This window comes from Xanthomonas sp. 60 (assembly GCF_011761925.1).
Genome location: NZ_JAASQW010000007.1, coordinates 1 through 57179, shown reverse-complemented (window position 1 = coordinate 57179; position 57179 = coordinate 1). Strand labels below are relative to the sequence as shown.

The window sequence follows — 57179 nt, the reverse complement described above, 5'->3', positions numbered from 1 at the left end:
GCGAACAGCAGGCCCACGGCGACCGAGATGATGAACGCGGCGTCGATCAGGCCGGCGGTGATGAACATGCGGACCTGCAGGACCGGAATCAGTTCCGGCTGGCGCGCGGCCGATTCCAGGAACTTACCAGCCATGATGGCCAGACCCAGGCCGGCGCCCAGTGCGGCCAGGCCGATCATGATGCCGACGGCGAGGACGGTGGAGCTCTGGACCTGGGCGAGATTGGTCAGGACGGCGAAGTACATGGTTTTCTCCGGGAACGTGATTGCTAAGGGATTTGGAAACGAACGGATGAAGGGTGCAGCGAAACTCAGTGAGCGTCTTCCGACAGGCTCAGGTACACGATGGACAGCATCATGAAGATGAAGGCCTGCAGCGGGATCACCAGCAGGTGGAATAGCATCCAGCCGAAGCCGGCGAACGCGCCTGCGAACATGCCGGCGATACCTGCACCGCCCAGCACCCAGATCAGCAGGAACACGATCTCACCGCCGAACATGTTGCCGAACAGTCGCATCGCGAGCGAAATCGGCTTGCTCAGCCACTCCACGATGTTCAGGATCAGGTTGAACGGCATCATCCACTTGCCGAACGGCGCGGTCAGGAACTCCTTGGTGAAGCCCCCGATGCCCTTGGCGCGCAGGGCGAAGAACAGCATCAGGAAGAACACGCTGATCGACATGCCCAGCGTCGCGTTGACGTCGGCGGTCGGGACCGGCTTCCAGTACGGCACGCCGAGCAGCTCAAGCGGCTTGGCGATGAAATCGGCCGGGATCATCTTGATGAGGTTCATCAGGAGGATCCAGAAGAAGATCGTGATGGCGATCGGGGTCACCAGCTTGCTGGTGCCGTGGTAGGTGTCCTTCGCCTGGCGGTCGACGAACTCCAGGCAGATCTCCACGAACGCCTGCCACTTGCCCGGCACGCCCGAGGTGGCCTTGCGCGTGCCCAGCCAGAACGCGACCACCATCACCAGGCCCATCAGCAGCGAGGTGACCAGGGTATCGACGTGGATCTGCCACGGCGTGCCCTGACCTGCCGTGAGGTTGTGCAGGTGATGCTGGATATAGGAGGTGGGTGTAAGCGCCTCGCCTGCCATGTGTCCGAACCTTTGAGTTATTTGAATACTGTTATTGCCTGGCCAGGGCCAGGACCTGGAACATGAGCCCGACCGCGATTCCTGCCAGCAGCGCCAATGCAGGCAGCTTGAAGACCAGGTAACCCACCGCCAGCACACCGAAAACCAATGCCCACTTGGCCACCACCGCGACAATCAGGCGCGCCATGGCCGAGCCTGCCGCCTGCACCCCGCCGCCCAGTGCCATCCGTGCCGCGACCCAGCCGCCGGTGGCGACCGCAAGTCCGGAGGCCAGCGCGCCCAGCGCGTGTTTCGGACTCACCACCAGGAAAACCAGAGCCAGGACAGCCACTGCGACCAGCGGATACACCGCGGCGCGCAGCATCAGTCGCCGACCCGCTTCAGCGGAGTTCAGCACAGGATGTCCCACACAAATGAAGATGATTGGCGTGAGGCTGCGACTTCGCGCCTCTCGAGCCGCCAAAGTATAGCAACGGGACAATTTGCGAGACAACCGCCGCGTGTTCATCCCGGAACGACGCATGTTGCTGCGAGGTCGGCAGTTTACCCCCTCCAGGACGGGACAATGCCACAGCACGGGCGGGTTGCCTTCCTGCACTGCACCACGTTGAACTTTTCCGCCCCGTCGTGGTCTGATCCTTCGACCTGCACGGTGTTCCTCGTCCACGCTCCTGCGCAGGTCATTCGGGGGTGGCCCCGCTGAAGCCGGCGGGGCCACTTTTTCAGCCGCGATGCCTTGCGCCGCAGGGGCCAGGTCGCTCCGATTGCTGAATAGTTAACCGGACTTCTACCGTACGTTCACGGATGGTCGACACGGCCGTGGGGATAGTGATGCATCAATTCCACATCACCCCCAAGGATTCGCTGATGCGTCCGCTGCCCTCTCTGCTCGCTCTGTCGCTGGTCGCCGTCGGCGCCGGTTTTGCCTCCTCCGCGCACGCTGCCGAAGGCGATGACCGCTTCACGCTGCGCCTGGGCGCCATGAACGTGGACACCGACAACACCATCCGTGGCAGCACGACCATCGCCGGCCAGGATGTGAACGTCAACGAAGATTTCAACCTCGGCGGCAAGGAATGGGAGCCGCGCGTGGACGGCGTGTTCCGCATGAGCGACCGCCAGCGCCTGATCTTCGATTACTTCAAGTGGGACAAGGACCGCCGCGAGACCCTGAACGACGGCATCGCCTTCGGTGACATCAGCGTGCCGGAAGGCAGCTTCGTCAAGGCCGAGCTGAAGTACCAGGTGGCCACGCTGGTCTATGACTACTCGGTCGTGGACACCGATCGTTTCGACCTCGGCCTGCAGATCGGTGCCGAATGGGCCCAGGTCAGCGCCAAGGGCTACGCCGACCTCGGCAACGTCTACAACGGCCGTTTCCTGGACGAAAAGGAAAACGGTGTGGCCCCGGTCGTGGGTGCGCGCCTGACCTTCAACCCGGCCGATCGCTGGCTGATCAACCTGCAGGGCCAGTACCTCAACACCAGCTGGGGCAGCTTCGATGACTACGACGGCGACCTGACCCGCGCCAACGCCATCGTCGAATACCGCCTGACCGACAAGTTCGGCATCTTCGCCGGCTACGATTACTTCAAGCTGGACGTCGACCAGAAGGGCAGCGACGGCATCGTGGGCCTGAAGCAGGAGTTCAAGGGCCCGGTGGCCGGCCTGAGCGTCTCCTTCTGAGGCCAGGCTGAGCCGCCCTTCGGCGGCGCCTGACCGCAACGAAAAAGGGGCCCCCGACAGTGGGCCCCTTTTTCATGTCCGCCTGCGGCTGACCTTGGCGTCATCCGCCGGCGGGGTAGCAGTCGACCAGGGTGCCACCCACCAGCTCGGCTTCGTAGGTCACGGCCGCGATGGCCTCCTCGCGCGTGCGGGCGGCCGGGATCAGGTCGAGAATGACGTTGCCCTGCCTGTCGACGACCGGGCAACGCCAGTAACGCCACTCCGATGCAGCCTGCGCCTGCTCCGATGACAGGGTGCCGATGGGTGTGGCCGTGGCGGCCGTGGCAGTTGCAAGCAGCATCAGGGCGGAGGCGGTCCGGAGCAAAGACGTGTTCATGGCGATCTCTCGTTGCAAGGGCGCACGCTCATGCGTACGTGGCCATGTTCCAACGCGGCACTTCACTGCGCCGTAGGAAAACGCATCGCCGTTTCCTCTCCCTACTGCCCGGCCTCGTGCAACCGGTGCAGGCCCGCAACGAAAAACCCCGGCCGGGGCCGGGGTCTGGAGCGACTTACTTCTTCTTCGGCATGTACAGATCGGTGATCGTGCCGTCGTAGATTTCCGACGCCATCGCCACCGACTCGCTCAGCGTTGGGTGCGCATGGATGGTGTGGCCGATGTCCTCGGCCTCGGCCCCCATCTCGATGGCCAGGCCGATCTCGGCCAGCAGGTCGCCGGCATGCACGCCGACGATCGCGCCGCCGATGATGCGGTGGGTCTCTTCGTCGAAGATCAGCTTGGTGAAGCCCTCGGTGCGGCCGATGCCGATCGCGCGGCCGCTGGCGGCCCACGGGAACTTGGCCACGCCGACCTTCAGGCCCTTGGCCTTGGCTTCGGTCTCGGTCACGCCCACCCACGCGATTTCCGGGTTGGTGTAGGCCACCGACGGAATCACCCGCGCCACCCATTCCTTCTTGTGGCCGGCCGCCACTTCGGCCGCCAGCTTGCCTTCATGCGTGGCCTTGTGGGCCAGCATCGGGTTGCCGACGATATCGCCGATGGCGAAGATGTGCGGCACGTTGGTGCGCATCTGCCGGTCGACCGGAATGAAGCCACGTTCGGTGACCTGCACGCCGGCCTTCTCCGCGCCGATCTTCCTGCCGTTCGGCGAGCGGCCCACGGCCACCAGCACGCGGTCGAAGGTGCCCTGCGCGAGTGCGGGTGCCTGGCCTTCCTCGGCCGCTTCGAAGGTCACGGTGATGCCCTTGGCCTCGGCGGTCACGCCGGAGGCCTTGGTCTTGAGGTGGACCTCGACGCCCTGCTTCTTCAGGCGGTCGGCCAGCGGCTTGACCAGGTCCTTGTCGGCGCCCGGCATCAGCTGGTCCATGAACTCCACCACGGTCACCTTGCTGCCCAGCGCAGCGTAGACGGTGGCCATTTCCAGGCCGATGATGCCGCCGCCGACGACCAGCAGCGTGCCCGGTACTTCGGCCAGCTCCAGCGCATCGGTGGAGTCCATCACGCGGTCGTCGTCCCACGGGAAGTTCGGCAGCTTCACCGCCTGCGAACCGGCGGCGATGATGCACTGCTTGAACCGCAGCAGCTGGGTGCTGCCATCGGCGGCGGTGATCTCCAGCTCGTTGGCCGAAACAAACGTACCCACGCCCTGCACGCTGCGCACCTTGCGCTGCTTGGCCATGCCGGCCAGGCCCCGGGTCAGCTGGTTGACCACCTTTTCCTTGTACTGGCGCAGCTTGTCGAGCGTGATCTTCGGCGCGCCGAACTCCACGCCGAACTCACCGGCATGGGCCACTTCGTCGATCACCGCAGCGGCATGCAGCAACGCCTTGGAGGGGATGCAGCCCACGTTGAGGCAGACGCCGCCGAGGCTGGCATAGCGCTCCACCAGGACCGTTTCCAGGCCGACGTCGGCGGCACGGAAGGCGGCGGTGTAGCCGCCCGGGCCCGAGCCCAGCACGACCATTTCGCATTCGATGTCAGCGGCCTTGCCACTGGCCAGCGCCGACTTCGGCGCTGCAGGCTCGGCCGGGGCGCGGTGCGAGGGCGTCACCGGCGGCTTGCTGGCCGGTGCGGCCGCGGCAGGTGCCGGTGCCGGTGCCGCAGCAGGCGCCACGGCAGCCGGTGCGGCGCCCTCGCCCTCGCTCTCCAGCACCACGACCACGGCACCCTCGGACAGCGAGTCGCCGAGCTTGACCTTCACTTCCTTGACCACGCCCGCCGCCGAGGACGGCACTTCCAGGGTGGCCTTGTCCGACTCCAGGGTCACCAGACCCTGGTCTTTCTTCACCGTATCGCCGACGGCGACCAATACTTCGATCACCGGCACATCGTTGTAATCGCCGATGTCGGGAACCTTGACTTCAATCGTGGCCATGGTGGTTTTCCTCATGCCCGACCGGCGTTGCCGGCAGGCTCACTGCAGTTCGTCAGGCGGCCGCGCCAAGGGCTGCGGCCGCACGGTGGGGGCGAGGCGGTGCCTTACAGCAGCACGCGGCGCATGTCGGCCAGCACCTGGGAGAGGTACGTGGTGAAGCGTGCGGCCAGGGCGCCATCGATGACGCGGTGGTCGTAGCTCAGCGACAGCGGCAGCATCAGCTTCGGTGCGAATTCCTTGCCGTTCCAGACCGGCTGTATAGACGACTTGGACACGCCGAGGATGGCTACTTCCGGGGCATTGACGATCGGCGTGAACGCCGTGCCGCCGATACCGCCCAGCGAGCTGATCGAGAAGCAGCCGCCGCTCATGTCGGCCGGGCCCAGCTTGCCGTCGCGCGCCTTCTTCGCCAGCTCGCCGCTTTCCTGCGCGATCTGCACCACGCCCTTCTTGTCCGCGTCGCGGATCACCGGTACGACCAGGCCGTTCGGGGTATCGGCGGCAAAGCCGATGTGGACGTACTTCTTGAGGGTCAGGTTCTCGCCGCTGGCATCGAGGGAGGCGTTGAACTCCGGGAATTTCTTCAGCGCCGCGGCACTGGCCTTGACCAGGAACGCGAGCATGGTCAGCTTGATGCCGGCCTTCTCGTTCTCCTTGTTCAGCGCCACGCGCAGGGCTTCCAGATCGGTGATGTCGGCCTGCTCGAACTGGGTGACGTGCGGGATCATGGCCCAGTTGCGCGCCAGGTTCGCACCGGAGATCTTCTTGATGCGCGACAGCGGCTGGGTTTCGACCTCGCCGAACTTGCTGAAATCCACCTTCGGCCACGGCAGCAGGTTGAGCCCGCCGCCCTGGGCGGCCGGCGCCTGGCCGGTCACCGCGCCGCCGGACAAGGCCGACTTCACGAACTTCTGCACATCGCCCTTGGTGATGCGGCCACCCTTCTCGCTGCCGCTGATCTGCAGCAGGTCCACGCCCAGCTCGCGGGCGAACACGCGCACGGCCGGGGTGGCGTACGGCACCTTCGCCGGCAGCACGCTGTCAGCGTTGAACTGCACGGGCGGGGTGCTGGGCGACCCGGCGGACGGTGCGGACGGCGCGCTGGCAGCGGGAGCGGAGCCCGCCGCGACCTTACCCATTTCACGCGCGGCCAGACGATCCGGCTCGGACGCCACAGCGACCGGCTCCACGGCGCTGTCGCTTTCGGAATCCTGCGCTTCGGCCACCGGCTTGTCCGCACCCGGACCGGCAGCGGCACCTTCCGCCTCGATGATCGCCACGACCTTGCCTTCGGACAGGGTGTCGCCGACCTTGACCTTGATCTCCTTGATCACGCCGGCCACCGACGAGGGAACCTCCATCGTGGCCTTGTCACTCTCCAGCGTGACCAGGCCCTGGTCCTTCTTCACCGTGTCGCCCACGGCGACCAGGATTTCGATGACCGGGATATCGCTGTAATCGCCGATGTCCGGCACGCGGGCTTCCACCGCAGCGCCGCCTGCGGCAGGGGCACCAGCGGGCGCGCCATGCGCCGCCGCAGCGGGTTCGGCCGTCTTCGCAGCCGGTGCGGGCGCAGCCGCTGCAGCGGCCGGCCTGGGTGCCTGGGCCGGCGTGGCGGCCGGGGCGTCGCCCGCGGCGACCTCGATCAGTGCCACGACCTTGCCTTCAGAGAGGCTGTCACCGACCTTGACCTTGATCTCCTTGACCACGCCAGCCACCGAGGACGGCACTTCCATGGTGGCCTTGTCGCTTTCCAGGGTAACCAGGCCCTGATCCTTCTTGACCGTGTCCCCGACGGCGACCAGCACCTCGATTACCGGGATATCGCTGTAGTCACCGATATCGGGGACGAGGGCTTCCTTGATTTCGGCCATGGGGATAACTCCGGCAATCTGGTGTAGGGAATCGTCTATTGTGCGGCCAGCGGCGCCCCCTCGCCAACACTTGATGTCGCTTTCCAGCCTTTCTGTCCCGGGACACACAGGTACACCCTGCGCGTTGACATACAGGCCGCGGAACAGTCGCTGGCGTATGGAGCGGCAGGGGTTCAGCCCAGTGCCGCGCCCACCGGTTGCCACGCGGCGGTCAACCGCGGCAGCGACCATGCGGCGTTGGCCGGGCTGGTCGATGGCAGTGCGATCACCTGCAGGCCCGGCAGCGCTGGCAGCCCGGGGACGATGAACCGCATGAACGCCGCATGGGCCGCGCCGCCGTTGCAGGCGATCAGGCGCAGCCGGGGCAGTGCCGCCACCTGGACGCCGATCGCGTTGGCCACTTCACTGCCGCGCACGATGTCTGCATCCAGGCTGCCACGGCGCTGGCAGCGCCCGATGACATCCCAGAGCCCGATGCCCAGCGCGTGCAGTCGTTGCAGGCGCTCGGTGTAGGGCAGCGTGGCCTCCACCCCGCACAGTGCCTCCATCAACGGCCAGAAACGATTGCGCGGGTGCGCGTAGTAGCGCGACTCACACAGCGAGGCCCTGCCCGGCATGGAACCCAGCACCAGCACGCGTGCATCGTGGCGGATCTGCGCGGCAAGGCCGACGCATGTGTCGTTTTCGATCACATTTCAACCATGTCAATGAACACCAGAAATTGCATCAAATCCTATGAATACAAGGCTTGGCGTCGAATTGGCTGAACAGGTCCAACTAATTTTTAACGCGCGTCGGATTCGATTCATGTTCGCAGGAATACGTTGGCCCCACCCCGCAGAGGGGACCCGAAACATCTACATCCAGGAGCGACCCCCATGCGAACCATCAAGATTCTGAGCCTGTCCCTGCTGACCGCCGCTGCGTTCTCGCCGGCCGCCTTCGCACAGGACTACGCGACCACCCAGGATTACTCCACCACCAGCACCACTGAGACCGCTTCGGGCAAGCATTTCGCCGTCGTCGGCGGCGTGGCGCTGCTGCAGCCGAAGAACGATCCGGTCGAGGGCGTGCGCAAGTTCGACGGCGGCCCGGCGCCGACCGTCAGCTTCAGCTACTACATCAACGACAACTTCGCCGTTGAGCTGTGGGGCGCGGCCGACAAGTTCAACCACCGCGTGCGTGGCAGCGGCAACGAGCGCCTGGGCAGTGTCGAGCAGCAGCCGGTCGCGCTGAGCGCGCAGTACCACTTCGGCCAGGCGGACAACGTGTTCCGTCCGTTCGTCGGCGCTGGCTACTATGAGTCGAACTTCAGCAACGAACAGCTGGTTGCCCCGACCACCACCGATCATATCGGCCTGAAGACCGCCAAGGGCGCCATCGGCACCGTGGGCGTGGACATGAACATCAACTCCACCTGGTTTGCCCGTGCTGACGCGCGTTACATGCACTCCCGTCCGGAAGTCACCGTGGGTGGCCAGGGCACCGGCGCAGACGCCAAGCTGGATCCGTGGACCGTCGGCTTCGGCATCGGCGCTCGCTTCTAAGCAGCCCGTCCTGGCAGCACCGGTTTTCCCGGTGCCGCCAAGCCAAGGTTTGAACGCAACGGGCCCTTCGGGGCCCGTTGTCGTTTGCCATGTTGATGTCCCGGCCGACCATCCATCGCAGAATGGGGCACGCTCGCGACCCAGGATCTGCCCATGGAACCCGACCTCATCCTTGCCATCGACCAGGGCACCACCAGTTCGCGGGCCCTGTTGTTCGACCGCGCCGGGCATGTCGCAGGGCAGGCGCAGCGCGAGTTCGCCCAGAGTTTCCCGCAGCCGGGCTGGGTCGAGCATGATCCGCGCGAGCTGCTCACCAGCGTCTATACCACCATCACCGAGCTGCTCAACCGCGCGCAGGTGGACCCGTCGCGCATCGCGGCCATCGGCATCACCAACCAGCGCGAGACCACGGTGGTCTGGGACCGGGCGACAGGCCAGCCGATCCACAACGCGGTGGTCTGGCAGTCACGGCAGAGCCAGGCCATCTGTGACCGGCTCAAGGCCGAAGGCCACGAGCCGCTGATCCGCGCGCGTACCGGGCTGCTGGTGGACGCGTATTTTTCAGCCACCAAGATCCGCTGGATCCTCGACCATGTGGACGGCGCACAGGCCCGTGCCGAGCGCGGCGAGCTGCTGTTCGGCACCGTGGACAGCTGGCTGGTATGGAACCTCACCGGCGGCGCCGCGCATGTCACTGACTACACTAATGCATCACGCACGCTGCTGTTCAACATCCACACGCTGCAGTGGGATGACGATCTGCTGGCCCTGCTGGATATCCCGCGCGCCATGCTGCCCACGGTTGCCAACAGCAGCGGCGTGCTCGGGCACACGCAGGCACGCCTGTTCCTGGATCGTCGCATCCCCATTGCCGGCATGGCCGGTGACCAGCAGGCCGCGCTGTTCGGCCAGGCGTGTTTCGAGCCCGGCATGGTCAAGAACACCTACGGCACCGGGTGCTTCATGCTCATGCACACCGGCCGCCAGGCCGTGGCCTCGCGCAATGGCCTGCTGACCACTCTCGCCTGGGGGCTCGACGGGGAGGTCGAGTACGCACTGGAGGGCTCGATCTTCGTGGCCGGTTCGGTGGTGCAGTGGCTGCGCGATGGGCTGCGCATGTTCGGCCGATCCAGCGACAGCCAGGCCTATGCCGAACGGGTACCCGACAGCGACGGCCTGTACCTGGTGCCGGCCTTCGTCGGCCTGGGTGCGCCGTACTGGCGCAGTGATGTGCGCGGGGCGACGTTCGGCCTGACACGGGGCACGCGCAAGGAGCATTTCATCCGGGCGGCGCTGGAATCAATGGCCTACCAGACCCGCGACGTGCTGTCTGCCATGCAGGCCGATGCAGGCATCGAGCTGAAGGAGTTGCGGGCGGACGGTGGGGCGATCGCCAACGATTTCCTGGCACAGTTCCAGAGCGATGTACTGGGCGTGCCGGTAGTACGGCCGCAGGTGGCAGAGACCACCGCGCTCGGCGCGGCGTACCTGGCGGGCCTGGGGGTGGGTTTCTGGCACAGCCGCGGGGAGATCGCACGCCAGTGGCGCGTTGACCGCCGCTTCGCGCCGGCAATGAGCGCCGAGCGCCGCCAGGTGCTTTACTCAGGATGGCAGCGCGCCGTGGCGGCTACCCTCGCCTTCCAGGTCGACCCGGCGCCGTGACGGCGCCGGCAGCGCCGGCAGCGCCGACACAGGGTCGGCGCCGCGTGCGGCAGTCAGAACGCGGGCAGCACCGCGCCCTTGTACTTGTCTTCGATGAACTTCTTCACTTCCGGGCTGTGCAGCGCGGCCGCCAGCTTCTGCACGCGCGCATCGTCCTTGTTGTCGGCACGCGCCACGAGGAAGTTCACATACGGCGAGTCCTTGCTCTCGATGGCCAGCGCATCCTCGGTCGGGTTGAGGCCGGCATCCAGCGCGTAGTTGGTGTTGATCAGCGCCAGGTCCACCTGGTCGAGCACGCGCGGCAGCATGGCCGAGTCCAGCTCGCGGAACTTCAGGTGCTTGGGATTGGCGGTGATGTCGCGCTGGGTGGCCAGCGAATTGCCCGGGTCCTTGAGCTGGATCACCCCGGCCTGGTGCAGCAGGATCAGCGCGCGGCTGTTGTTGCTCGGGTCGTTGGGAATCACCACGTCCGCACCGTCGGGCATTTCGGCCAGGGTCTTGATCCGGCGCGAGTAGGCACCGAAGGGTTCGATATGCACGCCGGTCACCGTCACCAGCGAGGTCTTGCGATCGCGGTTGTAGGCATCCAGGTAAGGCTCGGTCTGGAAGTAGTTGGCGTCCACCTGCTTCTGCACCAGCTGGTCGTTGGGCTGCACGTAGTCATTGAACACACGCACTTCCAGCTCGACGCCCTGCGCTTGCAGCAGCGGCTTGACCACGCCCAGGATTTCCTCGTGCGGGACCGCCGTGGCGGCCACCACCAGCTTCTGCGAGGACTCGCCGGACTTGCCGCACGCGGCAATGGCGAGGGTGGCGGCAAGGAGAGGCAACAACAGGCGTTTTTTCATGCGTTTTGCTCGATCAGGAAGGAAGTTCACTTGCGCTCGTAATTGGTCAGCGCCAACTCAAGCAGCGCCTTGGCCTGCTCGCGCAGCATGGCCGGCTCGATGATCTCGGCATCGGACCCATAATGCAGCACGTCCATCAGCAGTTCCCGGGACACGCTGTACGGTACCTTCAGTTCGTAGCGCCCGTCTGCCAGATAGCGGCCCTGCTGGTTGGCGTGCCAGTGTTCATCGGCCACCCAGCGCGCCGCCTTCGGGCTGAAAACGATCGTCGCCCATCCCTTGGGTGCACCGGAGAAGATGCCGTAGCTGGCGCCCAGCTGGGCGTCCAGTTCGGTCTCGGCCACATCGGTGGCCTGCGCATCCACCACGCGGGCCTTGTTGATGCGGTCCACCGCAAAGCTGCGCAAGGCTTCGCGGTCATGGTCCCAGGCGTCCAGGTACCAGTTGTCGCGGTAATGGGTCAGCCGCTGTGGCGAGACCGTGCGCCGGGTGGGTTCGTCGGTGGAGCGCGCGCGGTATTCAAAGGCCAGCTGGCGGCGCTCCAGCACTGCCGAGGCCACGCTGCGGAAGCTGGCTTCATCGAACTTGCGCACCCGGTGCGGGATCACGCGGACGCGGTCCACCGGCCAGTTGGACACGCCGGCCTGTGCGGCCAGCAACCCTTCGATGCGCTGCTGCAGCGGTGCCAGCACAGACGACAACACGCCGCCGCCGGTGCGCGCCAGCAGGTGCTGCGAGGCCAGCAGGGCGTGCAGTTCTTCCGAGCTGAGCCACAGACCGGGCAGTTCGAAACGGTCGCTTTCCTCGGCCATGTAGCGGAAGCCGGCCTCGCCGTCGCCTTCGATGGGCGCCATCAGCGCATCGCGCAGGAACGCGAGATCGCGGTACACCGTTGCGCGGGAACACCCCAGCTTGTCCTGCAGGGTGGCCACGGTGACCGGGTACCGTGCGGACTTCAGCAGGCGATGCAGTGCGGTAATGCGTTCGTATCGGTCCATGGCCCCGATTATGTCCGACTCACCGCCGTTGTGGCGTCGATGATCGGCTATGGTGTGCACCCTGCCCGTCCGGACCTGCCACGCCATGCGCCCGATGCCCTCCCTGCTGGCCCTTGCCAGCGTTCTGCTGCTGGCCGGCTGCGACCGCGAGTCCTCCGCCCCCGCCACCCAGAGCGTTCCTGCGGCACTGCCCACGGCGGCGGCACCGGCAGATCCGGCGCAGGCCCTGCTGGCCGCCACGCGGCGCTTTGCCAACCTGCGCAGCTTCCACGCCGAGATGATCCTGCACGGCGCGCGCGCCGGCCAGGTCACCCGGGCCCGGCTGGATTTCGTCGCCCCGGACCGCTACCGCATCGAGGGCGCCGGCGGTGTACAGACCGTCATCGGCGATACGTTCTTCCTGCAGGGCGAAGACCGCATCCAGCAGGTGCCCGTGCCGCCGGGCCTGCTCGCGCAATGGCGCAGCCCGCTGCCGCCGGACGCTGATCTGCACGGCATGGCGGTGGAGGATCGCGGTGCGGTGGTGCTCGACGACGTGCCCACGCGACATTATCTGGTCAATGGCCGTGCCGGCAGCGGGGAGACCCTGCAGTACTGGATCGGCGCTGACGGACTGCCACGGCAGATCCAGCGCGATGGTTTCAACGGCGACCACCCCTTCCGCCTGACCCTGCGTTACACGCGGCTGGACGATCCCACGCTGCAGGTGCCGCTTCCCTGACCCGGGCAGAGAGGAAACCCCGGCTGAAGCGGACACCCTGTCCGCTCAGGATCGATCGGATGTAAACGCTATCATCACCCCCTGCCTGTGCCGCCTTCGGAGAATCTCGATGTCCCTGCGTGTCCCCCACCTGTTGCTCCCCTTGATGTTGGTCGCGCCTGCCGCGTTCGCGCAGGATCCGGCCGAACTTGCGGCGATGACCTCGCCCTGGAGCGGCAGCGGGGGTGAGTTCGGTTTTGCTTCGGCACGCGGCAACAGCAACACCGAGAGCGCCAACGGGCGCCTGCGCCTGCGCTACACCGATGACGACTGGGTGCACAGCATGGACCTGTTCGGCCTGCGCTCGCGCTCGGAGGCCACGCAGACCTCCGACGACGGCACCACCACGCGCGTCTCCAGCACCACAGCCAACCGCTACACCGGCAGTGCCGGCAGCGCGCTGCAGCTGGGCGAACACCGCCAGCTGACCGCCACCGTGCGTTACGAGCAGGACGATTTTGCTACCTATGACCGCCAGAGCTCGTTCGGTCTGGGTTACGGCACGCGCCTGCTGGACAACGACCGCTTCTATGTCGATGCGCAGATCGGTCCGGGTGTGCGCCGCACGCACAACACCGAAGACGATGAAACCCGCACCGGGCTGATCGGCCGTGGCTTCTTCGATGTGAAGTACACGCTGACCCCCAATACCGATCTGGTCAACACGCTGCTGGTCGAATCCGGTTCGTACAACACCTTCGCGCAGAACGATTTCGGGGTGGCGGTGAGCATGAACGAGCATCTGGCGCTGAAGGCCGGCTGGCAGGCGCGCCACAACAGCGACGTGGGCCAGGACAAGCGCAAGACCGATACGCTGACCACCATGAACGTGGTCTACAAGTTCAAGTAAGCGGCAGGCTCCGGCGGGGCGGCCGGCGAACGGCAAAGCCCCTCGCGGTGGGTGCTGGTTGTGCAGCTTGGCTGCGGATGGGTCGGACGTTGGGGCTGGGTGGGGGACGGCAAGTGCCGCTCCTGCGGGCCTTGTTTCGCGCCATCCCTGGCGCTCAACACCCCCACCCAGCCCCACCGCCCGACCTCTGACATGTCCCGTGGCACCCACCACGGAAAAGAAAAAAGAAAAGCAGAAGCCGCCCGGGACCTGGTCACGCGCGGCTTTTGCTTCTGCTTTTCTTTTTTCTTTCCCGTGGTGGGCGCAGCAGGAAACTGTCCGGGGGGCGGGCGGGTGGGTCGGGTGGGGGCGTGTCGCGCCATGGATGGCGCGAGGCGAGGCACGCAGGAGCAGCTTTTGCCGTCCCCCGCCCGATTCACCCGGCCGACCAGGCGCCATTGCAGCCAGCGCCCACCGCGAGGGGCTTCGCCGTTCGCTGGCGATCCGGGCTCAGACCTGGACCAGCAGCTCCGCCGCGCCACCTTCCAGGAGCAGTGCCGCCACGCGCTGACCCAGGGCTTCCGGATCGGCCGCCGCCCCCGTGGCCTCGGCCCGCACCGCGCGGCCATCGGCCACGCTGCCCACCGCGCCCTGCAGGTGCAGCTGATCATCCTGCCACTGCGCGATGGCCGCCACCGGCACATGGCAGCTGCCATGCAATGCACGGTTCATCGCCCGCTCGGCTTCCACGCAGGCGCGCGTACGCGCATCGTCCAGCGGGGCGAACAGCTGCAGCAGCGCCGCGTTGCCCCCCGCACATTCCACCGCCACGGCGCCCTGTGCAGGGGCAGGCAGCCACTGTGGCGGCTGCAGCCGGTCAACGATCCGATGGCCCAGGTTCAAGCGCTCCAGCCCCGCAACGGCCAGGATGATCGCGTCGTAGCCGCCGTTGTCCAGCTTCGCCAGCCGCGTATTAATGTTGCCCCTCAGGTCCAGCAGCTGCAGGTCCGGGCGCAGCGCGCGCAACTGCGCCTGCCGGCGCAGCGAGGAGGTTCCCACCCGCGCACCGGGCGGCAGCACATCCAGCGACGCGTAAAGGTTGGAGACGAAGCCATCGGCCGGGTCATGCCGCGGCAGGATGGCCGACAGCACGAACGGGGCGTCCAGCTCCATCGGCACGTCCTTGAGCGAATGCACCGCGCAGTCCGCTTCGCCGCGCAGCATCGCCAGCTCCAGTTCCTTCAGGAACAGCCCCTTGCCACCGATCGCGGCCAGCGAACGGTCCAGCACTTCATCGCCGCGCGTGCTCATCGGCACCAGTTCGACATGCAGTCCCGGATGCACCGCGCGCAGGCGGTCGGCGACGTATTCGCTCTGCCAAAGGGCGAGCGGGCTCTTGCGGGTGGCGATGCGAAGGCTGTCCATGCGGGCATTATCCCGCATCGGTGCGGCTCCCGCCGAGCGGCCTGCGCATGCGGGGTGGCGCCGTCAGAGGTCGCGCAGTTCCTGGCGCAGGTTCGCTACGCACCGCCGGCTCACTTCCAGCGGCTGGCGTCCGTGCCGCAGCACGGCCTGCACCTGGCCGGAGGCCGTGCGCTTGAGCTCAAGCAGTTCGTGCCGCGCGACCAGGCAGTTGCGGTGGATGCGCAGGAAACGACCGCCGAACTCTTCTTCCAGCGAACGCAGCGACTCTTCGATCAGGTCTTCGCCGCGCGCGTGGTGCACCACCACGTATTTCTCCTCGGCCTGCAGGTAATGGATGTCCTCCACGGGAATCAGGCGCAGGCTGCCCCGCAGGCGCGCGCACAGCATCGTCCGTGCAGGCCCCTCGCCCGACCCTGCCGCTTCGCTGCGGCCCGCCAGGAACACACGGGCACGCTCCACCGCCGCCGCAAGCCGTTCCGGCCGCACCGGCTTCATCAGGTAATCGATGGCAGCCGCTTCGAAGGCCGACAGCGCATGGGCATCGTAGGCAGTGCAGAACACCACGGCGGGGCGCGGCTCGAAGGTCGCCAGGTGGCGCGCTGCTTCCAGCCCATCCAGGCCCGGCATGGCGATATCCAGCAACACCAGGTCCGGCTGGTGCTCGGCACAGGCATGCAACGCCTGCTCGCCATTGCCGGCCTCGGCCACCACGTCCACCCCTGGAAGCTCACCCAGCAGGGCCTGCAGGCGCTCGCGGGCCAGCGGCTCATCGTCGGCGATCACTACCCTCACGTCGGCTCCCTCATTTGACCGGCACGGTGATCTCGCAGACATAGTAGCCCTCGTCCCAGCCTGCCGTCATGCGAGCGCCTGCGCCGAAACGCCACGCCAGCCGGTGCGCGATGCTGTGCTGGGCATGGCCGGCACCGCGTGCCAGCAGCAACCCGGGCGCCTGCGGGTCCGGCGAAGGATTGCGCACCTTCAGCCGCAACAGGCCGTCTTCGCAGCGCAGCGCCAGTTCGATGGTGCCGCCTTCGGGCAGGCGCGAGATGCCGTGCAGCACCGCGTTTTCCACCAAGGGCTGCAGCACCAGCCGCGGCATCGGCTGCGCCCACGGCAGGGGCTCTTCGCGCTGCCAGCGCACCTGCAGCCGCTCGCCAAGGCGGAGCGTCTCGATCGACAGGTAGCGTTCGGCCAGCTCGCATTCCTCGCGCAGCGTGGCATCGCCCTCGCCCGCGCCCAGCGCCGCGCGGAACAGATCGGAAAGATCCAGCACCGCGCGCTCGGCCACGCCGGCGTCGCGGCGGATCAGGCTGGCGATGAGGTTCATGCTGTTGAACAGGAAGTGCGGCCGGATCCGGGCCTGCAGCGCGTCGGCCTGCGCACGCGCGTTGGCCTGCACCTGTGCCGCCCAGCGGTCGCTGACATAGAAGTAGCGCAGCGCCAGCGCGGTGATCAGCGCGGTGGTCGCCGCACTGCCCAGGGTGAAGCGCCAGAAACCCACCTCACGGGCGAACGTATCGCCCAGCGCCGCGTAGAGGGCATGGATGATGCCCGCACCCAGCACCGCGATCAGGGCCGCCAGGGCCACCGCGGCCGGTGCCCCCAGCACGGCGGGCAGCCGTGACAGCACCCGGTGCAGCGCGCACAGGCTGCCGCTCACCGCCAGCGCCAGCCACAGTGCGAATGCACTGGCCGAAAGCAGTTCGCCGGCGGTCCAGTGCCGGCTGCCATCGGGCACCAGCGCCATGATCACCACCACCAGTTGGGCCAGCACCAGCAGCGTGGCCACGCGCGGCACCCGGCACAGCTCGGGCATCCACGCGGCGCCGGCGGCGGTGGCCACCGCTCAGCCGGCCGACAGCCGCGACTGCAGCCAGTCGCCGAGGGCGGTGATTTCCTCGGCACAGACCTGGTGGCCCATCGGGTAGTCCTGCCACTGCACGGGCAGGCCGAGACCGGTCAGGATGTCATGGCTGAACACCCCCACGGCATGCGGTACCACCGGGTCCTGTGTACCGTGGGCCATGAACACCGGGGCCTGCACGCCGTGGTCCACGCGCGCGGTGCGCTCGGCATCAGGCAGGTAGGTGGACAGGGCGATCACGCCCGCCAGCGGCGCCGTGCGCGCCAGCAGGGCGCTCAGCACCACCGCGCCGCCCTGTGAGAAACCAGCCAGGAATATATGGGCTTCGGGCACGCCACGCGCCACTTCGCGGGCAATCAGCTCATCGACTTCCAGCACCGAGGCCTGCACGCCCTCCATGTCCGCACGCGAGCGGAAATCCATGCCGACGATGTCGTACCAGCCGCGCATCGGCACGCCGTTGTTGACCGTGATCGGACGGACCGGGGCATGCGGGAACACAAAGCGCAGCGCGGGCCAGCCGGGTCGTACCAGCTCGGGCACCACCGGCCCGAAATCGTGGCCATCCGAGCCCAGCCCATGCAGCCAGATGACCGACCAGTTGGGCGAGGCGCCGGTTTCGTGTTCTACGGTCTGCAGCATGTGCGGCTCCTGTGCGTTCAACACGCATTATGCGTGCTGTTGGCCTGCTGCGCTGCCGTTGCCCGGCTGATGGCCGCCGCCCCTCAGTACAGCGGCGGCAGCTCGGCGGCATGTCGACGCAGCTGCGCGGCGCGCACCAGCACCTGCGGCGGCGTGTTTTCTTCCGGGGTATCCATCAGGCCAACACGGTGCAGCCAGGTGCCCGGGCCGCGCGAAGAAGTCAGCGCCACCACTGGAATGGACAGCACCATGCCCAGCACCACCGGCGCCATCCACGCTGCCAGCGCCGGCGACACCGCGTAGGCCAGGCTGCCCATGAATGCGCCGAACAGGCTCAGGCCACCATAACTGCGTACAAGCGCACGCCAGTCCACCCGGCCGTCGTCGCGCTGCTGCGCATCCCAGCCTGAATCCTTGCCGGCCAGCACCTCGGCCACGCCGCGTGACTGAACATACATCACCACCGGCGCCATCAGCGCGGCGAGCACGGTTTCCAGCAGCATCGCGATGAACGCCCGCACGGTGCCACCGCAGCCGCGCCGGTCCACGCGGTCCAGCAGCGTGGCCAGATAGCCGAGCACCTTGGGCATCAGCAGCACCACCATGGTCGCGCCGAACAGGCGGACCACTTCCACCTCATCCTGGTGGCGCCAGTACAGGCTCGGCGAAAGATGCAGCACGCCGTTGATGTCGATGCCGCCCTGGAACAACGGGATCGCGATGCCGATGAGCATCAGCATGCCCCACATCGGGGCGGTGAAATAATGACCGATGCCGATCAGCATGTGCACCCGGCTGATCCAGTGCAGTCCCGGGCTGCCCACGATCTTGCCGTGCTGCAGGTTGCCCTGGCACCAGCGGCGGTCGCGCACCATCATGTCGGTGAGGGTCGGCGGGCCTTCTTCATAGCTGCCCTTGAGGTAGGGCACCATGTGCGCTGCCCAGCCACCGCGACGCATCAGCGCCGCTTCCACGAAATCATGGCTCAGCACGTGCCCGCCGAACGGCTCCTTGCCCGGCAGCTCGGGCAGCCCGGCCTGCTCGGCGAAGGCCACCGTGCGGATGATCGCGTTGTGGCCCCAGTAATTGCTTTCCGCGCCGTGCCACCACGCCACGCCGCGGGCGATCACCGGCCCGTACACGCGGCCGCCGAACTGCTGCATGCGCGCGAACAGCGTATGCCCGCCGACCACCACCGGCAGGGTCTGGATGATGCCCACATCCGGGTTGCGCTCCATGCCGGAGGCCAGGCGGACGATGGTGTCGCCGGTCATCAGGCTGTCGGCATCCAGGATCAGCATCTGCGGATAGGCGCCACCGAACCGGCGCACCCAGTCGGCGATGTTGCCGGCCTTGCGGCCGCCGTTGTCGGCGCGGCGGCGGTAGAACAGATGGCTCTCGGCGCCGAGGGCCTTGCGCACTTCGGCGAAGACCTCCTCCTCGGCACGCGCGATGTCCTCGCGGCGGGTATCGCTGAGCACGAAGAAATCAAACCGCGCGATCTGGCCGGTATCGCGGACCGATTCGTAGATCGCCTGCAGGCCGGCCAGCAGCCGGCGCGGATCTTCGTTGTAGGTCGGCATCAGCAGCGCGGTGCGCGTGTGCAGTTCCGGCAGCGGCTCATCCGGGTCGATGCCCAGGCGATAGCCGCGGTCGAACACGGCGGTCAGGAAGCCGGCCACGGCACTGGCGAAGGCCAGCGCGATCCAGCCGAACAGGCCCACGAACAGCACCAGCAGGCAGCTTTCCAGTACCGATACACCGCCCGGTGACAGCACGCGCCACATCATCCCCGTGGCGACGGTGGTCATCGCCAGCGTGCCACCGAACAGGTACGCCCGGCGCAGCCCGATCAGCCGCGGCGAGGTGCGGTGGCGGGGCTGGGCAAGCGTGCCGCTGCGCAGGGACTGCTCGGGCATCTGCAGTGGCGCGGCGGCCGGCAGAGTGGCTTGCCCGGCATCCAGTGCGGCGTCCAGCGGCGCGTGGGGCGTCCGCGTGTTCACCGGCAGCGCCCCGCAGGCGCCTGATGTCTCGTGTTCCAGGAACGCACCAACGCTCACCCGCAGAAATGAAAAAATGCCGCTCAGTCTAGGCCGACTCATGTAAGTCAGGTGCGAAAGGCGTCACGGCGAGTTTTTCCCTATTCAGGAAAGAGTGCAAGGGGGGTGAGCCGGCACCGGGGGGTCAGGAAACAGCGCCCTACGGACTCACCGCCAGGTGCGGGTCAGCCGAGGGCGGCTTCGCTGCGCGGCGCGTCGGCGGCGACGGCCTGGCGTGCGCGCTGCATCGCGACCAGCATCTGCTGGTGGGCGAGCAGGTGCTGGGCCTGCTGCACTTCCGGGGTGGAAAGCACAACGGGACCGGGGACATTCTGGGGTGAAGCCAGCTTGCTCATGCAACCTCCGTGGACGAACCGTCGTGCCTGGAACCTGCCGGTCCTGGCCAACGGAGTGCGCACCCTACCGGAAAACCATGTCACGTGTGTGTATGCATGACCGGGGGCGCCTGCCGCCCGGGTAGCCCCCAGCCCCACCCTGCCGGCATGCCCGCCACGGGTTCAGCGGAAATCCCGCGAAGGTGCCTGCAGATCCGACAGCAGGTGGCTGAAATCGTGCAGGTCGCCGGCGATCAGGTGCTGCACGCCTTCCACGCATTCCCAGCGCCCGCGCACCCCCAGCAGGCGCGCGCCGAGCAGGGCCTTGCGCCGGCGCAGCGCCAACCGCGACCACACCACCACATTGACCATGCCGTGCTCGTCTTCCAGGGTGACGAACACCGTGCCGTTGGCGGTGCCCGGCTTCTGCCGCTGGGTGACCAGGCCGATGATGTGCACCCCGCGCCCGTGGCCCAGCGCGCGCAGCTGGCGTGAATCCAGGGTGCGTTCACGCTGCAGCCGCGCGCGCAGCAGTGACAGCGGGTGCGCGCCCAGGGTCAGGCCACTGCTGCGGTAATCGGAAAGCATCTCCTCGGCCAGGTCGGGCGCGGGCAGCGCCACTGCGCTTTCCTCCGGGCTGCCAGCCAGCAGCGGCAGCGCGCGCTCAATGCCTGCCACGGCCCAGCGGGCTGCGTTGCGGTTGCCCACCAGGGCCGCCAGCGCCCCGCCATCGGCCAGCACCTGGCGCGCCTTGCCATCCAGCCGCGCACGCTGGCACAGATCGGCCACGTCGGCGAAGGGCCGCTGCGCCCGCGCGGCCATGATCGCCCGCGCCGCCGCCTCGCTGCAGCCGGCCAGCTGGCGCAGGCCCAGGCGGATGGCGGGCTGCTCGCAGTCATCCCCGCCTTCCAGCGTGTTGTCCCAATCGCTGATGCACACATCCACCGGAAGCACCGCGACGCCGGCGCGTTCGGCGCTGCCACGCCGCGCGTCCTGCACGATCTGGCTGGCCGAATAGAAACCCATCGGCTGGGCGTTGAGCAGCGCACAGGCGAAGGCGGCCGGCTCGTGGCGCTTGAGGAAACAGCTGATGTACACCAGCTTGGCGAACGAGGCGGCGTGGCTCTGCGGAAACCCGTACGCACCGAAGCCCTTGATCTGCTCGAAGATCTGTTCGATGAAGCCATCGTCGTAGTTCCTTTCCTTCATCAATCCACGGATGCGCTCGCGGTGCGAATGCATGTCGCCGCCCTGGCGCCAGGCCGCCATCGAACGGCGCAGCTGGTCGGCCTCGTGAGGCTCGTAGCCGGCATGGATCACCAGCTCCATCACCTGCTCCTGGAACAGCGGAATGCCCAGCGTGTGGCCCAGGATCGCCTCGATGCCCTCGGACGGATACGTGACCGGCTCAAGGTTCTGGCGACGGCGCAGGAACGGGTGCACCATGCCGCCCTGGATCGGCCCGGGCCGCACGATCGCCACCTGGATCACCAGGTCATAGAACCGGGTGGGCTTCAGCCGCGGCAGCATGCTCATCTGGGCGCGTGATTCGATCTGGAACACGCCCACGGTATCGGCCAGCCGGATCATCGCGAAGGTGGCCGGATCATCCACGGGCAGGCGCGCCAGATCGATGCGATGGCCGCGCTTGCGCTCCACCAGTTCCACCGCCTTGCGGATGCAGGTCAGCATGCCCAGCGCAAGGCAGTCCACCTTGAGCATCTTCATGGTTTCCAGATCATCCTTGTCCCACTGGATGATGGTGCGGTCGGCCATGGCCGCGTTCTCCACCGGCACGATCATGCTCAGCGGCCCATCGTTGATGATGAATCCCCCCACGTGCTGGGAAAGATGCCGCGGATGGTCGCGCAGCTGTTCGGTAACGGCCAGCACCTGCAGCAGCAGTGGATTTTCCGGATCGAAACCGGCTTCGGCCAGGCGCTGTTCCATGGGCGTCTCGCCATTGCCCCAACCAAAACACTCGGCCAGCAGCGCCACCTGGTCGGCGGGCAGGCCGAAGGCCTTGGCCACATCGCGCACGGCGCTCTTGCCGCGGTAGCGGATCACCGTGGCCGCCAGCGCGGCGCGTTCACGGCCATATTTCGCATACACGTACTGCAGCACTTCCTCGCGCCGCTCGTGCTCGAAATCCACATCGATATCGGGCGGCTCCTTGCGTTCCTCGGAAAGAAACCGTGCAATCAGCAGGCGGCTTTCGGCCGGATTGACCACGGTGATGCCCAGCGCATAACAGACCGCCGAGTTCGCCGAAGAACCGCGGCCCTGGCACAGGATGTCCCGCGAGCGGGCAAAGCGCACGATGTCTTCCACGGTAAGGAAGAACGCCTCGTACCCGAGCTTGGTGATCAGGGCCAGCTCGCTCTCGATCTGCGCCTGCACTCCCTCCGGCACGCCTTCCGGCCAGCGCTCGCACATGCCGCGCAGCGTGAGCTCGCGCAGCCAGCTGCCGGGGGTATGCCCCTCCGGCACGAGCTCGGCCGGATACGTGTAGCTGACTTCGTCCAGGGCGAAGGTGCAGCGCCGCGCCAGCGCCACCGCAGTGGCCAGCAGCGCAGGGGGATGGATGTTGCCCAGCGCGCGGCGGCTGCGCAGGTGATGCTCGCCATTGCGGAACAGGAAGGCTCCGCACTCGGCCAGCGGCAGGGTGTGGCGGATGGCGGTCATCGTGTCCTGCAGCACGCGGCGGCGGCGTACATCCATGTGCACATCACCGCAGGCCAGCGCGTCCATCCCCAGCAGGGCAGCCAACGCCTGCAGCTGCTGCAGGCGCGCCGCGTCATCGCGCTCGCGGTGCAGGTGCACGGCCAGCCACGTGCGCTGGGCGAAGCAACGCTGCAGCCAGCGCCCCTGTCCGGCATCCGGCGCGGCCGCCGGTACCCACAGCGCGAACAGGCCCAGCGCCTCGCCTGCCACGTCGGCCACCGCGCGCTCCACATCCTCGCGCGTGAGCCGGTAGTGGCCCTTGCCGGCCGCGCGGCGCCCGACGGTGATCAGCTCGCACAGACGGGTGTAACCGGCCCGGTTCTGCACCAGCAGCACCATTTTCAGGCCACACACCAGGGTGAACTCGCTGCCCACCACCAGCCGCACGCCACTGGCACGCGAGGCTTCCAGGCCCCGCACGATGCCGGCCAGCGAACACTCATCGGTGATGGCCAGCGCTTCATAGCCGCACTGGCGTGCGCGCGCGAACAGTTCTTCGGCACTGGCGGCACCGCGCAGGAACGAGAAATCGGACAGGCAATGCAGCTCCGCATACGCCGGCCATCCGTCCCTGCCCGGCACATCGTCGTTGGCCGCCTGCAGGCGCTGATGGGTTTCCCAGGCCCGCGGCATGCGTCCGCCCGGTGCGTCGTCATGTTCGTCCTGGCGGCTCACGCGAACCACCCGTGCAGCATCCAGCCGTCCTGCTCGCCTGGCCGGGCGAAGGCCCACGCATGCTGGCCGTGCCGCGTTTCCAGCACGTAATAATCACGCCGCGCTTCGGCGCCATCCCACCAGCCGCTTTCCAGCCGCTCCGGACCACTCACGATGCGCGCCTGCGGATCACGCAGGGGCACCGGCTCGGGCAGCAGCCAGGCCGGACGCGGCGGTCGCGCGGGCGCCTGCATGATCGCCGCCGGATCGCCCTCCACGCGCTGCCAGGCGCGCTCCGGGCGCGGATCTCCGCCCGGTGCCACACGGTAGACCGAGGCATCGCCCAGCCGCGCGCGCAGGCGCTCGCGCAGCTGCGGCCACGGCAGCTGCTGCTGGCTGCGGGTGTCGAACAGATCGCGGCTGGCCGGCACGAAGGTGGGCAGCTCGCGGGCGAGCAGGCGCACGGCCACCACCGGCCGCGGAATGCTGGCGCGTTCCAGGCGGTTGCGGGTGAGCTCGAACAGCAGCGCGGCATCGCGCTCGGCCGCCAGCAGGCCCACCTCCACATCGGTATGCCCCTGTTCGTGTTCCAGCCGCAGCACGAAGCGCTGCACCCCGCCATCGCGGATGGACAGGCTGGTGCACAGATCGCCGATCAGCCGGCGCAGCGGAAACAGCAGCGCGGTGTGGTTTTCCACTTCGTATCCCAGCTCCACGCGCGAATCGAAATGATCCGGTGGTGCGTACCAGCGCAGCGGATCGTCCACCTGCCCGTACAGCCGGTCCAGGTGCTCCAGCACCGGCAGCCCGAAGCGCCGGCGCAGGCCATCGCGCGGCATCGCGCGCAGTCCGCGCAGGGTGGTGATGCCCATCTGCTGCAGCCGCTGGCCCGCATCGGCCGGCAGCCGCGCGCCCCGCACCGGCACGCGGTCCAGCAGCGCCGGCAGGGCGGCCATCTGGTCCACCGCCAGGCCATCGCGCAGGCCGGCCAGTACCTGCGCCGCGCGGGGCGTGGGTGCCAGTGCGATGCGGTGCTGGAACCCCAGCGCCTGCAGTTCCTCGCGCAGGCGTGCCTGCAGCACCGGCCACGGCCCCAGCAGCCGGAAGCTGGCACGCACTTCCAGCACGATGCAGCCCGGCCACTGCGCACTCACCAGCGAGCTGTGGCGGTAGGCCCAGCCGGCCAGGAAACGCTGCCAGCGCGGCTCGGCCTGCGCATCGTGTTCGATCATCTGGAAATCCGGCAGCAGCGCCAGCGCGGCGGTCAGGCGCATGCCTGCACGCAACCCGGCCTGCGCCGCCGCCGCGTTCACCGCATACAGCGTGCGCAGCTGCGCCGAGCCACCGACCAGCGCCAGCGGCGTGTCCGGCTCAGGGTGGCGGCGAAGGACGGCATCCAGCGCCAGCTGCGGCAGCACGACACAGGCCCAGAGCATGGCCGCCGCTCACCCTGCCCTCAGCGCGAATGCCTGCGCCGGCGCAGGGCCGCCGCGGCATTTGCGTACCTGCCAGCGGGTGGCCAGCGCCTGCCCCCGCGCCCCGCGCTCGCCCGCCTCCGGGCGTACCGCTTCCAGCCGCAGCGCGGCCGGCGAAGGGTTGTCCGCGTGCCGCCGTTCGCGCACCGCAAAACCCAGGCAGCGGCCGGTATCGGCGGCCACCTGCAGCCGTCGCAGCGCCTGCGCATCAGCCTGCTTCGGCCAGCCCAGCACCGCGGCACAGGCGCCGCTGCGCAGGCATTGTTCGAAGGCCCACAGCGCATCGCGCGGGGCGGCATCGATCAACTGGAGCTGCTCCAGTGCCACGCCCGCGGCCTGCCACGCCGGGGCATACGGCAGGTAGGGCGGTGCGATCACCGCCACCGTTTCACCGGCCTGGCTCAGGCGTGCCAGGGTGGGCAGCAGCAGCTGCAGTTCGCCCATGCCATCGGCAGGCAGCAGCAGCTCGGTCAGCGCACGGCGCGGCCAGCCGCCCTGGGGCAACAGCGCATCCAGGCCGGCGTGCCCGGTCCGCTCGCCCTCCACGCCCCGCGCGCTGCCGCGTCCGGCATGCCAGAGCGTCTGGCTGGCCAGCAACTGCTGCAGGTCCGGGGCGGCGTCCATCTCAACCCTGCCTCACCAGGCCGCAATACACCCCTTCCACCGCGAAATCCTGGCCACGCTCGATCACGATCGGCGCATGCGCCGGATTGCGCGGCAGCAGGCGCACCGCGTCCCCGCTCTGCTGCAGGCGCTTGATCGTCAGTTCGCCATCCACGCGCGCCACCACGGTCTGTCCGTCGCGGGCGACGGGCGTGCGGTGCACGCCCACCAGATCACCATCGAGGATACCGTCGTCGATCATCGAATCGCCCTGCACTTTCAGCAGGTAATCCGGACGTGGCGAGAACATCCGGCGGTCCAGCCACAGTTGCTGGTCCAGACCGATATCCGCCCCGATCGGCTGGCCCGCCGCCACCCGCCCCAGTACCGGCAGGGGCAGCAGTTCGGCCGCTCCACCAGGCAGGCGCAGTCCGCGCTTGCGGCCGCTCATCTGTTCCAGCAGTCCGGCCTCGCACAGCGCCTGCACGTGCTTCTGCGCGGCGTTGCGCGAGGAAAATCCAAAGGCTTCGGCGATGTCCGCCAGGCTGGGCGACTGCCCCGAGGTCAGGGCCTGTCGCAACCAGGCCAGTACGGCGGCACGTTGGGGAGGGAGATCTGTCGAGTCCATGGTGGACATTTGTACACCCCTGCTTCCAAAAAAGCGACCCGCAGAGGCTCAACAGGGTGTGCGACGACGCCCCTGACGCTTTTCGTGCCGAACGCGTGACGCAAATCCACCTAACCTATTGTTTTAATAGGTAAAAACTATTTTAAGAGCGTGTAGGAAATACGGAATCATCAGAGCCCCTTCCGCAGAGATCTCCCACATGCGATTCACACGATTGATGCTGACTGCCGTGCTGCTGATCCCGGCGCCCATGGTCTTTGGCCAATCCACGTTGACCCGCGACAACGGTGCGCCCGTTGGCGACAACCAGAATTCCCAGACAGCGGGCCCCAATGGACCCACGGTGCTGCAGGACGTCCAGCTGATCCAGAAACTGCAGCGCTTTGACCGCGAGCGCATCCCCGAGCGCGTGGTGCATGCGCGCGGCACCGGCGCCCGCGGCACCTTCACTGCCACGGCCGACATCTCCGCGCTGAGCCGCGCCCAGGTCTTCACGCCAGGTGAGACCACGCCGGTCTTCGTGCGCTTCTCCGCGGTTGTCCACGGCAACCATTCGCCGGAAACATTGCGCGACCCGCGCGGGTTCGCCACCAAATTCTATACCCGCGAAGGCAATTGGGACCTGGTGGGCAACAACTTCCCCACCTTCTTCATCCGCGATGCCATCAAGTTCCCTGACATGGTGCATGCCTTCAAGCCGGATCCACGCAGCAACCTCGGCAACGACGCACGCACGTTCGACTTCTTCTCCCACGTGCCCGAAGCCACGCGCACGCTGACACAGCTCTACTCCAACGAAGGCACGCCGCGCGGTTACCGCTTCATGGACGGCAACAGCGTCCATGCCTACAAGCTGGTCAATGCGAACGGCGACGTCCACTACGTGAAGTTCCATTGGAAGACCCTGCAGGGCATCAAGAATCTCGACCCGCGGCAGGTTGCCGAGATCCAGGCCAACGATTACAGCCACATGACACGCGACCTGGTCACCGCCATCCAGCGCGGCGACTACCCGCGCTGGGATCTCTACATCCAGGTGCTGGCGCCGGAGCAGCTGGCCGGCTTCGATTTCGACCCGCTGGACGCCACCAAGATCTGGCCAGGCGTGCCCGAACGGAAGATCGGCGAGATGGTGCTGAACCAGAACGTGGACAACTTCTTCCAGGAGACCGAGCAGGTCGCCATGGCACCGTCCAACCTCGTGCCGGGCATCGAACCGTCCGAGGATCGCCTGCTGCAGGGTCGCCTGTTCTCGTATGCCGATACGCAGATGTACCGCGTTGGCGCCAACGGGCTCTCGCTGCCGGTGAACCGCCCGCGCGTGGCCGTGGACAATGGCAACCAGGATGGCGCCATGAATGCCGGGCACACGACAAGCGGCGTCAATTACGAACCCAGCCGCCTGCAGCCCCGTCCCCAGCAGGACGCCGCCCGCTACAGCAGCCTGCCGCTGTCGGGCAGCACGCAGCAGGCCGCGATCACCCGCCAGCAGAACTTCAAGCAGGCCGGTGAGCTGTACCGCTCCTACAGCCGCAAAGAGCGCGATGACCTGATCCAGAGCTTCGGCCAGGCACTCGCCGGTACCGACGAGGAAAGCAAGAACATCATGCTGTCATTCCTCTACAAGGCCGATCCGGAGTACGGAACCGGCGTGACCCGCGTTGCCAAGGGCGATCTGCAGCGCGTGAAGCAGTTGGCCAGTACGCTGACCGACTGACGCCCGCCCGAGGCTCCCGCGCCGCCGTGGCACGCGGGAGCTTCCTCGCACGACATTGGCCCATGCCTGGCCTGAGCAGCCACGGGCATGGGCCAATGTCGCCTTCCGCGCTGTATCCGGTCAGGTTTCCGCGCGTGTCCGCACCCACAACGCCAGCGCACTGGTGGCACAGGCCAGCAGCACCACGCCCATCCAACCGGCCTGCGCCAGTGCCACCGCACCCAGCCCACCGCCCACCGCCATGCCCACGAACACGCCGGTGAACAGCAGCGCGTTGAGCCGGCTGCGCGCATCGGGCTGCAGGCCATAGACCAGCGCCTGGTGCGAAACCAGCGCCGACTGGAAACCGAAATCGAACACCACGGCGGCCAAGGCCAGCAGGGCCAGCTGCAGCACCGGCGGCAGCGCTGCCTGCAGCAGCAGGCTGGCAAACCCCGCCAGGGCCACGATGATCCCCCAGCGCGCCACCCGCGGCGTGCCGATGCGGTCGGCCAGACGACCGGCCAGCGGGGCCGCCAGCGCCCCAGCCGCGCCCGCGATACCGAACGCCCCGGCGCCGGCACTGCCGATGCTGAAGTGGTCATGCAGCATCAGCGCCAGGGTCGACCAGAACGCACTGAAGCCCATCGCCAGCAGGCCCTGCGCCAGCACCGCACGGCGCAGCACTGGCCACTGCCGCCACAGCTGCAGCATCGAACCCAGCAGGGCCCCGTAGCCCAGCCGGGTGGTCGGTGCGAAGCGCGGCAGCACCGCCCGCAGCAGCAGGCCCATCACCGCCACCGACGCGGCGGCAGCGATGAACATCGCCTGCCACCCCAGCTGGTCGGCCACCACGCCACTGACCACGCGCGAGAGCAGGATGCCCAGCAGCAGGCCGGTCATCACCTTGCCGACCACCGCACCGCGCTGCGCGGGGGCCGCCAGCGTGGCCGCCGCAGGCACCACATCCTGCGCTACCGTGGCCATCAGGCCGACAAGCAGACTGGCCAGCAGCAACCCGGGCAGCTGGCCCGAGAGACCGGCCGCCAGCAGCGCCGCGGCCAGCAGCAGCGACTTGACCAGGATGATGCGGCGGCGGTCATAGCGGTCGCCCAGCGGCGCCAGCAGCGCGATGCCGGCCGCATAGCCGAGCTGGGTCAGGGTCGGCACCAGGCCGATGGAGGCTTCGCCTACCTGCAGCGAGCTGCTCATCGCTCCCAGCATCGGCTGTGCGTAGTACAGCGAGGCCACGCTGAAACCGGCTCCGGCGGCCATCACCGGCACGAACCGTCCAACGGCAGGGGACGGCGCCAGCGGCGATGCGATGTCATGCGCATGAGACATGGGAAAACACTCCTGGGAAACGATGATGCGCAGTCTCCACCTGCCCTGCTCCCCCGTGTAGTAGGCTCGGGCGTATCTGCCCCATACGCCATGCGCATGACCACGCCCTCCGCCGCCAGCAGTGATCGCATCGACCTGCTCCGCACCTTCGTGCGCATCGTGGATGCCGGCAGTCTTTCGGCCGCCGCGCAGCAGCTGGGTACCACCCAGCCCACCGTCAGTCGTCGCCTGCAGGCACTGGAGCGGCACTTCGGGCTGCGCCTGCTGCAGCGCTCCACCCATGGCATGCAGCTCACCGAAGATGGCGAACGCTGCCTGCAGCATGCACGCGGACTGCTGGACAACTGGGCCGGCATCGAACAGGACCTGCGCGGAGCGGCGCAGCAGCTCGGCGGCCGGCTGCGCGTGGTGGTGCCGCACGCCTTCGGCCAAGGCCAGCTGCTGGCACCGATGCTGGCCTTCCTGCGCGACCATCCGGGCATCAGCGTGGAATGGCGGCTGCACGACGGGCCCGTCGATCTGATCGCCGAGGGCGTGGACTGCGCCATACGGGTCGGCGCGGTCGACCAGCAGGACGTGGTGGCCCTGCACGTGGCCGACGTGCCACGCATCGTGGTCTGTGCGCCCGCGTGCGTGCCGCACCCCTTGCCCCTGCACCCGCGTGACCTGCAGGCGTTGCCCTGGGTTTCGCTGACCAGCTTCTACCGCGAGCGCGTGCAGCTGCAGCCGTGCCTGGCCGAGGGGGCCGGCGCGGCCAGCGCAAATGCCGGCGAGGCCATCGCCATCCAGCCCCGGCTGCTCACCGACAACCTGTTCGTGCTGCACAAGGCAGTGTGCGAAGGCGTGGGGGTGGGGATCGGTTCGGCCTGGCTGATGGCCGACGACCTGCGCAGCGGGCGGCTGCAGCAGCTGTTGCCCGGCTGGGAGGCCGCGCCGCTGCCCGTGCACCTGCTGTTCCCAGCCGGACGCCATCGCCCGGCGCGCGTGCAGCGCTTTCTTGATGCGATCCGCGAGAGCCTGCCGGGCATTGAAGGCATGCGCGTGCGGCATGCGCGTTGAGCGTGCCGGGGCGACGCACGCCGGCTGGCGTCAGCGTCGCGGGGGGCGGCCCATGCGCGTGCGTGCGGCGCCCGCCAACCACGACACCGCCACTGCCGGCACGGCCAGCACGGCGACATACACCAGCCCGGCCAGCAGCAGCGGACCGATGCCGGACATCACGATCACCACCGGCACCTGCGCGAGCATCACCACCAGGCCCCACAGCCACGCACGCACGGGAAACGCGAAACCCAGCGCCGCACTGGTCAGCAGCGCCAGCGGATAGGTGACCGACCAGAAACTGCCGACATCCCAGGGCTCACCGCCCGGGGTGTTGAGTGCGACGATGAACCAGAACAACAGCCCCGTCTTCACCGAAACCGCCAGTGCCGCGATGAACCGCCCTTCGGGTGCCACGGAAGCCTGCATCCAATCGATCCTTGCGCGTCAGGGGAAGGGATCGCGCATCGGACTGAGGCAACGGCCAACGCCACGGTCGTCAAACGCGCGAGCAGCCCTGATCGTAGCATCGCGTCATGACGCCCCTGCCATGCTCCCGGCGCTTGCCCGGGCATTCTTTGCAGGGCAGACAGGCAGCAGATGGACATGGGAGATCTCGGAAGCACAGCGGCAGTCGGTGCAGGCGGCGGCGGCCGGAGACGCATCGTGCGAAATCTGCGCCCGTCAAAACCATGAGGAAAGCTGCATTCTGCGGCGATGACGCGTGCGGCCCTACCGTGTGCAACCCTTCATTGACGCACAGCCTTTTACAGTAGGCGTCTACGCGCATCCAGGGACATGCTCATGCCCACACCGATCCATCCCGCCGGACTGGCACTCGGCCTGCTACTGACCGGCAGTGTGGCCGCCTCCGACATCCCCGCCCCGCCGGACGTGACCCTGCAGCCGCTGTTCCAGCAGATCCAGCGCGCGCACCTGTTCGCCGATCAGAAGACCTTCGCCGACGCTTTGCCACGGCATGCACCGGAGGTGATCCTGCAGGCATGGCAGAGCCAGCACGAACAGCCCGGGTTCCAGCTGGATGCGTTCGTGGCCGAACATTTCGCCCTGCCCGGCCCACCGCCGGTGTATGTGCCGGCCCCGGGGCAGACCCTGCGCGAGCACATCGAGGGCCTGTGGCCGGTATTGACCCGGCAGACCGCCGAGGTGGATCCGCACGGCTCGCTGCTGCCGCTGCCCAACCATTACGTGGTGCCCGGCGGACGCTTCCGCGAGGTGTATTACTGGGACAGCTACTTCACCCTGCTCGGCCTGGCCGCCAGCAACGAGTGGCCGCGCATCCGCGACATGGTGGACAACTTCGCTTACCAGATCGACAGCTATGGGCATATTCCCAACGGCAACCGCTCCTATTACCTGAGCCGCTCGCAGCCACCGTTCTTCAGCCTGATGGTGGACCTGCTGGCCACCCATGAAGGCGATGACGCTTACCGCAGGTACCTGCCGCAGCTCAGCGCCGAACACGCCTTCTGGATGCGCGGCAGCGAGGGTCTGGCGCCCGGCACGCAGCACGACCGCGTGGTGCGACTGGCCGATGGCAGCCTGCTCAACCGCTACTGGGACGCGCGCGCGATCCCGCGTACCGAATCCTGGACCGATGATCTGGCCACGGCCGCGCAGGCCACCGGGCGCGAGCCCTCCCAGGTCTACCGCGACCTGCGTGCCGGCGCCGAATCCGGCTGGGATTTCAGCTCGCGCTGGCTGGATGACCCGGCCATGCTGGCCAGCATCCGCACCACGGACATCGTGCCGGTGGATCTGAACAGCCTGCTGTTCCACCTGGAGAAAACCCTTGCACGGGCCAGTGGGCTGGCCGGCGATGCCGCGGCCGCGCGGTCGTTCGAACGCCAGGCCGGGGCGCGTCGGCAGGCCATCAACACCCAACTGTGGGACGAACAGCAGGGCTGGTATGTGGACCGTGATCTGCGCAGCGGCGAGATCCGCCCTGCGCTGACCGCCGCCTCGCTGTTTCCCCTCTGGCTGGATGTGGCCACGCATGAGCAGGCCGCACGCACCGGCGATGGCGTGGAAGCGCACCTGCTGCGCGCCGGCGGCGTGCTCACCACCACGCAGACAACGGGCCAGCAATGGGACGCCCCGAACGGCTGGGCGCCCCTGCAATGGGTGGCGGTGGACGGCCTGCAGCGGCAGGGACAACAGCGCCTGGCGCGGCAGGTCGGCGTGCGTTTCCTGAAGACCGTGCAGGCGGTGTACGACGCCGAGGCCAAGCTGGTGGAGAAATACGTGGTGGACGGTTCGGCCAAGGGCGGCGGCGGTGGCGAATACCCGCTGCAGGATGGCTTCGGCTGGAGCAACGGCGTGGCGCTGGCCCTGCTCGACCGGCTGTGCCCGGAGGGCAAGCGCTGCGAAAGCGCACAGGATGTGGGCGAAGAGTAGGTCAGGCGACTGCCTCGCAGGTGGGTGCTGGGGCAGGCTCAAGTTTTCCTGATAGCCCGGGCCCAGGTCCTTGCACAAGGTATGGATTCCCCAAGCACTATCAGGGTCATTTGAATGGATGGAATCAATGCCGCTGCGACCCCCCAGACGGTTGCTGCCCGGGTGCCAGCGCCATCTGGCGCACCCCATTCGTCAGCCGTTGAACGGGCCGGTGACTATCTGATGCACATGCGCAACACCTGCGGACTGATGAACTATCTGGACGGGGAGCGTTTCGCTTCCGGCGAAGCCGCACTCCTCCACTTCGGACGCGCTGTCACCGCGCCGGAGGTCGCCCCACTGCTGCCCCCGGCGATGAGCCAACGACTGACCGGCATCAGCAACGCGCAGGAAGGGGGCACGCGACTGCTGCAGCAGGCACCTGCCATCGACACGCCCTTCGGCCCGCTCACCGCGACCGCGTTCGTGCAGATCGTCGGCGAGTACGACAAGCAAGGTAGCGTCACCCGAGCGTACGTGTTGCAGACTGGCCTCAACCTGTTTGCAATGACGTTGAAGGACGAAACACCCACGATCGTCGTGCAGCAGGTTGCAGGGACCGCCGCTGGCTCATCGGCGCTGCACTGAGGCGCCGTCCCGCCTTGTGCGGATGGGTACTGGCGGCCATGCCCCGCTCATGATGGGCGTGGCCGCCGCAGGGTCCAGAGTTTTCCGAGTTCACTGATGACCAGCAGCACAATCATGAGCGGCACCGGCACTACCTGGTTCGATGAACAACCCCACGGCGGCAACCGCGCCGTCCAGTTCCCGCACCATCACCTGTAGCCGCAGGCCGGCGGCGGTCATGCCTCGCAAGGTCACCAACGCACGCCAGCGGCGCAGCAGATCAACCGGCAGGCGCCCCGGCCAAGGGGTCTTCGTCGGATCGTTCGGCATGGCCGGCATCTCGCATGGGCCAGCACGCCCACGACTGGTGCCAGCGCAATAACGTCAGCACCGGATGGATGGACATCGATATCGGTACGCCGATGCCGGCGACGTTGCCGGATTGGAAGGATCACAGCTAACAGCAGCCGCCAAGAAGCAGCCCCCGCGTATGCGGGGCTTCATGTCATCACAACGTCCTTCTAGCTTTCTTTCCCAAGAGCAGGAGCAGGAATGGGAAGGCAATGATCAGCAGACCAACAACTACACACGCTCGAACGTGCTGGCCCATCTGCCTAGACGCGGCGGAGTATCCAAAGAAGCCTGCAAAGCGGCCCGCCAGGGCCGCACGCAAGTAGTAATGCTGCGCCTTCACATAGTCCGGATCGTCCCCGCCTTCGTAATACCTGGCGTAGGCCAGGTTCACTTCTGGCACCATTCGAAGCACTTTGGCTTCATCGATGTAACGCAACGCATTGCGGTGCTGTTCGCCCCCCTGTTTCATCAGGACTCTGGCCAAGTACAAGAACGTGATTGCATCCGGCACCAAGTAAGCGGCTTTTCGGTAATTGGATGCTGCACGCTCCAAGTCACGTTCAATGCCCTGCCCGCCGAGCTCATAGGCCATCGCTCTCATCATATACCCCGGTGCATTGAACGGCGCATGATCTGACTTGATAAGGATTTCCGACAATGCCAGCAGGTCCTGCGACTGGCTGTTTCGAAGCGCCTTAATAGCATCGCCAAAAACATCAGAGTGTTTCATGGGCCTGGCCGCTTGGGATACACGATAATTCCGCGCTGCTGGGCCTCGCGCATTGAGCCTTCACCTACTTCCTTAATCCTCTGCGTATCACCTACCCATTGATCCGGCTTATCGTCCTTGCATACTGCCAGTGCAATGCAGCCGCGAAGAACGCCCTGTCGGAACTCCGGGGTTTTACACGCTTCTACTCCCTTCTTCGCAGCCGCACTACCTGCCGCAATTGCTTCTGGGGTTAGCGACACTCCTCCGGCTATCACATAGGGGCCAGCTATGCCGACAGCAGCTCCCGCCGTAGCTCCACCCCAATAAACGTTCAATCGCATTGCTACGCCATCGGGTAGCCGCTGGCCAGAACTTGAGCGTGTGTTGAGGTTCCGCGAGAACGGGAAGAATTGTAATCCTAGCGGATCGATTGCATTAAGCGGATTCCCCCCGACATAGGCATAGGTTGACAACCCCCCAGTCAGCCCAATCGGGTCACTCTGCAGATACCTACCAACCTGCGCGTCGTAATCCCGCTGATAGTTGTAATGCAGGCCCGTCTCCGGCATGTACTGCTGCCCTGGAAAGCGCAGAGGAAACTTGAACGCCACGCCATCCCCATCTGGATCCTCGTTGGCTGCGTCCGCACCAAACGCCTCACCGTCCAGATCCCACTGCCAGATTGGCACGTCGCGCACCGAATCGATGATGGTCCTGGGTGTACCCAGGTGATCGGGCTGGATGTAGGCTAATCCCGACGACCCATTGCTGGCAGGGCCAAACACCGCAATGGGCAGATTGCCCAGCCAGACCACTTCATGCCGAGCCATACCGGCCGCACTGTACTCACCCAGCCATTGGCCAGTCTCGTCATACAGTGTCACGACCTCCCCCTCGGTGGATTGCCGGTGGACACGCTCGCCACGATGGTTGTAGGAATAGCTCCCCAGGATCGTAGTGCCTGACTTGACCTTCTGCAGACGGCCCGCTGCGCCGTAGAGCAACGTCAGCCCGTCGAAGCCAGTCGTACCGCCCATTGCGTCATAAGTGCGATCCCGCGACCCCACGCTCATCAACCGATGACTGTCCGGGCCGTAATAATAAGCTTCAGTCCCGCTGCTACCGCCCGATTGCAGCCTGTTCCCCGTCGCATCCCAACCGTACGTCCTCCTCGGCATATCTTCGCCATCGGTCGCCTCCAGCAGACGCCCCATGCCATCGTAGCGATACTTCGCAATGACGCCACTAGCGCGGGCAGTATAGAGCTCGATAACGTTGCCTAGTGTGTCGTAGCCGAAGCGTACGGAAAGTCCACCCTCTCGGCTATCGTGAACAGACGTGGGGCGGTAATTCCTGTCAAGTGTGCGCTCAAGCCGCCGACCATTGCCGTAAGACCATCCGGTCAGCGGCCCAAAAGGTGCGTAGCTGACTCCGCTGACGAGCTTCTGCCTCGGCAAGGATCCCTGCGTGAGACCAACCTCAGTCACCCGCCCATCGCTGTCACGGACGTAGTCCACCACGCTGCCGTCGGCGTACGTCATGGCGCCCAGCTGGCCCGCACCTATATATACGTAACGAAGCGCGGTGCGCACGCCATTGAGTATCTGAAGCTTGAGCGTGACCTGCCCAAACCGGTCGTAGCAATACTCCGTACTCCCGCCTGCGTGCACCACGCTGCCGACGCGCCCCACCGGAAAGTGTTCGCCAGAGCCGCAGGCTACCGGTGCGACGTCCCACTGCAGGGCGACATCCTGCTCGGGATCAGGGTAGCTGATGGATACGGGCCGATTCAGAGCATCGTAACGGTAGGTCGCCACTACTCCTCGTGCATCCATGCGGGTAGCCATGTTGCCAGCCGCGTCCCATGTCATCGTTTCAGTGCCGGTGTCCGGGCTGCCAAGTACCAGCAGGTCATCAAACGCGTTGTACTGGTAGGTGGTAACCAGTCCTCTGGGATCGGTTACCTCGCTCACGCGGTCGAGCGCATCGAACACGACGCTTGTCTGTGCGTCTACGCCGCCGACATCCTGTCGCTCGCGGGAGCGTCGATTCAGTGCGTCGTAGCCTTGTTCGGTGACATGCCCCAGCGCATCGGAGAGCCGGACCACATTTCCACTCTTGTCGTACTGAAAGGTGGTGGACTGTCCGCCAGCATCCATCACCGCGCTCAGTTGCCCGAGCGTATCGAATGCTCGTCCAACGCTGAAGCGCAGGGCGCCCGCCTCATCCACTGTGGCCTCACTCACCCTGTTGCCCGCCGCATCCAGAACATAGTGCTTAGTATTTCCAGCCCCATCGGCGATATCAGTGAGCCGTTGCGAGGCATCGTATCCGTACGTGAGCATGCTACCGTCCGGATGGCGCACCTGCTTGAGGTGCCCGCCTGGTCCGTAGGCAAGCGTCGTTGTTTGGTCCTGTGCAGGCGTTTCGCCACGCACCGTCACCTGAGTGGGCCAGCCGCGCGGGCTGTACTGGTAATCCGTGACGACCTTGTTGCTGTCATAAACCGAAAGCACTCTCCCCTGCATGTCATAGGCAAGAATTTCCGTCACCTGCCCCAGTGCATTGATTACCGCTTTGAGATCGCCCCTGCGGAACCTGCACGGTCCTTGATTGCTGCATCCAGCGTCATCCGCGGAGTAATAGCGGTACTCAGTAATGTCGCTGATGTCGGTACGTGGTCCATCGACGCGCTTCAGAAGACCTATATCTGGACAGCCTTCACTGTGTGCTTCGCAGTATTCGAAACGGATGCTGCGACCCTGTCCAGTGGCCAGATCCTGCACGGCAATCTGCTGCGGCTGCAGGCGTGTATTGCGGATTATGCGCGTCTGGCGATCACCTTCGCGTCGTAGCAGGACACGGTTGGTCGCGGACGAGGTATGCGTCGTAATGACGCGTTGCTCTGGCTGCCCTTCCGCCTCGGTCACACTGTGGACGCTGAGCTGTCCATCAGCTGTGTCATCGATCTTCGAGTACTCGTGGCGTTTCACCATGCCACGTCGGTCAGTCTCCGTCTCCAGCCTTCGGCGGAAATCGGTGGTTTCGGGATAATAGGTGTGCAAAACGCCGCCCTGTTCATCGACCACGCCGGCTAGCTGGCGCGGACGCCTGCTGCCGTTGGAAGCGGAAAGTGAGTAGGTGGCCTGCTTGCCCAACGCGTCAGTCACCACGGTGCCTGTCGCGGTGTACTGCAGACGCACGCCGTCGATGCCGACGTCGTCGCTGTTGCAAGGTGCGCCGTGGCGGCTGCAGACCACGCGCCCCTTCTCGTCATAAGCGAACCAGCTGTAGCGGACGGCACCCTCTGCGGTCACCCCGGTGAGATGCATGGGGAAATGGATGTTCTCGTAATGGTAGTGCCGCTGCTGGCCGTCCTCGAACGCCACCGAAGCCACCTGGGCAGAGGTGCCATAGGTGTAGGCCGCCACCGGCCGCCCGTCGACCATCAGAGTAGTGATCAGATTACTGTTGCCAGGCAGTGCGTACTGCAGTTGCAACTGACGGCCTGTCGAATGAGTGATGGTGGAAAGACGATCCCGCCGGTCATGGGCGTAGTGAAGCCAAGAGCCATTCTCGAACTCACGCTGCTGCAACTGACCGCGCGCATTGAACCTCATTACCTCGGCAGATCGATACAGTGTCCATTGACCATCATGCTGGACTGCACGGTCGCCGCTGCCATTGTTGGCCTCGTACGCATCCCCCACGCGCGTGAAGGCAATCTGACTGCCGTCAGCATCGACGAGTCCCACCCGCAAGGTGGCATCTTGGGGCATCGCCATCGTATCGGTGCCGAGCGCAAGACGAATGTTGTGCGAGTGTGTCCACCCGGACCCAAAGCCACCGTGCGGGGTGTTGCCGAGGGAATGGTAGTACCTTTCAAACAGAAGCCACGGCAGCACGAGGTCGACCTCGGTTTCAAACTTATCACCCGTCGTGGGATCGCAGGGATTCCCAACACTGCACTGGGGAATTAGGGGTGAACTCCAGTAGGTGAGAATAAAATCGCCAGCCACCTCTGCCAAGACCTTGCTCTCCACACAGGCATCCTGCTCTTTGCTTATTTCCATGAGTTGTGGACAGCGGACAGTCCTCTCGCGCTTCATTTGCGCGTAGGCGCTTCGCAGGACGCATTCTCCGGAGTAACTGTATTCGTAGAAATATCCGTAATTCAGACGTGCAGATTCACTCGTCGCATATTCCGGCGCCTGGACACTGCCAGGATTCTGCACCCATTCGTATGCTTCGTAAGTGGGTGCAGGGCAGTTCTCCGCGCTCTTGGAGAGGATCGATTCCAGCAACGCCTCCTCGGAGGCATATCTGGTGCTTCCACCGAGACTGTATGTCCACCCGGATATCTCTATATCTGTTGAAGCGATGCCATAGCGGGTGATCGTACGGTCCTCCAGCAACGTCTGATGTTTCACCTCCCAAGCGATGTCATCGCCCGGTAGCAGAGTTTCGATAGCGCTCTGGACGTCGCGCTCGGAGCTGAAGGCCTGACCGTAGGCCATCTGGCTGTGCCACGTCTTACCGACTTCCTGCGCCAAGGCGGGGCCTGCATGCATTAGCGCCAGACTGCAGACGAGCAACGATCTGAGGGCCGAGCGGTTCTGATTGAATGACACTCTTTCACCTTCCATGGGTGCGCTTGCTGCGCTTCCTGAATGAAGAAACCGGCAAAGGCGGGATCCGCGATCACCTCGTTTCCGGATTCTTAAACAGCGTCGAATGGAATAGGAGGCCACGTGTGATCCGCATCGCGCTTTGCCTTTCAGACACGCTGCTTTTGGGGCCGTTCCCAGGCAAAAAGCGACATAGATTTCGTGTGATCTTTTTGGATCAGGCTTAAAGCGACGCTCAGCTACGGCGCCGACAGGTTGCCCAGGTGACGTCCAACGCCTAACGTTCTATCGATCTTCTGCGCGCCGGTTGATCGATTCCTGGTAGAGCCCGGGCTCGATCCCTGTTCTCGGAACAACATTCCACCGGAGAACCTTCGCCCATGCACCCCACTCCACACGCCAGCCGTCGCGACTTCCTACGCGGCGCCAGTGCCGCGGTCCTGGCCGCCGGCGCCGGTGCCGCCGCCCTGCCTGTGAGCGCCGCGCCTGCGCCGTCGGCCCCGGCCGCCCACACACCCACCACGCCCCTGCCCGCCCATTACCTGTTGACCTCCGTGCGCCTGGAGACCGGCTTCGATCATGCGGGCGGTGCGGTCAGTGGAACGCAGACCGGCCTGTTCGCGCTCGAGATCAACAAGGGGACCCTCGCCGGTGTGCATGCGCAGGTGCCCGCACCGCTGCAATCGCTGCCGCGCGTGGATGCTGGCGGGCGTCTGGCATTGCCCGCCCTGCGGGACATGCATATCCACCTGGACAAGACCTGGTACGGCGGTCCGTGGCGTGCGCCTGAATCCCGCCGTGGCAAGACCATCCTGGACATGATCGCGTTCGAGCAGCAGGAGTTGCCGAAGATGCTCACCACTTCGGTGGAACATGCGGAGGCACTCATCCGGCTGCTCGCCTCCTTTGGCACCACGCACGCCCGCAGTCACTGCAACATCGATCCGGTTAGTGGGTTGAAGAGCCTTGAGCACCTCAAGCAGGCGCTGGCCAACAACACGCAGACGCTCTCCTGCGAGATCGTTGCATTCCCGCAGCACGGGCTGCTGCGCTCGAAGGTGGATGGGCTGATGCGCGAGGCCATGAGCCTGGGTGTGAATTACGTGGGTGGGCTCGATCCCACCAACGTTGACGGCGACATGGTTGGCTCGCTCGATGCCATGTTCCAGATCGCGCTGGACCATGACAAAGGCATCGATATCCACCTGCATGAAAGCGGTGCATCGGGACAGGCGGCGATCGCCTACATGCTTGATACCGTGGAGCGCACGCCGGAACTCAAGCATCGACTCACGATCAGCCATGCGTTCGCGCTCGCCAACATGGACGAGGCCACGCTGGATGCCACCGCAGAACGCATGCATGCGCTGGGCGTGACCATCGCTTCCACCGTGCCGATCGGCCGCTCCACCATGCCGTTGCCGCGCCTTCGCGAGAAGGGCGTAACGGTGTTCTCCGGGACGGATTCGGTGATCGACATGTGGTCACCGTTCGGCACCGGCGACATGCTGGAGAAGAGCAACCTGTATGCGCAGCTTTACGGTGGTTATGACGAACTGGGTCTCTCGCGGGCGCTCGGCCTGGTGACCGGCGGCGTGCTGCCGCTGGCGGCCGACGGCACACAGCAGTGGCCGCGCGTGGGCGAGGCGGCGGACTTCATGCTGGTGGACAGCACGTGCTCTGCGGAGGCGGTGGCGCGGCGATCCCCGCGCGTGGCCACGTTCAAGCAGGGACGGGTGGTGGCAGGCGCGGTGTGAGATCGCATTGAGTCGTATCTGGCCCCTCGCGCGGCGGTTTGCTCATCGCGCGCCGCGCGCAGGTCACCGATCCATCGCCTCGGGTGGGTTGCGACGATGCTGCAGATTTCCTCATAGACGGTAAGGGGTTAGCTGCAGCAGCATGTTCGTGCTGGCACCGGAGAGTGGCAGCCGGGATTGGCATCCCGAAGCGTTCAACCGAATTAGCTCTGTTTTGCCCACGTGGGCACGGCGGAGAATGCACTGCTACGCCACGTTCAATGGCGGGCGGTGCGTGGGGATCCCTGATCCGCCGGTCTTTTTCGGTTACGCCCGGTATGCCAACCCGCATCGCCCGCCACCTTGCGTCCGCAGGTGGCCTGACTGCCATGCGAGGTTCCATGCGCGACTATCCGTTGTGTTCTCCCCGCCTGTACGCCCTGATGGGCGAATCCATGCGCGACCTGCCCATCCGCTTCATCGAGAAGCTGGAGGCGTTGTTGGCCGACCCCTGCGGGCGCGAACAGGAGCCTGCTGGCGCGCCCTATCTATATGCCGTGCCGGACAGGCCCAGGGACGCGGGCCCTTCCGATCCGGCCGATACCCGGCGTCCCTCAGCAGCAACGGCCGCTGCCGACTGGATGCGCAATGCAAGGGACAAGGATCAGTGGTCTACGGCGCGGCTGCAGTCATTGGCCGCTGTGCTGGAACTGCTGCACGCGGTGCACCTGGAACGCGGCGACGGCGCGGCCGAGCCGATGCTTGGGGATCATCTGGTGGAGGGGTTGCTGTTGGCAGGGCGGTTGCTGGCGGGGCATCCGACGTCGCAGGCGACGTCATCTTCGAAGGCGTGATTCGTGCTGCAACAGCTGCGGGGGGTGACCAGTGGAGTGGTGCACCGGCGCCCTCTGGCTGCGCCTCAAACGCGTTATCAGGGTTCACAACCCGAACAGCGGCAACGGGTTACGCAGCGACGGCAGGACATCGACGACATCCTTGCGCAGTGAAGCCTTCGCCCCCACCGTCCGCAGGACGGCGGGGGTGAGCATAGAGACTGAGCGTTGCTGCATATACTCGGGCCAGCGGTAGAGTGCCCGGCCTTGCTAAAAGCAATGCCTGAATATCTATTGAGGATGGACAATGCGACGCGACACTTCGCCACCCGTCCCACAACCGCTGCGAGAAATGCTCAAAGACTATCCTGAGCATCTTCAAACCTTACAAGCCGCTTTGAGTAGAGGAGTAGAGAAGCCATCCGCAGGCATTCCCCTAGTTGAAAAGGCGGCGTGCTCGACCAAGACACTGCGGCGGGCGATCGATGCGGGGCACTTGGTTGCTTGCAGGTTGGGCTCAAGCGCCAAGTCCGACAGGATCCACGCGGCTGACCTGGCTAACTGGTGGGAGAGGTCAAAGATCAAGCCTGCGGCAGCAATCGCTTTACCGCCACCGCGGCTATTCATGCCCGACCTTGATGTCGACCGGCGCCTCGCCGAGCTGCTTGGGCTGATGAAAGTGGCAGGAAGAAGACGGCCTCTAAGCGTCGCTAGTTCAGGCGCAGCCTCGCGCGTAAGGGCGTCGGCAAGCTCTGGCCAGCTGTTCGCTAGGCCTTTCGCGGCTTCTTGGCTCTGGGCGTCTGCATACCGACTCTGTTCCGATCACGCCATTCAAGGACCTCCCCTGCCACCTCGTCGCGGACGTCATTGAGACGCGCATCGAGAAATCAGGCTTGCAGGCGATGGTCTCCAACACCGTGCGCGCAGCCAGGCCTAGCAGCAAGCCAACCTCCGCCGCGCCAGTGGCTTGGAGCTCCCAAGGTACGGAGTCACGTCGATCTCCCGTCATATCGGCCTTCCGATTGAGGCGCCTCGAACTTCGCGAGGAGCAACGAATACCCCCGCCGAAGCGGGGTTGAATTAGGGGGTCTTCGTCGGCGGGCTGACTATGGCGGGTGGGGGTGCAGCCTGCGCTGGCACTTGGATGATGATCGGTGCTGGAGCGGCTTGGGCGTTCTGCTGTCTCGGGATCGCGTTGTTCAGCACGAAGGTCATCAGGACTATGAAAACTCCCACGCCGCCTACCATTGTTCCAACCACCCACTTTGTAACATCGTGGGAAGCCTTCTCTACGTCCGCCTTGGTCGCGAGGGTAGGCACCAAAGATTCAAGCTGGGCGAGTCGTTTCTCCATGTCCCCATCATGTGGGGGACCGCCTCCAGATTCAATCACCGGGCTGGAGCTGCCGTCGCTATTCACGATACTCAGGGGTACTCGATTATTCATCGTTTTCCTGCTCCACATCCTTGTCGAGTGGGTTGGCGTCGAGCCAGCGGTTCACATAACCCCTAGAAAGCTGCCACATCGTCCCGCAGTTGTTACAGCTGAGGCTGACTTGAGGAATGAACCCTGCTCCGCCTTCAGGATCAGGGATTCCATCGGCGCCCACCAAGAACGCAGCAGTGCCCAACGCATGCTCAGTATCATGCAATGACCAATTCTTAGTGCCGCAGCGGAGGCATTCGGAGTTAACAACCTTTGCGTTAAGATACCGTGCCAGCTCGCCGCCGCTGATGTACTTGATCTCTACTTTTGAGGTCTTCCCGTCGCTCATCAGTCAGCCCATCCGCCAATCCAGTGGACACGGCCAAGACCGTGCGGGCACCATGCCCTTCTCGACAGATGCTACCTGTGATGATCTCTGCGGCCAAGGCGTACTCTGCTCGTCCCACGTCAGCCGGTGACGTCCATGGCCATCCACAGCGAGACGATATTCTGCGCCGCTTGGAGGGCTGCGAGCTTGAATTGCAGGCCAGCCGCGGCTACATCAAGGCGCCGGAGTACGGGCTGCATGCCGTCAGTGCCTCTCATCCTGCCCCAGCGGCCTTGGCCGAGCTCTGGTCACACGTCCTGCCTGAGCTCGCCGATACCCACTCCGGCAGCGCCGAAGCCTCCCCGCTGTTTGATGCCACATTTCAGCAGGCGTTGGCCGGCCTGTCCGAACACATTGCTGGCGCGGCCGAGCGGGAACTTGGGCGGGCCGAGGGGGGATAGGCCGGACCCACTACGTCGCGAGGGTCCAATTGTCTCCCCCTGCCCCGCAAAACGACATTGTCCTGGATCCACTGGAGCTTGGCCGCCACCTTTCGCCGCAGCGCCTGCTCATGACGAAGGGCCCACATCTCGCACCCGCGGCGGCCCACGTCAAATGAGCTACAGCTCTTGAGAAGCAGATGCGCATGCACCCCGTCATCGGGGCTCAGCCTAGCTAACTACGACCCGTCGATCCTCTGCTGAAGGGATGCAACCTGCTCGCCGTGCAGAAACAATCCCGTCGGAGCGTATCCAGGTGGCAGCGCGGCTTCCAGCAGAAGCCATCGGGCATGGGGGTCAGGGTGGTGGTGTCCATGGGCGGGATCATAGGCTCACCCATTCTCACAGCCAGAGACAACGGCGAATAATTCAGCCTGGCGCTCTGACTTCGCTTCGGTGCTGATCTGTTATCGCAACCAGCTCGGCTTGGCCGATCTGACGAAGGACGTCATCCACGGCGAGGAGCGGTCAGTAAGGCTGACCAGTAACCTCTGACATGTCCTCACAGAACCTCTCGAACCCAGTGCTCCCGTCGTCGCCGTTGGCGGTCCAATAGAGCGCAGAGGTTGCGGTAAAAGCAAGGATCCTACCCCCATCTTTCGCGTCGAAGTTCAACCACTGTGCATCCGCATACAGCTGCTGCAGATGGTTAAAAACGAGCTCGTTCAGTGGGTCAAGGCGGCGACTCTCGCCGAAGTGGCAGTACTGGTTTCTTGCACCATGGACGATCACACCTAGTGGCAAGTGCCCTACTTCTCTGCCGACGCATAGTCGTAGAGGTATCTTGAACTCTTTCTTAATTCGAGCACCGGGGCACTCTCGGATTAAACGGTTGATCTCTGATTCGAAATGCAGCGCGCCTGGGCCCTTAGCTGGCGAGACACCATGCAGATCGATGATCTTGTAGGCAAGCACGATCAGGGACCCCGCGAGCATTTCGCATGCCACGTGGTCGACCGACGCAGCCTTGAAGTCCTCCAAACTTACCTTGGGCTGGCAAAGCGCAGCTATCGCCCTAGTCTGCGAGGACTGCCTTTGCTGCTTGATCGCGTCGAACAGTATCTTCGCTGCAACTTTGCTACCAGACAAAAATTCTTCTTTGGCGACTGGGTGTGTCCACATTGCTCTGCGTTCCTAGCGCCCGTTGTGATCCGAACCTATCGTAGCCCGGGCAGGCCAGTCAGGAACGTCACTAGAATGTTTCCGTCTGATGGATCCTATAAAACTGGAGTCCGAAAGCGCTGCACGCGCGTACGGGGCTCGAGATGGCAAGCCAGAAGGCGTACTTAGGCATCCGCAACATGCAGTGCTCCTAAGGATTCAGACTGCACAATTTTGTGCAGTGCTTAGAAATCAATGGCTTGACTTGGCTCAGGCACTCGCCCGCGCAGCCTTTTAGGGCGTCCGAAAACTTGCCGGCCTGCCTCGCGCGCGCGTAGTGCTGGCATAAGCCCCTGATTCAAGCCGCTGGATTTGCGGGGTACACAGTCGAGCCTCACCTGTCTCAGACGGCCAGAGACAGCCAACGCATAAATTCCGGACGCCCACAGGGGGCGAACAACAAAGGAGTGTTAAGTGGCTAAGTTTTTGGTGGCTTACGACCTAACGGACGGGAAGGACTATGCCCGCATCATTGCCGAACTCAATAGACTTGGGGCTGTCCGAACACAGCGCTCTACCTACTTTGTAGGCGTGACCAGCGACGGTGCTGCCGGATTCTTGCAGCATCTAAGGGGCTTTGTTGATGAGGACGACTTGCTCATGGTGGTCAAGCTTTACGAGAAGCCCCGTTACACAAGGGCTTTGCGCGGCACGAACGAGTGGATAGACCATAACTTCCCAGCCTAGTTGCTTGGCTCGGCAGGAAACTCGTAACGACGGCTGCGGCTGCCGTAGGGCATCCCGTGAACGTGCACGAGGACACCAGCCGCCTTCCCAGCCAGATGGATCAGCCACAAGCGCCAGACGGGGATATAGGGGTTGTTGTTGTACATCGGTGGCTTCTCCTCTAGTGGGAGAGGCCACCCTACCCCCGGTGCAGGGGCGCTCAACGGATGGGATACGATGCGATCAGGCCCCGGATTGGCCGGGGTCCCAACCGCAGGGAATCAGGCAATGGCTTACAACCTCTTCATCGCCTACGACCTAATGCAACCAGGTCAGCGGTATGACGCAGTGCGAGATGCGATCCAGTCGCTCGGTCAGTGGCATCAGTTCCAATACTCACTCTTTTACGTGCACACCGACCACACCCCAGTTGCGGCCTATGACCTCGTTATTTCGGTCATGGATACCAACGACCGCCTTGCCGTGATCGACGCACAGGCTGGAGTGGTCACTGACTGGGATCAGCCGCCTATCAGCGCAATTAACGCGATCTGGCAAAGCCGATAACGCAAACCTATCCGGGGTAGGGCCGCCGATCTGCATGAACCTGCCCATGCGTAACCCTCCTCTGCTGGGAGGGTTTACCCTATTCCCACGGCCAGTGCGGTCAACGGATGACTTACCCACAGGCTATGGCCTACCGCCGGTGCAGGGCTTGAGTACACTCCGGACTCCAACCAAGGAGATGGTTATGTCTTACCCGTTGCATGCTTTCTGTAAAAAGCTCGGAACAGATGTTGAGGCGGGACGGCTTATGCTGCTCCGCGGCGATTGGTGGCTGAAGCTCCAGGAGAATGAGGGACAGAGCGACTCTCTCGTGTTGACCGGGCCGAATGCGGGAAAATTTTGTCAGTCGCCCACGACTCTACTTACCACGCTGTCTCCGGGATTCTCGTGGCAGATCACAGTCGACCGCCTGACACCTGTGGAAGGGCAATCACTGCCCGAGGTGAGCCCTGGCTATGAGGGCCCTGTACTGCACGGCCGTGCATGGCACATCGCTGAAATACGCTTCTGCTACAACGCGGACGGCTCTGAGAACATCGATGGAAACGACATCATGGATCGGGTGTCTCCATTCTCGGTTTGGCTCGTAGACGCGGAAGGACACAAGGCAGCTGACGTTCCGTTGTTCACCACCGCCTGAACTAAGCCCAGCCCTCGGCGGGGTCGGCGCTGGGCGGTGATAGGACGCGGCGCATGCCCCAGATTGGCCAATGCGGCAGGCGTCGCAGCCCGGGCGTTTGAGTCAGCCAGAGCTTTTTTAAGGTTCAGTCTGCCCGCTCAATCCCGATGAAGCTCACCGTGGCCCACATCGAAGCAGCGCGGAAGAAGTGACGAACAACGCACCGGCCGCTCGAGGGGCCGGTGGTTTGTGTGGCTTCATTTAAACCGGGCGAAGCAAACGCCAGATTTGGCGTTTGCTTCGCCACGAAGCCTATGCAGGCTTCGGTGCGGCCCAGCGATCGTTGTCGTGACGCATTCCCAGCAGCTAGGCGATTCTCGGGCTGCTGGCCGAGCCTTTAGTTGAGCGAGTGCACGGACACTCTGTGCTGGCCGTCGATGATTACAAGGCTCCGCGCTGAGGTGCAGGCTACAACGAGGCCGCAGTTGCACCCTGCCCCCGCTCCGAGCGGCAGCCCAGCTCATGGACAGCGAAGTAGCCGAAGACGCTGGCTCGATAGCCCCTGACGATCCCGAGTCTTTCCAAGAGATCACCCTCTTCTAGGCAATGGTTCGCATCGGGGATCTCGATGACGGCTGGATATGCACCCATCAGAGCTGTACCTCTCGGATAAGTACAGCCAGCTTTCGCAGCAGAGGCCGCTCCCCTCCCTTCCAGGCGTTCCTAGCCACTTTTTCCCTCCCCTCTGCAGTCCGCGGTCCCGTCGATCGCTCCCACGAGCAATCGCCCAGGCTGGTGGTGAAGTGGTGATCGTTACTGGGCCTCGGGTGAAACCGTGCCCGCCTGCGGTTGTCGCCAAAGGTGCCGAAGGGGGCAGGAGATTTTTAGTCTGATTGGCCGCCATCAGTCCGTCCCCGATGCACGGCGCAGAGCCTGCGCCTCTTCCAGCAGGTGGTCGAGGACCGCGATTTCATCCAAGCCGGGCATCGCATCGTTGTCCATGCACATACGAAAGTAGGACCGTACAAAGCTGACGTAGAGGCTGGCATCACCAAGGGCATGCATCGTATCGATGCCGGTGCAAACCTTGTATGTAGGCGCATCATCATGGACGGGAAGCAGGCCGTAAGGGGCTTCAACGGTGACGTTAGGCAGAGACATGGGAGAGCTCCGTAGGCAAGGCAAATGCATACGAAGCCACGCCCGCGAGGAACAAGGCAGCACACAGGCGGCAGGTATTGAGGTCGTCGCAGGCTGTGAGCCAGCGATAGAAAGCGAGGAAACCGCTGTAGCAATGCGCCCGAAGGGCAGATGAGGATGGCCTTTTTTTGGCCGAGCGCGCCCGTTCAGGCGCAGCATCTAATGCTGAAATCCACGATCGACTCCCAAATAGTCGTTTGTGGTAGGCCGAGTTAGGGGTTCCAGCCCCTGCTCGGCCGCTTCGTTTATGGCACTACTGAATCCTTGCTTCTCCCTCCTCTTGGTAGTGATGGTTAGGCGCGCTTGGCGCGGAACTCGACAACCTTGGGTTGCTCTTCCCGCAGGCGGTCTAGGTAGTCGGACCATGCCTGCATCATCTTCCTGCGCTCCGGCAGGTGCGTCGCGCGGTTGTAAGCACGGCCCAATGGATCCCGCACGGCGTGTTCAAGTTGATGCTCGATGTAGTCGGGACGGTAGCCCAGCACCTCGTCCAGCACCGTGCGCGCCATGGCGCGGAAGCCGTGTCCGACCATTGTCGAGCCGTCGAAGCCCAAGTTCCTGAGCGCGGCATTGAGCGTGTTTTCGCTCATCGGCTTCAGCGCGCTGCGCAGGCCAGGGAACACGAAATCGCTACGCTTCGTGTAGGGGTGCAGATCCTCAAGCACCTCGACCGCTTGAGCGGACAGAGGGACGACGTGAGGGGTGTTGGTCTTGCTGGTCACGTACCGCCATTCGCCAGCATCTAGATCGATGTCTGCCCACTTGGCGTGCCGCAGTTCGCCGGGCCGGACAAACAGCATGGGTGCGAGCTTCAGCGCCGCCTGCGTTACCAGCGAACCCTGATAGCCCCACAGCGCGCGAAGCAGGGGCCCGATCTGCGAAGGGTCCGTCATGCTGGCGAAGTGCTTGGTCTGCGGCTGCTCCAGGGCACCGGCGAGGTCTTGTGCTGGGTTCCGTTCGGCACGGCCTGTGGCCACGGCATATCGGAAGACTCGACCAGCGTGCGAGCGGGCTCGATGCGCCGTCTCGACAACGCCGCGCTGCTCCAGCTTGCGTAGGGCTGCCAGCAGGACAGGCGCGGTTATCTCAGTGACCGGCATATCAGCCAGTGGCGCCAGGTCCTTCTGGATCAAGCGGCGCTCGCGCACGACGGAACCGGGGGTAAGACCTTCCTTCGTCCGCTTCGCCAGGAGTTCCAGGGCAATGGCCGAGAAGGTGTTAGCGGCCCTCTCGCCATGCGCCGCTCGCTCCGCCTTCGCAGCCTGGGATGGATTGGCGCCGCCACGAAGCATGGCTCGCAACCTGTCGCGCTCAGCCCGGGCAGCCTGTAACGAAGTGGTTGGGTACTCATCGATTGTGACGATGCTCGCCTTGCCTAGGTAGCGATAGCGGTACCGCCACACCTTGCTACCAGTGGGACGCACCTCAATGCACAGGCCGTTTGCGTCGGCCACGCGATAGACTGCGGCCTTCTGCTTCAGCGAGCGCAACTTGGTGTCGGTCAGCATGTGAGTCGCCCGTTTGTGAGTCGGGGAGGCGAGCGCCAGCCCTTGACTCACACCCTGACTCACTTTTTTTGTGGATGCAAGGCGAAGCCCTTGGTCGCCGATAGACGGTTGATCCGCCTATTTCTAGGTTTTCGGCGAGGCCGCTGGACTTCGCTGGACGCCTGTAGACATCAATGTGGTGGGCCCACCAGGATTCGAACCTGGAACCAAAGGATTATGAGTCCTCTGCTCTAACCGTTGAGCTATAGGCCCTGCGCAGTCGCACAGTGTAGTGGACCACATGCCCAAGCGGCTATCACGTGCCGCGCCCGCACCTCGCCAAAGCCTCGCCAATGCCTAAGCACCCAACTCTCTCGTCGCTGCGCCCCTCTCAACCACCGGCTGCACTGCGCACCGTGTAGGGCACTAGTGACACCGGGGGCTTGCCTCAGGTCAGCGAAGGCACAGCCCATTTTGAGTCAGAGCCCGAGTGCCGCGGACGACACCCCCACCCAAAGAAAAACCCCGCTCTCGCGGGGTTCTTCTCACCTCACCAACCACGCTACCCGGCTATCAATCGATATCCAAGAAGCTCCGCAGCTGCTCCGAGCGGCTCGGGTGACGCAGCTTGCGCAGCGCCTTGGCCTCTATCTGGCGGATACGCTCGCGGGTCACGTCGAACTGCTTGCCCACTTCTTCCAGCGTGTGATCGGTGTTCATGTCGATGCCGAAGCGCATGCGCAGCACCTTGGCTTCCCTCGGGGTGAGGCCGGCCAGCACGTCGCGCACGGTTTCAGACAGATTGATGTTGGTGGTGTTCTCGATCGGGGACTCCACGTTGGTGTCCTCGATGAAGTCGCCCAGATGGGAATCCTCGTCGTCGCCGATCGGGGTTTCCATCGAGATCGGCTCCTTGGCGATCTTCATCACCTTGCGGATCTTGTCTTCCGGCATGTCCATTTCCTTGGCCAGCTCCTCCGGCGTGGCCTCGCGGCCGTACTGCTGGAGCATCTGGCGGGAAATGCGGTTCAACTTGTTGATCGTTTCGATCATGTGCACCGGAATACGGATGGTGCGCGCCTGGTCAGCGATCGAACGGGTGATGGCCTGGCGGATCCACCAGGTCGCATACGTGGAGAACTTGTAGCCGCGGCGGTACTCGAACTTGTCCACGGCCTTCATCAGGCCGATGTTGCCTTCCTGGATCAGATCGAGGAACTGCAGGCCACGGTTGGTGTACTTCTTGGCGATGGAGATGACCAGGCGCAGGTTCGCCTCCACCATTTCCTTCTTCGCCTTGCGCGCACGGGCTTCGCCGTAGGCCATCGCGCGGCTGATTTCCTTCAGGTCATCCAGGCTCAGCAGCGTGTGCTTTTCGATATCGATGGTGGCCTGCTGCTCGGCGATGATCTGCTCTTTCACATCACGCAGCGCCGAAGACCACTTCTGCTTGCGCTTCAGTGCATCTTCCACCCATTCCAGGTTGGTCTGGTTGCCTTCCCACGAACGGATGAAATCCTTGCGCGGCATGCGTGCGGTGACGGTGGCCAGGTTCAGCACGCGGCGCTCATGCGACTTGATGCCGGCCATGGTGTCACGCAGCTGGCGGGTCAGCACGTCGGTCAGCGGCAGCGGCAGCTTGAGCGTCACGAACACCGCCGACATCTCCTCGCGGAGCTTCAGCAGGTTCTTCGCATCGCCCTTGGCGTTGGCCTTCTTGAAAGCGTTATACGCATCGGCCAGGGCCTGCATGCGCGCAGCGACCTCTTCCGGGTCCGGACCGGTCGGGCCGGCTTCTTCCTCGGAATCGACGTCATCGGCGTCGTCATCGTCGTCGGCGTCGGTATCGTCGTCGCTGGTGTCTTCCACCACGGTGGCCGGGGCCGGCACGTCGTCGGTCAGGTCGTTGAAGCCCACGATCACTTCGGCCAGGCGCTTCTTGCCTTCCTTGTGCGCTTCATAATCGTTTAGCAGCGATTCCACCGACACCGGGAACAGGCCCAGTGCAGCCTGGACCTGGCCCAGGCCTTCTTCGATGCGCTTGGCGATGGCGATTTCGCCTTCGCGGGTCAGCAGCTCCACAGTGCCCATCTCGCGCATGTACATGCGGACGGGATCGGTGGTGCGGCCACCTTCGGTATCCAGTGCGCTCAGCGCGGCGGCGGCTTCTTCGGCGGCGGTGTCATCCACCTCGCGGTTGCCGGTGTTGCCGTCGTTGAGCAGCAGGGTTTCAGCATCAGGGGCAACTTCATGGACATCAATGCCCATGCCGTTGATCATGCCGATGATGTCTTCGATCTGCTCCGGATCGACCATGTCGTCGGGCAGGTGATCGTTGACTTCGGCATAGGTCAGGTAGCCCTGTTCCAGGCCCTTGCTGATCAGTTGCTTGATTTCGGATTGGGCAGGACGTTCGTTGGCCATGGATGCTCGCGCCACCGGCTGGAGTAGGAAAAGGGAACGTAGCATTATACCAGCCCCTCGCCCGGCCTGCCCGGGCGGTGGTCCCGGGGGTCAGGGCCTGAGCAGGAAGGTCACGGGACCATCGTTGATCAGGCTGACAACCATATGGGCACCGAACCGACCCGTTTCCACCCCTGCTGCGTGCTTTTCACGGCAGATGGCCACAAATCGATTGAATCCGCGTTCAGCCTCCTCCGGCGGCGCCGCCGTCGAGAACCCCGGGCGCGTGCCCGAGCGGGTGTCCGCGGCAAGGGTGAACTGGCTGACCAGCAGCAGCCCGCCGCCGGTATCGCGCAGGGAGCGGTTCATGCGTCCGGTCTCATCGGCAAACACCCGGTAGCCCAGCACGCGCTCGGCCATGCGCTGCAGCTGCGCTTCGGTATCGCCCGGCTCCATGCCCACCAGGGCCAGCAGGCCGGCGCCGATCTGTCCTACCGCCTCCCCGTCCACATGGACCGATGCCTCGGTGACGCGCTGGATCAGGACAAGCATGCGTAGACCTCTTTCGGCAGGAAAGCGGGCCACCTTAGCAGCGCGCGGGCTAGACTTGTGGCGATGAATCCGCAACGAAAAGCCCAGCTGGCGTATCGCGCCGCCGCCCTGTTCACCCGCCTGCCGTGGCCGTTGCTGCGCGGCTTCGCCTACAGCCTGGCCTGGCTGTGGATCCGTCTGGATGCGCGCGAAAGCCGGGTCACGCGCCGCAATTTGGAGCTGGCCCACCCCGAGCTGGACGCCACCGAGCGCGTGCGCATGCACCGCCAGGTACTGCGCTCCACTGCGCTGCAGACCGTGGAGACCCTGCGCTTGTGGACGCGGCCTGCCGCCGACAACCTGCGCGGGCACCTGCGTGAGCGCCATGGCCAGGCGCTCTACGATGCCGCGCTGGCCTCGGGCAAGGGCGTGATCATCGCCGCGCCCCACTTCGGCAATTGGGAACTGCTCAACCAGTGGCTGGCCTCGCGCGGGCCGGTGGCGATCGTCTACAAGCCACCAGCGGACCCGGCCGGCGATGCCTTCCTGCAGCTCGCCCGTGGGGGCGACAACGTGCAGCAGGTGCGCGCCGAAGGGCCGGCCGTGCGCCAGCTGTTCAAGGTGCTCAAGGAGGGCGGCGCCACCGGCATCCTGCCCGACCAGCAACCCAAGGCCGGCGATGGCGTGTTCGTGCCGTTCTTCGGCCAGCAGGCGCTGACCATGACCCTGGTCAACCGCCTGGCCGAGCGTACCGGGGCCACCGTGCTGTACGGCTGGTGCGAGCGCATCGGCCCGGACATGCAGTTCGCGCTGCACGTGGAGGCCGCCGATCCGGCCGTCGCCGATCCGGATCCCGTGGTCGGCGTGGCCGCACTCAACGCCGGTATCGAGCGCATCGCACGCCGCGATCCCTCGCAGTACCAGTGGACCTACAAGCGCTTCACGCTGCGCCCGCCAGGCAGCGGCGAGCGCGATCCGTACGCCACGGAAAAGCATCCGCACTGAGGACGGTGCGTTCAACGCACCGCGTCGGCGCCCGGATTCCGGTTGAATCCCGCGCTGGAGTCCCCATAGTGGAACACCACGTACCCCCGTTCACTGGTCACGCCATGTCCACCGCCCTCTCTTCCCTGTTCGGCGACCCCGCTGCGATCCGCTGCGAACGGGCGGTGTCCGAGCTGCGTGCGGGGCGTCCGGTGGTGATCGGCGATGGCAGCGGGCAGCGGCTGGCGGTGATCGCGCTGGACAGTGCCACCGCGCGCAGCTTCGCTGAGTTCGCCGTGCTGGCGCAGGACCGCCATTACCTGTTCCTGACCGCCACCCGTGCCCGCGTGCTGGGCGTGGAGGCCGCCGACGGTGCGCGCCTGCCGCTGGCCGGCGTGGCCTTCGATGCCCTGCCCTCGCTGGGTTACCTGCGCGAGCCTGGCCCGATGCCGGCCGGCTGGACCGCCGGCAATGCCCTGGATGCCGGTGCGGTGGAACTGGCCCGCCTGGGACTGCTGCTGCCGGCAATGGTCGGCATGGTGCTGGCGCCGGACGACGAGCGCCTGCAGGGCTGTGCGCAGGTGGCCCTGTGCGATCTCGCCGAGGGCGCAGCGCACGCTGCCCATGACTACGAGCTGGTGGCACGTTCGCCGGTGCCGCTGCGCGATCTCGGCATGACCACCTTCGCGGTGTTCCGTGGTGGAGTGGCCCAGCGTGACCAGGTGGCGATCATCGTCGGCGAGCCGGACCTCTCCGCCGTGGTGCCGGTGCGCGTGCATTCCTCCTGCCTGACCGGCGACCTGTTCGGCTCGCTCAAGTGCGATTGCGGCGACCAGCTGCGGCACGGACTGCGCGCGCTCAAGGAGCGCGGTGGCGGCGTGCTGCTGTACCTGGACCAGGAAGGCCGCGGCACGGGAATCGCCGCGAAGATGCGTGCCTACGGCTACCAGCATGATGGCCTGGACACCATCGATGCGGACGCGCAGCTCGGCTTCGGCGCCGACGAGCGCCGCTACGGCAGCGCGGTGGCGATGCTGCACGGCCTGGGTATCGAGCGCATCGCGCTGCTGAGCAACAACCCGACCAAGGCGCAGCGCCTGCGCAACGCGGGCATGGAGGTGCTGGAATGCATCCCGGTGACCGGTGAAATCACCCCCGAGAACGAGCAGTACCTGCGCACCAAGGCCGCACGCGCCGGCCATCTGCTGGACGTGGACGCGCTGATCCAGGCCGCGCAGTAGCGCCCGGCGCGCCGGGCGACGCAGCCGCGACCGCGCACGCCCCCGCTGCATCCTGCTACCGTTCGCGCTGACGCCCGTTCCGGAAGCCTGCATGCCTGCTCCTTCGATCCCCGCCGACGCATCCCCTGGCTGGCTGGCGCTGCCGGTGCGTGCCGCACGCCTGGCCGCACTGGAAGGCGCCGGCGGCGGGCTGTTCATGCCTGGCGCGCTGCTTGCCGGACTGAGCTGGTGGATGGGCTGGCCGCTGCTGCTGGCGCCGCTGTGGCTGCTGATCGGTGCGTTGATCGGCGCGGTGTTCGCATGGCGCCGCGTGCGCCGCACGCACTGGCGCCTGGATGCGCAGGGACTGGGCCTGCGCCGCGACCTGCTGTGGCACCTGGAAACGCGCGTACCGCTCAGCCGGGTACAGCACCTGGACCTGCGCCGGGGGCCGCTTGAACGACGCGCCCGCCTGGCCACGCTGATCGTGCACACCGCCGGCACGCGCATGAGTGCGGTGGTGGTGAGCGGTCTGGACGAAGCCGACGCCGAGCACCTGCGCGACACCCTCGCCCACCAGCTGGACCAGGACGCCGACGCGCTGTGAGTGCCACGCCGCCCCCCCTGCCCCTGCCCGCCAGCGGCGAAACAGGCGAGCACCGCCTGCACCCGTGGTCGTGGCTGTTCGTGCTGTTGCTGCAGCTGCGGCAATACCTGCTGCCACTGGTGGCGCTGCTGGTGTTCGGCCAGCGCGGTGACCGCGATCCGCTGTGGGCGCAGCTGCTGCCGCTGGGGGTGATCGCGGTGCTGGTGGTGGTGTCGGTGCTGCAGTACCTGAGTTTCCGCTACCGCATCGGCAGCGAAGCCATCACCGTGCGCAGCGGCCTGCTCTCGCGCAACCGCCGCGAGATTCCCTTCGCCCGCATCCACAACGTGGTGGTACAGCAGAACCCGTTGCACCGGTTGTTCGGCGTGGCCGAACTCAGGCTGGAATCTGCCGGTGGCACGCGACCGGAGGCGGAGATGCGCGTGCTGCGCATGGACCAGGCGCTCGCGCTGGAGCGGCTGGTGCGCCAGCGCGGCCAGGCCACGCGTGCGCCTGGCGCCGACGCACTGGCCGATCCCCTTGGCGATGCGCAGACTGATGAGGCGCGCGTTCTGCTGCACCTGACCCCGTGGGATGTGGTGAAGCTGGGGCTGTTGAGCAACCGCGGCTGGGTGCTTGTCCTCGCCGCGCTGGGCGCACTGTTCCAGGTGGTGCCGCGCCGGGTGATGGATGACGTGGTGGAGCGCGGTGGCCGGCAGGCCTTCGGCTATGCCAGCGAACTGCAGCCGGGCATTGCCGGCGCGCTGCTGCTGGTGGCGGCGTTGCTTCTGCTGGGCTGGCTGGGCCTGCGCGTGCTCTCGGTGGTGCTGTCGCTGCTGCGCTACCACGGCTTCACGCTGTCCGAGCAGGAACGCCGGCTGACCGTGAGCACCGGGTTGCTCAGCCGTACGCGCAGCAGCGTGGCATTGCGCCGTATCCAGGCATGGACGCTGCGCGAATCCATCACCCAGCGCTGGGCGGGTGCGCGGCAGCTGCGGATCGACAGTGCGGCCGGCCAGGCTCACGGAGAAGACAAGCAACGCGTGCTGCGCGAGTTGGCCCCTCTGGCCACACCCGAGCAGTGCGATGCGCTGGCAAGGCACCTGCTGCCGGGCGTGGCATGGCCCCCTACGCAGTGGCACAGCGTGCCGGTACGCGGCAGCTGGCGCCTGTGCGTGACCAGCCTGTGGCTGACCCCGTTGCTGGCGGCGGCGCTGTCCTGGCGCTGGGGCGCACTGGGCCTGGCGGTGCTCGCCTGGTTACCCATCGCTCTGTGGACTGCGCGGCTGCAGATGGCGCGCATCGGCTGGCACGTGGATGCGCACCTGGTGGCGGCGCGCGGTGGCTGGTGGCGACGCTGGTGGCGCTGGGCGGAACTGGACAAGCTGCAGGGCCTGCAGTTGCGCCGTTCACCGCTGGATCGCCTGCTGGGCACGGCGAGCGTGCGATTGGACACGGCCGGGGCGCAGGGTGATGTGGCGCTGCAGCTGGACTACCTGCCGCAGGCGCAGGCGCGTGTGGTACTGGAGCAGCTGGCGGAGGCGCTGGCCAAGCGCCGGTTGCACTGGTGAGGGGCGGGCCTGCGGACGGCTGAGCCCCCTCGGGGCTGGACGGGCGATGGGGCTGGGAGGCTGGCCGGACGGTGGGGCTGGGAGGGGGACGGCAAAACCCGCTCCTGCGGGCCTTGCTTCGCGCCATCCATGGCGCCCCCCCCCCCCCCCCCCCCCCCCACCGCCCGGCCACCGACAGTTGCCGTGCGCCTCAGCCACGAAAGATAAAAAAAACAAAAGCAGACGCATGTCCCCGCACCTCACCGGTCACCCGGATGGCGACGAAGGCGGATCGGGCTGGGGATGCGGGGGCGTAGAGCGCCATGGATGGCGCGAAGCGAGGCACGCAGGACGCAGCTTTTGCCGTCCCCCGCAGCCCCCCCCCCCCCCCCCCCCCCCCCCAAAAAAACCCCCCCCCCCCCCAGCGGTTTGTTTGCGAGGTTGTGTTTGTGTAGCCCCCCCAAAAACCCGCCCCCCGGCCCCCCGCCCCGCCAACCCAACCCCAACCCCCCCC

50 protein-coding genes and 1 tRNA gene (1 of these 51 running past the window's edge) are annotated in these 57179 nt (G+C 65.7%); 19 read left to right on the top strand and 32 right to left on the bottom strand.

Annotated features, from left to right (window positions below; genetic code table 11):
- The 3 genes from atpE to FHY09_RS13935 all read right to left on the bottom strand — a co-directional run.
- Positions 1–245, bottom strand: the 5' portion of a protein-coding gene (atpE, locus tag FHY09_RS13945) for a F0F1 ATP synthase subunit C (protein ID WP_166927500.1). 58 nt of this gene lie to the left of the window's left edge; only the first 245 of its 303 coding nucleotides appear in the window; the start codon lies at positions 243–245; the stop codon falls past the left edge of the window.
- Between the two features lie 65 nt (positions 246–310).
- Positions 311–1099, bottom strand: coding sequence for a F0F1 ATP synthase subunit A (atpB, locus tag FHY09_RS13940; RefSeq protein ID WP_166927499.1), 789 nt, complete (start codon positions 1097–1099; stop codon positions 311–313).
- 31 nt (positions 1100–1130) lie between these two features.
- Positions 1131–1496, bottom strand: coding sequence for a hypothetical protein (locus FHY09_RS13935; RefSeq protein ID WP_456362822.1), 366 nt, complete (start codon positions 1494–1496; stop codon positions 1131–1133).
- Positions 1497–1975: 479 nt separating this feature from the next.
- On the opposite strand from FHY09_RS13935, the gene FHY09_RS13930 reads away from it, so the two are divergent.
- Positions 1976–2785 (top strand): hypothetical protein, encoded by an 810-nt coding sequence (locus FHY09_RS13930; protein WP_208407904.1) that lies wholly within the window; start codon positions 1976–1978, stop codon positions 2783–2785.
- 100 nt (positions 2786–2885) lie between these two features.
- Here FHY09_RS13930 and FHY09_RS13925 read toward each other — a convergent pair whose 3' ends face one another.
- From FHY09_RS13925 to FHY09_RS13910, 4 genes are all read right to left on the bottom strand, one after another.
- Positions 2886–3161 carry a hypothetical protein gene (locus FHY09_RS13925; RefSeq protein ID WP_166927497.1) on the bottom strand — a complete coding sequence of 92 codons (276 nt, stop codon included), beginning with the start codon at positions 3159–3161 and terminating at the stop codon, positions 2886–2888.
- 175 nt (positions 3162–3336) lie between these two features.
- Complete coding sequence (gene lpdA / locus FHY09_RS13920) at positions 3337–5160, bottom strand: dihydrolipoyl dehydrogenase (RefSeq protein WP_166927496.1); 1824 nt, start codon at positions 5158–5160, stop codon at positions 3337–3339.
- 104 nt (positions 5161–5264) lie between these two features.
- Positions 5265–7034, bottom strand: coding sequence for a dihydrolipoyllysine-residue acetyltransferase (aceF, locus tag FHY09_RS13915; protein WP_166927495.1), 1770 nt, complete (start codon positions 7032–7034; stop codon positions 5265–5267).
- Positions 7035–7207: 173 nt separating this feature from the next.
- Positions 7208–7726, bottom strand: a complete 519-nt coding sequence (locus FHY09_RS13910; RefSeq protein ID WP_456362821.1) for a DNA-deoxyinosine glycosylase — start codon at positions 7724–7726, stop codon at positions 7208–7210.
- Positions 7727–7912: 186 nt separating this feature from the next.
- Here FHY09_RS13910 and FHY09_RS13905 point away from each other — a divergent pair, with 186 nt between their 5' ends.
- Together FHY09_RS13905 and glpK are read left to right on the top strand one after the other, a co-directional pair.
- A complete protein-coding gene (locus tag FHY09_RS13905; protein WP_166927494.1) occupies positions 7913–8581 on the top strand; it encodes an OmpW family outer membrane protein in 669 nt (222 codons plus the stop codon).
- Positions 8582–8734: 153 nt separating this feature from the next.
- Positions 8735–10243 (top strand): glycerol kinase GlpK, encoded by a 1509-nt coding sequence (gene glpK, locus FHY09_RS13900; protein ID WP_166927493.1) that lies wholly within the window; start codon positions 8735–8737, stop codon positions 10241–10243.
- A gap of 53 nt (positions 10244–10296) precedes the next feature.
- Here glpK and FHY09_RS13895 read toward each other — a convergent pair whose 3' ends face one another.
- Entirely contained in the window at positions 10297–11091 is a 795-nt protein-coding gene (locus tag FHY09_RS13895; protein WP_166927492.1) for a MetQ/NlpA family ABC transporter substrate-binding protein, read from the bottom strand.
- 26 nt (positions 11092–11117) lie between these two features.
- A complete protein-coding gene (locus FHY09_RS13890; RefSeq protein WP_166927491.1) occupies positions 11118–12089 on the bottom strand; it encodes a helix-turn-helix transcriptional regulator in 972 nt (323 codons plus the stop codon).
- 85 nt (positions 12090–12174) lie between these two features.
- Here FHY09_RS13890 and FHY09_RS13885 point away from each other — a divergent pair, with 85 nt between their 5' ends.
- Together FHY09_RS13885 and FHY09_RS13880 are read left to right on the top strand one after the other, a co-directional pair.
- Complete coding sequence (locus FHY09_RS13885; RefSeq protein ID WP_166927490.1) at positions 12175–12810, top strand: hypothetical protein; 636 nt, start codon at positions 12175–12177, stop codon at positions 12808–12810.
- 109 nt (positions 12811–12919) lie between these two features.
- A complete protein-coding gene (locus FHY09_RS13880; RefSeq protein ID WP_166927489.1) occupies positions 12920–13699 on the top strand; it encodes a DUF481 domain-containing protein in 780 nt (259 codons plus the stop codon).
- A gap of 489 nt (positions 13700–14188) precedes the next feature.
- Here the strand turns inward: FHY09_RS13880 and hemC are convergent, their stop codons facing one another.
- From hemC to lexA, 10 genes are all read right to left on the bottom strand, one after another.
- The gene (gene hemC / locus FHY09_RS13875) at positions 14189–15103 is read right to left on the bottom strand and encodes a hydroxymethylbilane synthase (protein WP_166927488.1); all 915 of its coding nucleotides are present in this window, start codon (positions 15101–15103) and stop codon (positions 14189–14191) included.
- A gap of 63 nt (positions 15104–15166) precedes the next feature.
- The gene (locus FHY09_RS13870) at positions 15167–15937 is read right to left on the bottom strand and encodes a LytR/AlgR family response regulator transcription factor (RefSeq protein WP_208407882.1); all 771 of its coding nucleotides are present in this window, start codon (positions 15935–15937) and stop codon (positions 15167–15169) included.
- Positions 15906–16922 carry a histidine kinase gene (locus FHY09_RS13865; RefSeq protein WP_166927647.1) on the bottom strand — a complete coding sequence of 339 codons (1017 nt, stop codon included), beginning with the start codon at positions 16920–16922 and terminating at the stop codon, positions 15906–15908. The genes FHY09_RS13870 and FHY09_RS13865 overlap by 32 nt, the downstream gene beginning before the upstream one ends.
- A gap of 30 nt (positions 16923–16952) precedes the next feature.
- The gene (locus tag FHY09_RS13860) at positions 16953–17612 is read right to left on the bottom strand and encodes an alpha/beta hydrolase family protein (RefSeq protein WP_166927486.1); all 660 of its coding nucleotides are present in this window, start codon (positions 17610–17612) and stop codon (positions 16953–16955) included.
- 83 nt (positions 17613–17695) lie between these two features.
- Complete coding sequence (gene mdoH, locus FHY09_RS13855; protein ID WP_456362828.1) at positions 17696–19621, bottom strand: glucans biosynthesis glucosyltransferase MdoH; 1926 nt, start codon at positions 19619–19621, stop codon at positions 17696–17698.
- 215 nt (positions 19622–19836) lie between these two features.
- Complete coding sequence (locus FHY09_RS13850; protein WP_166927484.1) at positions 19837–20007, bottom strand: hypothetical protein; 171 nt, start codon at positions 20005–20007, stop codon at positions 19837–19839.
- Between the two features lie 162 nt (positions 20008–20169).
- Positions 20170–23343, bottom strand: a complete 3174-nt coding sequence (locus FHY09_RS13845; RefSeq protein WP_166927646.1) for an error-prone DNA polymerase — start codon at positions 23341–23343, stop codon at positions 20170–20172.
- Positions 23344–23381: 38 nt separating this feature from the next.
- A complete protein-coding gene (locus tag FHY09_RS13840) occupies positions 23382–24800 on the bottom strand; it encodes a Y-family DNA polymerase (protein WP_166927483.1) in 1419 nt (472 codons plus the stop codon).
- Between the two features lie 9 nt (positions 24801–24809).
- Complete coding sequence (gene imuA / locus FHY09_RS13835) at positions 24810–25463, bottom strand: translesion DNA synthesis-associated protein ImuA (RefSeq protein WP_166927482.1); 654 nt, start codon at positions 25461–25463, stop codon at positions 24810–24812.
- 1 nt (position 25464) lies between these two features.
- Positions 25465–26070, bottom strand: coding sequence for a transcriptional repressor LexA (lexA, locus tag FHY09_RS13830; RefSeq protein WP_166927481.1), 606 nt, complete (start codon positions 26068–26070; stop codon positions 25465–25467).
- A gap of 217 nt (positions 26071–26287) precedes the next feature.
- Between lexA and katB the strand changes: the two genes are divergently transcribed.
- On the top strand, positions 26288–27787 hold the full coding sequence (gene katB / locus FHY09_RS13825; protein WP_456362827.1) for a catalase KatB: 1500 nt from the start codon (positions 26288–26290) through the stop codon (positions 27785–27787).
- 120 nt (positions 27788–27907) lie between these two features.
- Here the strand turns inward: katB and FHY09_RS13820 are convergent, their stop codons facing one another.
- Positions 27908–29041 carry an MFS transporter gene (locus FHY09_RS13820; protein ID WP_166927645.1) on the bottom strand — a complete coding sequence of 378 codons (1134 nt, stop codon included), beginning with the start codon at positions 29039–29041 and terminating at the stop codon, positions 27908–27910.
- 165 nt (positions 29042–29206) lie between these two features.
- On the opposite strand from FHY09_RS13820, the gene FHY09_RS13815 reads away from it, so the two are divergent.
- Complete coding sequence (locus tag FHY09_RS13815) at positions 29207–30169, top strand: LysR family transcriptional regulator (RefSeq protein WP_208407880.1); 963 nt, start codon at positions 29207–29209, stop codon at positions 30167–30169.
- Positions 30170–30199: 30 nt separating this feature from the next.
- Here the strand turns inward: FHY09_RS13815 and FHY09_RS13810 are convergent, their stop codons facing one another.
- On the bottom strand, positions 30200–30580 hold the full coding sequence (locus FHY09_RS13810) for a hypothetical protein (protein WP_166927478.1): 381 nt from the start codon (positions 30578–30580) through the stop codon (positions 30200–30202).
- A gap of 375 nt (positions 30581–30955) precedes the next feature.
- On the opposite strand from FHY09_RS13810, the gene treA reads away from it, so the two are divergent.
- A complete protein-coding gene (treA, locus tag FHY09_RS13805; protein ID WP_456362820.1) occupies positions 30956–32569 on the top strand; it encodes an alpha,alpha-trehalase TreA in 1614 nt (537 codons plus the stop codon).
- A 222-nt stretch (positions 32570–32791) separates the two neighbouring features.
- Positions 32792–33196, top strand: coding sequence for a hypothetical protein (locus tag FHY09_RS13800; protein ID WP_166927476.1), 405 nt, complete (start codon positions 32792–32794; stop codon positions 33194–33196).
- Positions 33197–33286: 90 nt separating this feature from the next.
- On the opposite strand, the gene FHY09_RS13795 is transcribed toward FHY09_RS13800, so the two are convergent.
- From FHY09_RS13795 to FHY09_RS13785, 3 genes are all read right to left on the bottom strand, one after another.
- A complete protein-coding gene (locus FHY09_RS13795) occupies positions 33287–33505 on the bottom strand; it encodes a hypothetical protein (protein WP_166927475.1) in 219 nt (72 codons plus the stop codon).
- A gap of 178 nt (positions 33506–33683) precedes the next feature.
- Positions 33684–34259, bottom strand: a complete 576-nt coding sequence (locus FHY09_RS13790; RefSeq protein ID WP_166927474.1) for a hypothetical protein — start codon at positions 34257–34259, stop codon at positions 33684–33686.
- The gene (locus FHY09_RS13785) at positions 34256–38872 is read right to left on the bottom strand and encodes an RHS repeat-associated core domain-containing protein (protein ID WP_166927473.1); all 4617 of its coding nucleotides are present in this window, start codon (positions 38870–38872) and stop codon (positions 34256–34258) included. Before FHY09_RS13785 ends, FHY09_RS13790 begins: the two co-directional genes overlap by 4 nt.
- A 377-nt stretch (positions 38873–39249) precedes the next feature.
- Between FHY09_RS13785 and FHY09_RS13780 the strand changes: the two genes are divergently transcribed.
- Positions 39250–40626 carry an amidohydrolase gene (locus tag FHY09_RS13780; RefSeq protein ID WP_166927472.1) on the top strand — a complete coding sequence of 459 codons (1377 nt, stop codon included), beginning with the start codon at positions 39250–39252 and terminating at the stop codon, positions 40624–40626.
- Positions 40627–41006: 380 nt separating this feature from the next.
- Positions 41007–41459, top strand: a complete 453-nt coding sequence (locus FHY09_RS13775; RefSeq protein WP_166927471.1) for a hypothetical protein — start codon at positions 41007–41009, stop codon at positions 41457–41459.
- A 1417-nt stretch (positions 41460–42876) separates the two neighbouring features.
- On the opposite strand, the gene FHY09_RS13770 is transcribed toward FHY09_RS13775, so the two are convergent.
- Positions 42877–43212: a hypothetical protein gene (locus tag FHY09_RS13770; protein WP_166927470.1), complete on the bottom strand. Its 336-nt coding sequence runs from the start codon at positions 43210–43212 to the stop codon at positions 42877–42879.
- Positions 43213–43292: 80 nt separating this feature from the next.
- Between FHY09_RS13770 and FHY09_RS13765 the strand changes: the two genes are divergently transcribed.
- Positions 43293–43652 (top strand): hypothetical protein, encoded by a 360-nt coding sequence (locus FHY09_RS13765; protein WP_456362819.1) that lies wholly within the window; start codon positions 43293–43295, stop codon positions 43650–43652.
- A gap of 507 nt (positions 43653–44159) precedes the next feature.
- Here the strand turns inward: FHY09_RS13765 and FHY09_RS13760 are convergent.
- Positions 44160–44813 (bottom strand): hypothetical protein, encoded by a 654-nt coding sequence (locus FHY09_RS13760; RefSeq protein ID WP_166927469.1) that lies wholly within the window; start codon positions 44811–44813, stop codon positions 44160–44162.
- 453 nt (positions 44814–45266) lie between these two features.
- Between FHY09_RS13760 and FHY09_RS13755 the strand changes: the two genes are divergently transcribed.
- A complete protein-coding gene (locus tag FHY09_RS13755) occupies positions 45267–45539 on the top strand; it encodes a hypothetical protein (RefSeq protein WP_166927468.1) in 273 nt (90 codons plus the stop codon).
- Here the strand turns inward: FHY09_RS13755 and FHY09_RS13750 are convergent.
- Entirely contained in the window at positions 45536–45685 is a 150-nt protein-coding gene (locus tag FHY09_RS13750; protein ID WP_166927467.1) for a hypothetical protein, read from the bottom strand. The two genes, FHY09_RS13755 and FHY09_RS13750, sit on opposite strands and share 4 nt — an antisense overlap.
- Before the next feature lie 121 nt (positions 45686–45806).
- On the opposite strand from FHY09_RS13750, the gene FHY09_RS13745 reads away from it, so the two are divergent.
- Positions 45807–46085, top strand: coding sequence for a hypothetical protein (locus FHY09_RS13745; protein WP_166927466.1), 279 nt, complete (start codon positions 45807–45809; stop codon positions 46083–46085).
- 184 nt (positions 46086–46269) lie between these two features.
- On the top strand, positions 46270–46725 hold the full coding sequence (locus FHY09_RS13740; RefSeq protein ID WP_166927465.1) for a hypothetical protein: 456 nt from the start codon (positions 46270–46272) through the stop codon (positions 46723–46725).
- An 882-nt stretch (positions 46726–47607) separates the two neighbouring features.
- On the opposite strand, the gene FHY09_RS13735 is transcribed toward FHY09_RS13740, so the two are convergent.
- From FHY09_RS13735 to dtd, 5 genes are all read right to left on the bottom strand, one after another.
- A complete protein-coding gene (locus FHY09_RS13735) occupies positions 47608–47865 on the bottom strand; it encodes a hypothetical protein (protein ID WP_166927464.1) in 258 nt (85 codons plus the stop codon).
- A 332-nt stretch (positions 47866–48197) separates the two neighbouring features.
- Positions 48198–49412: a phage integrase central domain-containing protein gene (locus FHY09_RS13730; protein ID WP_166927463.1), complete on the bottom strand. Its 1215-nt coding sequence runs from the start codon at positions 49410–49412 to the stop codon at positions 48198–48200.
- Between the two features lie 176 nt (positions 49413–49588).
- A tRNA-Ile gene (locus FHY09_RS13725) sits at positions 49589–49664 on the bottom strand.
- A 300-nt stretch (positions 49665–49964) separates the two neighbouring features.
- A complete protein-coding gene (gene rpoD, locus FHY09_RS13720; RefSeq protein WP_166927462.1) occupies positions 49965–51815 on the bottom strand; it encodes an RNA polymerase sigma factor RpoD in 1851 nt (616 codons plus the stop codon).
- Between the two features lie 90 nt (positions 51816–51905).
- Positions 51906–52346, bottom strand: a complete 441-nt coding sequence (gene dtd / locus FHY09_RS13715; protein WP_166927461.1) for a D-aminoacyl-tRNA deacylase — start codon at positions 52344–52346, stop codon at positions 51906–51908.
- Positions 52347–52409: 63 nt separating this feature from the next.
- Between dtd and FHY09_RS13710 the strand changes: the two genes are divergently transcribed.
- The 4 genes from FHY09_RS13710 (at position 52410) to FHY09_RS13695 (ending at position 56686) form a co-directional block, all read left to right on the top strand.
- Positions 52410–53330, top strand: coding sequence for a lauroyl acyltransferase (locus tag FHY09_RS13710; protein ID WP_166927460.1), 921 nt, complete (start codon positions 52410–52412; stop codon positions 53328–53330).
- Positions 53331–53434: 104 nt separating this feature from the next.
- Complete coding sequence (ribA, locus tag FHY09_RS13705) at positions 53435–54550, top strand: GTP cyclohydrolase II RibA (RefSeq protein ID WP_166927459.1); 1116 nt, start codon at positions 53435–53437, stop codon at positions 54548–54550.
- A 91-nt stretch (positions 54551–54641) separates the two neighbouring features.
- Complete coding sequence (locus FHY09_RS13700; RefSeq protein WP_166927458.1) at positions 54642–55136, top strand: PH domain-containing protein; 495 nt, start codon at positions 54642–54644, stop codon at positions 55134–55136.
- Positions 55133–56686, top strand: a complete 1554-nt coding sequence (locus FHY09_RS13695) for a PH domain-containing protein (RefSeq protein ID WP_166927457.1) — start codon at positions 55133–55135, stop codon at positions 56684–56686. Before FHY09_RS13700 ends, FHY09_RS13695 begins: the two co-directional genes overlap by 4 nt.
- Positions 56687–57179: the final 493 nt, after the last annotated feature.

What these genes read in the sequence shown, in the direction of transcription:
- atpB (WP_166927499.1), bottom strand. Translation starts at nt 1,099, where the DNA reads ATGGCAGGCGAGGCGCTTACACCCACCTCCTATATCCAGCATCACCTG.
- FHY09_RS13925 (WP_166927497.1), bottom strand. Translation starts at nt 3,161, where the DNA reads ATGAACACGTCTTTGCTCCGGACCGCCTCCGCCCTGATGCTGCTTGCA.
- lpdA (WP_166927496.1), bottom strand. Translation starts at nt 5,160, where the DNA reads ATGGCCACGATTGAAGTCAAGGTTCCCGACATCGGCGATTACAACGAT.
- aceF (WP_166927495.1), bottom strand. Translation starts at nt 7,034, where the DNA reads ATGGCCGAAATCAAGGAAGCCCTCGTCCCCGATATCGGTGACTACAGC.
- FHY09_RS13905 (WP_166927494.1), top strand. Translation starts at nt 7,913, where the DNA reads ATGCGAACCATCAAGATTCTGAGCCTGTCCCTGCTGACCGCCGCTGCG.
- glpK (WP_166927493.1), top strand. Translation starts at nt 8,735, where the DNA reads ATGGAACCCGACCTCATCCTTGCCATCGACCAGGGCACCACCAGTTCG.
- FHY09_RS13895 (WP_166927492.1), bottom strand. Translation starts at nt 11,091, where the DNA reads ATGAAAAAACGCCTGTTGTTGCCTCTCCTTGCCGCCACCCTCGCCATT.
- FHY09_RS13890 (WP_166927491.1), bottom strand. Translation starts at nt 12,089, where the DNA reads ATGGACCGATACGAACGCATTACCGCACTGCATCGCCTGCTGAAGTCC.
- FHY09_RS13885 (WP_166927490.1), top strand. Translation starts at nt 12,175, where the DNA reads ATGCGCCCGATGCCCTCCCTGCTGGCCCTTGCCAGCGTTCTGCTGCTG.
- FHY09_RS13880 (WP_166927489.1), top strand. Translation starts at nt 12,920, where the DNA reads ATGTCCCTGCGTGTCCCCCACCTGTTGCTCCCCTTGATGTTGGTCGCG.
- hemC (WP_166927488.1), bottom strand. Translation starts at nt 15,103, where the DNA reads ATGGACAGCCTTCGCATCGCCACCCGCAAGAGCCCGCTCGCCCTTTGG.
- FHY09_RS13870 (WP_208407882.1), bottom strand. Translation starts at nt 15,937, where the DNA reads ATGTCTGCGAGATCACCGTGCCGGTCAAATGAGGGAGCCGACGTGAGG.
- FHY09_RS13865 (WP_166927647.1), bottom strand. Translation starts at nt 16,922, where the DNA reads ATGCCCGAGCTGTGCCGGGTGCCGCGCGTGGCCACGCTGCTGGTGCTG.
- FHY09_RS13860 (WP_166927486.1), bottom strand. Translation starts at nt 17,612, where the DNA reads ATGCTGCAGACCGTAGAACACGAAACCGGCGCCTCGCCCAACTGGTCG.
- FHY09_RS13850 (WP_166927484.1), bottom strand. Translation starts at nt 20,007, where the DNA reads ATGAGCAAGCTGGCTTCACCCCAGAATGTCCCCGGTCCCGTTGTGCTT.
- FHY09_RS13845 (WP_166927646.1), bottom strand. Translation starts at nt 23,343, where the DNA reads ATGCCGCGGGCCTGGGAAACCCATCAGCGCCTGCAGGCGGCCAACGAC.
- FHY09_RS13840 (WP_166927483.1), bottom strand. Translation starts at nt 24,800, where the DNA reads ATGCTCTGGGCCTGTGTCGTGCTGCCGCAGCTGGCGCTGGATGCCGTC.
- imuA (WP_166927482.1), bottom strand. Translation starts at nt 25,463, where the DNA reads ATGGACGCCGCCCCGGACCTGCAGCAGTTGCTGGCCAGCCAGACGCTC.
- lexA (WP_166927481.1), bottom strand. Translation starts at nt 26,070, where the DNA reads ATGGACTCGACAGATCTCCCTCCCCAACGTGCCGCCGTACTGGCCTGG.
- katB (WP_456362827.1), top strand. Translation starts at nt 26,288, where the DNA reads ATGCTGACTGCCGTGCTGCTGATCCCGGCGCCCATGGTCTTTGGCCAA.
- FHY09_RS13820 (WP_166927645.1), bottom strand. Translation starts at nt 29,041, where the DNA reads ATGGCCGCCGGAGCCGGTTTCAGCGTGGCCTCGCTGTACTACGCACAG.
- FHY09_RS13815 (WP_208407880.1), top strand. Translation starts at nt 29,207, where the DNA reads ATGACCACGCCCTCCGCCGCCAGCAGTGATCGCATCGACCTGCTCCGC.
- FHY09_RS13810 (WP_166927478.1), bottom strand. Translation starts at nt 30,580, where the DNA reads ATGCAGGCTTCCGTGGCACCCGAAGGGCGGTTCATCGCGGCACTGGCG.
- treA (WP_456362820.1), top strand. Translation starts at nt 30,956, where the DNA reads ATGCCCACACCGATCCATCCCGCCGGACTGGCACTCGGCCTGCTACTG.
- FHY09_RS13800 (WP_166927476.1), top strand. Translation starts at nt 32,792, where the DNA reads ATGCACATGCGCAACACCTGCGGACTGATGAACTATCTGGACGGGGAG.
- FHY09_RS13795 (WP_166927475.1), bottom strand. Translation starts at nt 33,505, where the DNA reads ATGCCGAACGATCCGACGAAGACCCCTTGGCCGGGGCGCCTGCCGGTT.
- FHY09_RS13790 (WP_166927474.1), bottom strand. Translation starts at nt 34,259, where the DNA reads ATGAAACACTCTGATGTTTTTGGCGATGCTATTAAGGCGCTTCGAAAC.
- FHY09_RS13780 (WP_166927472.1), top strand. Translation starts at nt 39,250, where the DNA reads ATGCACCCCACTCCACACGCCAGCCGTCGCGACTTCCTACGCGGCGCC.
- FHY09_RS13775 (WP_166927471.1), top strand. Translation starts at nt 41,007, where the DNA reads ATGCGCGACTATCCGTTGTGTTCTCCCCGCCTGTACGCCCTGATGGGC.
- FHY09_RS13770 (WP_166927470.1), bottom strand. Translation starts at nt 43,212, where the DNA reads ATGAGCGACGGGAAGACCTCAAAAGTAGAGATCAAGTACATCAGCGGC.
- FHY09_RS13765 (WP_456362819.1), top strand. Translation starts at nt 43,293, where the DNA reads ATGATCTCTGCGGCCAAGGCGTACTCTGCTCGTCCCACGTCAGCCGGT.
- FHY09_RS13760 (WP_166927469.1), bottom strand. Translation starts at nt 44,813, where the DNA reads ATGTGGACACACCCAGTCGCCAAAGAAGAATTTTTGTCTGGTAGCAAA.
- FHY09_RS13750 (WP_166927467.1), bottom strand. Translation starts at nt 45,685, where the DNA reads ATGTACAACAACAACCCCTATATCCCCGTCTGGCGCTTGTGGCTGATC.
- FHY09_RS13745 (WP_166927466.1), top strand. Translation starts at nt 45,807, where the DNA reads ATGGCTTACAACCTCTTCATCGCCTACGACCTAATGCAACCAGGTCAG.
- FHY09_RS13740 (WP_166927465.1), top strand. Translation starts at nt 46,270, where the DNA reads ATGTCTTACCCGTTGCATGCTTTCTGTAAAAAGCTCGGAACAGATGTT.
- FHY09_RS13735 (WP_166927464.1), bottom strand. Translation starts at nt 47,865, where the DNA reads ATGTCTCTGCCTAACGTCACCGTTGAAGCCCCTTACGGCCTGCTTCCC.
- FHY09_RS13730 (WP_166927463.1), bottom strand. Translation starts at nt 49,412, where the DNA reads ATGCTGACCGACACCAAGTTGCGCTCGCTGAAGCAGAAGGCCGCAGTC.
- rpoD (WP_166927462.1), bottom strand. Translation starts at nt 51,815, where the DNA reads ATGGCCAACGAACGTCCTGCCCAATCCGAAATCAAGCAACTGATCAGC.
- dtd (WP_166927461.1), bottom strand. Translation starts at nt 52,346, where the DNA reads ATGCTTGTCCTGATCCAGCGCGTCACCGAGGCATCGGTCCATGTGGAC.
- FHY09_RS13710 (WP_166927460.1), top strand. Translation starts at nt 52,410, where the DNA reads ATGAATCCGCAACGAAAAGCCCAGCTGGCGTATCGCGCCGCCGCCCTG.
- ribA (WP_166927459.1), top strand. Translation starts at nt 53,435, where the DNA reads ATGTCCACCGCCCTCTCTTCCCTGTTCGGCGACCCCGCTGCGATCCGC.
- FHY09_RS13700 (WP_166927458.1), top strand. Translation starts at nt 54,642, where the DNA reads ATGCCTGCTCCTTCGATCCCCGCCGACGCATCCCCTGGCTGGCTGGCG.